Origin of the sequence: Stenotrophomonas sp. (assembly GCF_032056425.1) — a bacterium.
GTDB lineage: Bacteria > Pseudomonadota > Gammaproteobacteria > Xanthomonadales > Xanthomonadaceae > Stenotrophomonas.
In genome coordinates, this window is the sequence record NZ_DAMBCN010000003.1 from 112,511 (window position 1) to 167,411 (window position 54,901).

Here is a 54,901-nt window from a genome sequence, read left to right on the forward strand (position 1 = left end):
GCCAGTGTGGTCACCGTCCGTGCACGACCGTGGCACGTGGCGCTGCCTATAATCGCAGCGCTTCGACCGGGACCCCGCAATGCCGCACGGCCTGCCGCGCAAGATCCGCATCGTTTTCATCCTGCAGGCCGTGCTGGCCAGCCTGGGCATCCTGCTGGGTGCCTGGCTGGTGGCGCTGGTGATCAAGCACAGCCTGGTGGGCGCGGCCCTGCGCGAAGAGGCGGCCTACTACTGGACCCTGCACGCGGCCTCGCCGGTGCAGCCGCCGCCCAATACCCAGAACATCCGTGGCTACCTGCTGGAGCGCGGGCAGTCCAGCCTGTCGCTGCCGGCCAACCTGCGCACGCTGGAGCCGGGCTTCCACGAACTGCCTGGCGATGACCAGCTGGTGCTGGTGGACGCGCGGCCGGAAGGGCGCCTGTATCTCGTGTTCCTGCGCTCGCGCGCGGAAATGCTGGCGTTCTGGTTCGGCATCGTGCCGGTGCTGCTGACCCTGCTGGCCGTGTACGGTGCCAGCTGGGTGACCTACCGCGCCTCCAAACGCCTGGTTTCGCCGGTGAACTGGCTGGCCCGGCGCGTCTCCCGCTGGGACCCGGGGCACCCGGAAGCGGCCGACCTGGAGCCGGACAAGCTGCCGGCGGACATGCAGGGCGAGACTAGGCAGCTGGCCGCGGCCCTGCATTCGCTGGCCACCCGGGTCAGCGACCACGTGGCCCGCGAGCGCAACTTCACCCGTGATGCCAGCCACGAGCTGCGCACGCCGTTGACCGTCATCCGCGTGGCCAGTGACATGGCGCTGGCCGACGATGGACTGGAACCGCGCCTGCGCCGCAGCCTGCAGCGCATCCAGCGCGCCGGACGGGACATGGAAGCGGTGATCGATGCGTTCCTGATCCTGGCCCGCGAGGCCGACATCGAGCCGCAGATCGAACTGTTCGATGTGAACGATGTGGTGCGCTACGAAGTGGACAATGCGCGCGAACTGCTGGGCAGCCGCCCGGTCCAGATCGCCCTGCACAGTGCAGAACCGGTGCAGCTGCACGCGCCGCCGCGGGTGCTGCAGGTGGTGGTCAGCAATCTGGTGCGCAACGCCTGCAACTACACCGACGAAGGACGCATCGACGTGGATGTGCAGGCCGACCGGGTGGTGGTGCGCGATACCGGCATCGGCATGTCCGAAGAGGCGCTGGCGCGTGCGTTCGAGCCGTTCTACCGCGCCGAACCGGACCGGCCGCAGGGCACCGGCCTGGGCCTGTCGATCGTACGTCGACTGTGTGATCGCTTCGGCTGGAAGGTCGGCCTGGCAAGTGAACCGGGCAAGGGCACCGAAGCGACGGTCATCTTCCGCTGACCCCGGACCGGGGGGCGGACCGCCACGTAGTCGAGCATGGCTCGACTCTACACGGGCGCTATCCCGGGGTCGGATCCCGTTGCTACGCAACGGGCTCTGACCCCACGCCCGATCCCGGTAGATCCACGCCATGCGTGGATGGGGGCTCAGTTGCAGTTGACCTTCGGTGCCAGCGCCTTGGTCCAGATCGCATACCCGGCCCGGGTCATGTGCAGCATGTCCTCGCGGAACAGCTTCGCATCGGGCTGGCCATCGGCACCCAGCATGGGGGTGTAGATGTCGGTGTAGCCGGTGTTGGGCAGCTTCGCCAGCGCCGCCTTGATCTGTGCGTTGGCCTCGTTGATCGCCGGCAGCAGCTGCGCGCGCGACGGGCTGGGCTTGATCGACAGGTATTCCACCTTCGTCTTCGGCAGGTCGCGGTGTACGCGCTGTACGAACGCCACCACATCGTCGCGCACCTGGCTGACGCTGCGGCCGCTGTTCAGGTCATTGTCGCCGGCATACAGGAACACCTTGCATGGCGCATACGGCACCACAATCTGCCCGGCGTACCAGGTGCTGTCGCGCACTTCCGACCCCCCGAAGCCGCGGTTGAACACCGGCTGGGTGGGGAAGTCCTGGGCCAGGGTCTCCCACATGCGGATGGACGAGCTGCCGATGAATTCGATGCCACCGCGCGGCGGCGGCGAGGTGCGGTCGATCTGGGCGAAGGCGGCCATGTCGCCGGCCCAGGCCACGTTGGACACCTGCTCGGGCACGGACGGCGAGGCCGGCGGGCTGAGCGCCTGGGCCAGCGGTGCGGCAGTCAGCAGGCCCAGCATCAGCAGGCAGGTACGGCGACGGGTCATCAGGTTCTCCAGCGCAACTGTAAGGACGTTCATCATAGGAGCTGCGCCCAGCCGCTGCTTGTCCGTGTCAGGCGGCGCGGCGGCATGGCCGGGGTGCCTCGGCGCCCCTTGTGGCAAAATGGGCGCCATCTGTCCCTCCCTGTGCCTTCATGATCTCCTGCCGTGCGTCTGAGCGGTCGCTGCGCCGCGCCCCCATTGCTGGAACCCTTGCCCGTGGCTGACAACTTCGGCCACCTGCCCCGCGGCCCGCGCCGCATTTTCCAGGCCGCCCGCTGGTCCTGGCAGGGCCTGCGCGCCGCCTGGCTGCACGAATCCTCGTTCCGTCTGGAGGTCTACCTGCTGGTGCTGCTGGCGCCGTTGGCGCTGTGGCTGGGCCAGACGCCGGTGGAGCGCGCGCTGCTGATCGGCTCGATGCTGCTGGTGCTGGCCATGGAACTGGCCAACTCGGCCATTGAAGCGGTGATCGAGCGCTACGGCGCCGAGATCCACGAGCTGGCCGGCCGCGCCAAGGACATGGGCTCGGCGGCGGTGTTCGTGCTGATGATGAACGTACTGCTGTGCTGGGCACTGGTCGTTGTGCCGCACCTGCTGGCCGGCACCTACGGCTGAACCTCCCATTCCCCACTGCCTTGAAGAGTTTCCATGTCCTTTGAGTTCCTCGCCGACCCCAATGCCTGGGTGACCCTGTTCACTCTGAGCGCGCTGGAAATCGTGCTCGGCATCGACAACCTGGTGTTCATCTCCATCGCCGTCAGTAAGCTGCCGGAAGAGCGCCGTCCGTTCGCCCGCAAGCTCGGCATTGCCGTGGCCTGCATTACCCGCATCGCGCTGCTGGTGTCGCTGGCCTATCTGGCGCACATGTCGGCCAACCTGTTCAACGTGGCCGGCATGGGCATCTCCATCCGCGACCTGGTGCTGATCGTCGGTGGCCTGTTCCTGATCATCAAGGGCTACATGGAGATCAAGGAACTGATCACCGGTGGCGACGATGAAAATCCCGCCACCAGCAAGGCCTCGGGCGTGTTCGGCATGGTCATCCTGCAGATCGCGATCATCGACATCGTGTTCTCGCTGGACTCGGTCATCACCGCCGTCGGCATTGCCGACCACATTCCGGTGATGGTGGCCGCGATCCTGCTGTCGGTGCTGGTGATGCTGCTGGCCGCCAATCCGCTGGGCCGCTTCATCGACGCCAACCCGACGGTGAAGATGCTGGCGCTGGCCTTCATCCTGCTGATCGGTGCGGTGCTGATCCTGGACGGTCTGGACGTGCACGTGCCCAAGCCCTACATCTACGCCGCGATGGGCTTCTCGGTGCTGGTGGAGTGGCTGAACCTGCTGATGCGCCGCCGCGCACGCGATCACCACGTGCCGGGCGCCGGCGACTGGTAAGCGCGTTTTCTGGAACCCCCGGCCTGGCCGGGGGGGCTGCGTTCTGGGCATCTGTGAACCGGGGTCAACACTGTTTCCCCGCTACGGGGCTTAATCCGGCGGGGCAAAGCGCGCACCCTGTGCGCTTCTTTTCACAGGCCTGCCCCACGCAGGAAACGCCCATGAACTCCAGAGCCGCTCTATTGGCCCTTGCCGTCGGCGCCTTCGCCATCGGCACCACTGAATTCGCCCCCATGGGCCTGTTGCCGGTCATCGCCGACGGCGTGGGCGTGGGCATTCCTACCGCCGGCATGCTGATCACCGCCTACGCGGTGGGGGTGATGCTGGGCGCGCCGGTGATGACCCTGCTGATGGGGCGGTTCGGCAAGCGCACCGCGCTGATGCTGCTGATGTCGATCTTCGTGGTCGGCAACCTGCTGTCGGCGCTTGCCCCGAACTATGGCCTGCTGCTGCTGTCGCGGCTGGTCACCAGCCTCAACCACGGCGCCTTCTTCGGCATCGGCGCGGTGGTGGCCGCCAGCCTGGTGCCGAAGGACAAGCAGGCGGCGGCGGTGGCGACCATGTTCATGGGCTTGACCATCGCCAACATCGGCGGCGTGCCGCTGGCCACCTGGGCTGGGCAGCAGCTGGGCTGGCGCCTGTCCTTTGCCGGTACGGCGGTGCTGGGCGTGGTGGCGATCACCGCGCTGGGCCTGGCCCTGCCGGCCTCGGCGCCGGGCCCGCGCCCGGACGTGCGGCGTGAACTGAAGGCGATCCTGCAGCCGCAGGTGCTGCTGGCCATGGCCACCACGGTGCTGGGCGCCGGTGCGATGTTCACCCTGTACACCTACGTGGCGCCGGTGCTGACCGAGCTGACCGGTGCGTCCAATGCGTTCATCGCGGTGTCGCTGGCGCTGGTGGGCATCGGCTTCACCGTGGGCAATGGGATTGGCGGGCGCCTGGCCGACTGGTCGCTGGACGGTGCCACGCGCATCCTGCTGGCCGTGCTGGCGCTGTTGATGCTGGTGCTGCCGCTGGCGTTCATGAGCCACGCCACCGCTGCGGTGGGGCTGCTGTTGTTCGGTGCGGCCACCTTCGCCATCGTGCCGCCGTTGCAGATCCGGGTGATGCAGGCGGCGACCGAGGCGCCGGGCCTGGCCTCGTCGATCAACGTGGGCGCGTTCAACCTGGGCAATGCGCTGGGTGCCGCGCTGGGCGGGGCGGTGATCAGCCTGGGCCTGGGCTATGCGGCCATTCCGGTGGCCGGTGGCCTGCTGGCGGCCGCAGCGCTGGTGCTGGCGTGGTGGGGGCGGGTGCGCGCCCCGGCCGCCGAAGCCTGCTCAGGGGGGGGGCTGCACCCCGTAGAGTCGAGCCATGCTCGACTGAAGCAACGTCAAAAGCTGGCATTCTGTGGGATGGCGGGGTGGGTCCGGTGTCAGGGGACGGCGCAAGTACGTCCATGTAGCCTCGGTCGCGCCATCCATGGCGCTCACGCCCCTGCCACCGGACCCACCCCGCCTTCGACAGTTTCCCGCGGTCTGTCGGAACGGCATCCCGCTCTGGCAGGTGTGTCGACCTTGGTCGACACGAATGCCTGAAGCATGGGCTCTTGCTCTTGCTCTTTTTTTGATCTTCCCGCGGTGCGCAGGAAACCGTACGAGGCCGGGCGGGTGGGCGTGGCGGGGGTATCCGCGCCATGGATGGCGCGGCTAAGCCTACAAGGATGTATGCACGGCGTCCCCCGCCATGCCCACCCGCCCGGACTACCCCGACGATCGATGAGCGCCACCACCGCGGAGGGGGCACCGCCCGATGGCCGATCTTTCACCGCGTCCGTGGCATGCTCGGCACATCGTCCACCCGGAATCGCCACCATGCGCCTGCTCACCCGTGTCCTGCCCCTGCTGCTGGCCAGCCTGCTCTCCGGCTGCGGCTACAACACCATCCAGCAGAAGGACGAGGCCGTGAAAGCCAGCTGGTCCGAAGTACTGAACCAGTACAAGCGCCGCGCCGATCTGGTGCCCAACCTGGTGCAGACCGTGAAGGGCTTCGCCAGCCAGGAAGAGCGCGTGCTGACCGAAGTGACCAACGCCCGCTCGCGGGTCGGCCAGATCAACGTCAACGCCGACGACGAAGCCTCGCTCAAGCAGTTCCAGCAGGCACAGGGCGAGCTGGGCAGTGCACTGTCGCGGCTGCTGGTGGTGACCGAGAACTACCCGGTGCTGAAGTCCGACGCCAACTTCCGCGACCTGCAGGCGCAGCTGGAAGGCACCGAAAACCGCATCACCGTGGCCCGTGGCCGCTACATCCAGCAGGTGCAGGACTACAACACCTACATCCGCTCGTTCCCGCAGCTGATCACTGCCAAGATCTTCGGCTACCAGCCCAAGCCGAACTTCAGCGTGGAAAACGAAGCGCAGATTTCCAACGCGCCGGCGGTCGATTTCGGCAACGCGCCGCAGCAGCCGCCGGCAGCGCAGCCGGCGAACTGATCCATGCGCCTGCTCACCGCGCTGCTGGCCCTGCTGCTGTGGCTGCCGCTGGCCGCGCAGGCGCAGCAGCTGGCGCCGATTCCTGCGCTGGATTCGCCGGTGGTCGACACCACCGGCACGCTGGATGCCACGCAGAAGCAGGCACTGGTGCAGCAGGCGCTGGCGCTGCAGCAGCGCAAGGGCAGCCAGCTGCAGGTGCTGGTGGTGCCCAGCACGCAGCCCGAGGACATCGCGCAGTACACCACCCGTGTGTTCGATCAATGGCAGATCGGCCGCAAGGGCGTGGATGACGGGGTGCTGCTGGTGGTGGCCAAGGATGATCGACGGGTACGCATCGAACCGGGTTATGGGCTGGAGGGGGCCATTCCCGATGCCATTGCCAACCGGGTCATCCAGGAATACCTGGTGCCGCGTTTCCGTGCCGGCGACTACGCCGGCGGCATTACCGAAGCGACCGCGGTGCTGGTCACGCTGATCGATGGCGAGGCGCTGCCGGCCCCGGTCAGCAGCCAACGCGGGACTGACAGCGGCGATGGTGGCGATACGTGGGCGCTGGCGCTGTTCATCGGCGTGTTCGCTGGCAGCATCCTGCGCGGGGTGTTTTCGCGGGTGCCGCGGCCGCTGCGCGGCCTGCTGGGTGGTGGCGGTGCCGCGCTGGCGGCCTTCCTGTTCACTTCCACGCTGTTGGCCAGCGGTCTGGCCGGCATCGTCGGCCTGATCGTGGCCATGCTCTCGGGCCATCCGGGCCGCTTCGCTGGCGGCGGCGGTTGGGGTGGGGGCAGTTGGGGCGGCGGTGGTGGCGGTGGTTTCGGCGGTGGTGGCGGCAGCTGGGGCGGCGGCGGTGGCCGTTCCGGTGGCGGCGGCGCTTCGGGGGGCTGGTGATGATCAGGCGTATCGGGCGGCACCTGTTTTCCCCGTCACTGCGGCGGGCCTTCCCGCCGGCGGCACTGCAGGCCATTACCGAGGCCATCGCCAGTGGCGAAGAGCGCCACGGCGGCCAGGTCATGTTCGCGGTGGAAGCCGATCTGCCCCTGCGCGCGCTGTGGCGGCAAGTCACCCCGCGCCAAGCGGCCGAACAGGCCTTCGCCCAGCTGCGCACCTGGGATACCGCGCACAACAACGGCGTGCTGATCTACCTGCTGCTGGCCGACCATGCCATCGAAATCGTGGCCGATCGCGGCCTGCACGGCCGGGTCAGCCCTGCGCAATGGCAGCGTATCTGCACCCATCTGCGCGAAGGCCTGCGCGGCAGCGAGCCGGTGCAGGCCCTGCGCGATGCCATCGACGAGGTCTCCGGACTGCTGGCCGGGCACTTTCCGCCCGGTTCGGGGTCCGACGATGACGGGCTGCCCAACACCCCGCAGCTGCTTGGTTGAGCCGCGGCGGCGCTGGCCCGAGAATAGGCGTTCAACCGCAAGGCACCTTTCATGATCTATTTCCACGATATCGACCCCATTGCCCTTTCGCTGGGGCCGATCAAGGTGCACTGGTACGGCATCATGTACCTGCTGGGCTTCACGGCAGCCTGGCTGCTGGGCCGCAAGCGCATCGCGCAGGGTCGCCTGCCGGGCGTCGATGCCAATGGTTTTTCCGACCTGCTGTTCTACGCCATGCTGGGCGTGGTGCTGGGCGGGCGCATCGGCTACATGCTGTTCTACGCGCTGGGCGATTTCCTGGCCAACCCGGTGCTGCTGTTCAAGGTCTGGGATGGTGGCATGAGCTTCCACGGCGGCCTGCTGGGCGTGGTGGTGGCGTGCTGGTGGTGGTCGCGCAAGCAGCGCCTGCACCTGTTCGACACGGTCGACTTCATGGCGCCGCTGGTGCCGATCGGCCTGGCACTGGGGCGGGTGGGCAACTTCATCGGCGCAGAGCTGTGGGGCAAGTACACCGACGGTACCTGGGGCGTGGTGTTCCCGTCCGGGCTGCCGGCCCCGCTGAACCAGCTGGATGCGGCCACGCTGAAGGCACAGTTCGCCACCGGTGCGCTGAACCCCTACGCCCGCCATCCTTCGCAGCTGTATGAAGCGGCGCTGGAAGGCCTGGTGATGTTCACCGTGCTGTGGCTGGTGTCGGCCAAGCCGCGCCACCGCTATCTGGTGTCGGGCCTGTTCGCGCTGATGTACGGGATCTTCCGCTTCGGCCTGGAGTTCGTGCGCATGCCTGACAACGGGGTCTACATCGCCTTCGGTTGGCTGACCAAGGGCCAGCTGCTCAGCCTGCCGCTGGTGGCGCTGGGCCTGGTGCTGCTGGCACTGTCGCGCCGCGCGCCGGTGCTGCAGCCGCAGCCGCTGGTGGCGGCGGAGGGCAAGGCATGAAGGCCTACCTGGACCTGCTTTCGCATGTACTGGAACACGGCGCCGAGAAGAGCGATCGCACCGGCACCGGCACCCGCAGCGTGTTCGGCTGGCAGATGCGCTTCGATCTGAACGAAGGCTTCCCGCTGGTCACCACCAAGAAGCTGCACCTGCGCTCGATCATCCACGAGCTGCTGTGGTTCCTGAAGGGCGACACCAACATCGGCTACCTGAAGGACAACCAGGTGCGGATCTGGGACGAGTGGGCCGACGCCAATGGCGATCTCGGCCCGGTCTACGGCAAGCAGTGGCGCAGCTGGGCCACTGCCGATGGCCGCGAGATCGACCAGATGCAGTGGCTGGTGGACGAGATCAAGCGCAACCCCGATTCGCGCCGGCTGGTGGTCAGCGCCTGGAACGTGGGCGAGCTTTCGCAGATGGCGCTGATGCCGTGCCACAACCTGTTCCAGTTCTACGTGGTGGACGGCAAGCTGAGCTGCCAGCTGTACCAGCGCAGCGGCGACATCTTCCTGGGCGTGCCGTTCAACATCGCCAGCTACGCGCTGCTGACCCACATGGTGGCGCAGGCCACGGGTCTGGGCGTGGGCGACTTCGTGCATACCCTGGGCGATGCCCATCTGTATTCGAACCACTACGCGCAGGCCCGTGAACAGCTGACGCGTGAACCGCGCGCGCTGCCCAAGCTGTGGCTGAACCCCGAGGTGACCGATCTGTTCGGTTTCCAGTTTGACGACATCCGCATCGACGGCTACGACCCCCACCCGGCCATCAAGGCGCCGGTGGCGGTGTGAGTGCGATGAAACTTTCGATGGTCGTAGCGCTGGACCGCAATCGTGGCATCGGCCAGGGCAATGCCATGCCCTGGCACCTGCCTGACGACTTCAAGCACTTCAAGGCGCTCACCCTGGGCAAGCCGATCCTGATGGGTCGCAAGACCGCCGAATCGATCGGCCGGGTGCTGCCGGGGCGGTCCAACCTGGTGCTGACCCGCAGCGGCCAGGTGCCGTTCGAGGGCATGCGCGCGGTGGCGTCACTGGACGAAGCCACGGCCATTGCCGAAGGCGAGGGCGCCAGCGAGCTGTGCATCATTGGCGGTGGCGAAATCTTCCGCCAACTGCTGGACCAGGCCAGCGATCTGTACCTGACCTGGGTGGACGCCGAGGTGCCAGCCGACACGCATTTCCCCGAGGTCGACCCGGCGGTCTGGCAGGAAACCAGCAGCGAGCCGCATTCGGCCGATGCGCGCCACGCCTACGCGTTCCGCTTCGCCCACTACACGCGCCGCTGACCCCGGGTAGAGTCGACCGTTGGTCGACTGCCCCGGTCCGTAGAGTCGAGCCATGCTCGACTGCGGCAAAGCAACGGCAGTCGAGCATGGCTCGACGCTACAGAACGGCGTTGAACGTATCAGCCCTGCGGCGGTGCGCTGTTGCCACCACCACCACCACCACCACGACGGCGGCGGCGACGTGGGCCGCGGTTGCCGGGAGCGGCCGGCTGGCCGTTACCGCCTTCCTTGCTCGGCACCGCTGGCGCACGCGGCTGCGGCGGGCGCGCCGGCGGCCGTGCGTTGGCGACTGGCGCCGGCACATCACGGCCCGGCACCTGCACCACGCGCAGTTCGTCGGTATCCAGCTGCAGGGCGGTCAGCTTGCCGCCCCACACCGCACCGGTGTCGATGGCGTGCACGCCTTGGGTGATGGTCAGGCCCAGCGCCGACCAGTGGCCGCACACGACCTTCAGGTCACGCTCGACCCGGCCGGGGACTTCGAACCAGGGATACAGCCCCTGTTCCTGGGTGCCGGGCGTGCCCTTGTCTTCAATGCCGATGCGCCCGCGCGGGGTGCAGTAGCGCATGCGGGTGAGCACGTTGATGATCGCGCGCGAGCGGTCATAGCCGGCCAGGTTCGGTGCCCAGCTGGGCTTGTCGCCGTACATGTTGCGGAACAGCTTGCGGTAGCCGGCACCGTGCAGCTGCACTTCCACTTCGGCGGCGTGCTTCTCGGCCATCTGCGTGGTCCATTTCGGCGCCAGGCCGGCATGCACCATCATCCAGCCCAGCTCGCGGTCCACGTGCACCAGCTTCTGCAGGCGCAGCCACTCCAGCAGCTCGTCGCGGTCTTCGGCCTGCACGATGCGCAGCAGGTCCGGGTTGACCTTGCGCTGTTCCTCTTCGGTGCGGGCGCCCACGGCCAGCAGCGAAAGATCATGGTTGCCCAGCACCACCACGCTGTGTTCGCGCAGCGAATGCACCAGGCGCAGGGTTTCCAGCGACTGCCCGCCGCGGTTGACCAGGTCGCCGCAGAACCACAGGGTGTCCTGCGCCGGGTCGAAGCGGATCTTTTCCAGCAGGCGCTGGGTCACGTCGTAGCAGCCCTGCAGGTCGCCGATCGCCCACACACTCATCGTCCGGCCTCCGTGTCAGTGCAGGGTACGCGGGATGGCCAGCACGAAAGGTGCGACCGGCGCGGCAAATTCAGTGCCATCGTCGGCAACCATGTCGTAGTGGCCCTGCATGGTCCCGTGGTCGGTGCCCAGCATGACACCCGAGGTGTAGTGGAAGTCTTCACCGGGCCGCAGGCGCGGCTGTTCGCCGATCACGCCATCGCCATCGACATGCTCGACGCGACCGTTTGCGTCGGTGATGCGCCAGTGGCGCGCGACCAGGCGGGCGGCCACGCGGCCGCGGTTGCGGATGCGGATCGTGTAGGCGAACGCATAGCGCCCGTCTTCCGGCGCGGATTGGTCGTCGAGGAAGCGCGGGGCAACTTCAACGGAGATGGCGTAAACGTCAGCGTCTTCCATACCGGCAGTGTAATCAGGTGGCATTGGCCAAAGCGATGAATTCAGCCACATCCAGCTGTTCGGCACGGGCATCGGGGCGCACACCGGCAGCGGTGAACTGTTCGGCGGTCACCACCTTGTTCAACGCGTTGCGCAGGGTCTTGCGGCGCTGGCCAAAGGCGGCCTTGACGACTTCTGCAAAGCGCGCGTGATCGTGGATGGCGATCGTGGCCGGATCGCGCGGCACCAGCCGCACCACGGCCGAATCGACCTTCGGCGGCGGCCGGAACGCACCCGGCGGCACCACGAACAGCGAGGTGACCTGGCAGTACGCCTGCAGCATCACGCTCAGGCGGCCGTAGACCTTGCTGCCCGGGCCGGCGGCCATGCGGTCGACCACTTCCTTCTGCAGCATGAAATGCATGTCGCGGATGACCGTGGCATGTTCCAGCGCATGGAACAGGATGGGCGAGGAGATGTTGTAGGGCAGGTTGCCGACCAGGCGGATCGGCTGGTCGGCGGCCAGTTCGGTGAAATCCACGCGCAGCACGTCGCGGTGGACGATGGTCAGCTCGCCCAGCGGTTCGGCGGCCGCGGTAAGCGGCGCGATCAGGTCGCGGTCGAATTCGATCACGGTCAGCTTCGGGTGGACACGCAGCAGCGGCAGGGTGATCGCGCCCTGGCCCGGGCCGATCTCGACCAGGCGGTCACCATCCTTGGGGTTGACCGCCATCACGATCTTGTCGATGTAGTGGCGGTCGGCCAGGAAATGCTGCCCAAGCTGCTTCTTGGCCGGGGCGGTGAACACCGGGCCGGAGGGGGAATGCGGGGAATTCATGCGCTCAGTGTACGTTGCCGGGCCAATTGCGCACACAGGGCAGTGGCAGCCTGCAGGCTGGAAGGATCGGCAATGCCGCGTCCGGCCAGGTCCAGTGCCGTGCCATGGTCGACCGCCACGCGCGGGTAGGGCAGGCCCAGGGTCAGGTTCACGGCCTGTTCGAAGCCCGAATACTTCAGCACCGGCAGGCCCTGGTCGTGGTACATGGCCAGCACGGTGTCGAACCCGGCCAGCTTGGCCGGCAGGAAGGCGGTGTCGGCCGGCAGTGGTCCGACCAGATCCATGCCTTCGGCGCGCAGGCGCTGCAGCAGCGGAATGACCAGGTCCAGTTCCTCGCGGCCCAGGTGGCCGTCTTCGCCGGCATGCGGGTTCAGGCCCAGCACGGCGATGCGCGGTGCGCCCAGGCCGAATTCGCGGCGCAACGCAGCATGCACGGTGCGCAGGGTGTGCTCCAGGCCGGGCGCGGTGATCGCATCGGCCACCTCGCGCAGTGGCAGATGGGTGGTGGCCAGGGCCACGCGCACGATGTGGTTGGCCAGCATCATCACCACCTTCACCCCGGCCTGGTCGGCCAGCAGTTCGGTGGTGCCGCTGTAGGCGATGCCGCCTTCGTTGATGACGGCCTTGTGCACCGGGCCGGTGACCACGCCGTGCAGTTCACCGGACAGGCAGGCCTGGCCGGCGCCGAGCAGGGCACCGATGACGGCACTGGCATTGGCCGGATCGGCCTGGCCGAAGCGGCTGGGCACGGCATTGGCCACCGCGCGCAGGCGCAGATCGCCGGGCAGCCGTGCTTGCGCCGCTTCCGGCAGCAGTTGCAGGGGCAGGTTCAGCGCGGCAGCGGCCGCGCGCAGGGTGTCCGGGTCGGCGAAGGCCAGCAGCCGGCAATCATCGCGCGGCTGCTGTACCAGGCGGACACACAGTTCCGGACCGATCCCGGCGGGCTCGCCCGGTACCAGCGCGAGCTCGGGGCGCATGGGTCAGGACTGCGGCGGGGTGGCGGTGTTTTCCGCCCGGTCGCCGCTGCGGAAGCTGACGTAGGCTTCGCCACGCAGTTCCTGCAGGAAGCGGTTGTATTCCTCTTCCAGCTTGCGGCGGCCGATGGTCTCACGCACCTGGGCACGCTGGTTGTCGCTGGTCACATCGGTCTGGCGGGTCGCGACGCGCTGCACGATATGCCAGCCGGCATCGGTACGGAACGGCTGGCTGACGCCGCCATCCTGGATGCCTTCCACCTGCTGGCCGAAGGCCGGACCGAAGGCATCGGCCGGGAACCAGCCCAGATCGCCGCCCTGGCCCTTGCTGTTGTTGTCTTCCGACGATTCCTTGGCGACCTGCTCGAAATCGCTACCGCCGACCACGCGGGCCCGCAGCGTGTCGATCTTGGCCTTGGCCGCGGCATCGGTCTGGTTGTCGTCCACGCGCACCAGGATATGGCGGGCGTGGTACTCGGTGACGGTGTGGGCACCGGCGGCGGCATTGGCGTCGCGCACTTCCACCAGCTTCAGCAGCTGGAAGCCGCTGGGGCCGCGGATCGGGCCAACCACGTCACCCGCCTTCATCTGCTGCATCATCTGCGCGAACGCCGCCGGGATTTCGTCCAGCGTGCGCCAGCCCAGGTCGCCGCCTTCCAGCGCGTTGGGGCTGTCGGAATAGCGCACGGCAGCGGCGTTGAAGTCCAGCTCGCCCTTGTCCAGCAGGGTCTTCACGCCGTCGGCCTTCTTCTGGCCGGTGGCGATCTGGTCGGCGTTGGCACCGTCGGGCAGGGCAATGAGGATATGCGCCAGGTGGTACTGGTTGCCGGCGGTGGCCTGCTGCTTCAGCGCGGCATCCACTTCACCCTCGCTCACGCTGATGCGGCTCTGGGCGAAGCTCTGGCGCAGGCGCTGCACGGTGATTTCATCGCGCACCGAGGAGCGGAAGTCCTCGAAATCGATGCCGTCATGGGCCAGGCGCTGGCGCAGGGCGTCCAGGTTGGAACCGTTCTGCTGGGCGATGGAGTTCATCGCCTGGTTCAGTTCCTGGTCGCTGACACGGATGCCGCTGCCCTGGGCGCGGGCCACCTGCAGCTTCACCAGCACCAAGCGCTCCAGCACCTGGCGGCTGAGCACGTCGTCCGGCGGCAGCTGGTTCTCGCGGCCGGCGTACTGGGCCTTGATGTTGGCGATGGCGCGCTGCAGTTCACTCTGCAGGACCACGTCCTCGTCGACGATCGCCGCAATGCGGTCCAGCGGCTGGGCCTCCTGCGCGATGACCTGCAGGGGGGCGGACACGCTGGACACCGCCAGCAGCGAGGCGAGAAGAACGGGGAAGCGCTTGGTCATGGGATCAGATTCGGATCGTAGTCGTCCCGGGTCACCCCGGTATTGCTGGGCGGCACCAGATAAAGGTCGTCGCGGTTGTACCCGAGGATAGCACGGCGCAGGGTACGGTCCGTGTCCTGGCCCAGCGAGCTCAGGCCCTTCAGCACGAACTCGACCTGGATGGAATTGTTCAGGTCGCCTTCGCGGTTGCGCACGTAACGACGGGCCACGGCGCGCACGGCCAGGCAGCAGCTGTCCCACTGCACGCCGCCGATGATTTCCAGCGGGGCCTTGTCTTCCAGCGAGTAGTAATAGCGGCCAACCAGGCTCCAGCGCGCATTCAGCGGGTACAGGAACGACAGGTCGGCCTGCTTCAGCAGGTCGGTGCCATCGGGGTTGATGCGGTGGCGGTAGGTCAGGTTGACCACGCCATCGTTGGACATCAGGTAACGGGCGCGGAAGCTGGCCAGGTCCTCACGCTTGTACTTGGGGTCCCACTGGTAGGTGGCGCTCAGGGTCCAGCGGTCGTTCACCATGTAGTTGGCGTCGGCAATCCAGGCGGACTTGCCCTTTTCCACCGGTGCGCCGCCCGGCGTGGTGGTCACCCGCGACTCGTCGAAGTACTGGATCTGGCCGATGCTGGCCGAGAACCGTTCCCTGCCGGTGGTCTGGTCGATGAAGCGGGTACCCAGCGCCATGGTCAGCTGGTTGGCATCGTTCTGGCGGTCGGCGCCGGTATAGCGCGAATCGCGGAACAGCTGGCCCCAGCTGAAGGTGAAGTCACGGGTGTCGAACAGCGGCAGGTCGTCCTGGTTGCGGTAGGGCGTGCGCAGGTAGAACAGGCGCGGCTCCAGGGTGTGCAGGAACGACTTGCCACCGATGGTGGTTTCGCGGTCGAAGAACAGGCCGGCGTCCAGGCTGGCGATCGGCAGCGCGCGGCTGGGCGAGGTGTTGCCGCGCAGCTGCTCGGCGCTGGCCGTGGTCACGTCCACGCCCTGCGAGGTCAGCACGGTCCTGCGGATGTCGTCGGCCAGCCCGCGGTCCAGCTGGTAGGCGGTATAGCGGTAGGCCAGGGTGGGCGTGACATACCAGGCCGCGCCGCTGAACGGGAACGAGACGTAGGGTTTCACGTCCAGGCGCGAACCGCCATACATGCGGGTGACCGTGCCGTTGCGCACGTATTCGCCCTCGGCATCGACCACCTTCTCGTTGATGTCATCGTGGGTGAAGCGCACTGCTTCGGCGTAGACGCCGGTTTCCAGCCACGGCAGCAGCGGCTTGTCCCAGGTGAAGTACACCCGCGGCTGGCGGTTGTAGGCCAGCGCCCGCTCGGTCAGGGTGTAGTCGGTCAGCTGCCAGCGGTCGGCCATGATGCCGGCCGTCCAGTTCTTGCCGGTGCCGTACAGGCCGATGGTGCTCTGCAGGTTCGACGCTGTCACGCCCAGCAGGCGGTTGGAGAAATCCTCCACGTAGCGTTCGTCGCTCACCCAGGCCAGGTTGGCACGGGCCTGCCAGTGGCTGTCCACGTTGTGGTAACCACTGAACATCACCCGGCCACGGTCGCGGTCGCGCAGCTTGTCGTTGGGGATGTAAGCGGTCAGCAGCTCGCCGCGCCCGCCGTTGTAGAGATAGCGGAACTCGTTGTCCAGCATCAGGCCGCGCTGGCTCATGTAGCGCGGCATCAGGGTGTCGTCGTAGTTCGGCGCCAGGTTCAGGTAGATCGGCTGGGTGTAATCGAAGCCGTTGCGGCCGGACATGCCCAGCTGCGGGAACAGAAGGCCGGTCTTGCGGCGGTCGTCGATCGGGAACTTGAAGTACGGCGCCCACAGCACCGGCACCTTGCCGATGCGCAGCACGGCATTGCGGGCGGTACCGAAGCCCTCGTCGTTGTCCACGTCGATCTGTGGCGCGGTCAGCTTCCACACCGGCTGCGAGGGATCGCAGGTGGTGTAGGTGGAGCGGTGCATCTGGCCCACGGCGCCCTGCAGGTCGACCGATTCGGCTTCGCCGTTGCCGCGGCGCGACACCAGCTGGTACTGGATGTCGGTGATCTTGTGGGTATCGCTTTCCTGGTTGCCCTCGGCGCGCTTGGCCACCATGCGGATCGACGAATCCTGGTAGCGCACGTTGCCGTCGGCGATGTAGTTGCCGGTGTCGGTATCGAAGCTGAGCTTGTCGGTGCCCACGAACTGGTCGCCGCGGCGCAGGGCCACGTTGCCCTGGTACTGCGGCACGGTGGTGGTGCCCAGCAGCTGGTCACCCTCGATGTCGGTGGGCTGCTGCTCGCGCTGGGCACTGGCGGCGGCCGCGTCCTGCCCCGGCACCGGGGTGGGGGCATCGGTGAAGGCGGGAATGACTTCGGTGGCCGGGCACAGGCCCCAGTTGAGCGGCTTGTCATCGGCCATCGCCGGCAGGCAGACAGCGATGCTCAGGGGCAGGGGAAGCAGGCGGAGGGCTCGGCGCACGCGGTTCGGATTCGGGCGAAAACGGACGGTAGATTGCCCCATCCCTTGCATAGGGGCAATGAAGGCGTCTGGACAGTGCCGGTTCGGGTTCATCCTGGGCCGGTCGCGCCGGTGCCCTGCAGCAGGGCCTGCACATGGGCCACGGTGCACTCGGCAAGGGCCTGCAGGTCGTAGCCGCCTTCCAGCATGGAGACCACGCGGCCGGCCGCATGGCGCCGCGCCAGGGCGTGCAGCTCGCTGGTGATCCAGGCGAAATCTTCGGTTTCCAGCATCAGGTCGGCCTGCGGATCGCGCAGATGGGCATCGAAACCGGCCGAAATCAACAGCAGCTGCGGGCGGAAGTCGTCAATGGCCGGCAGCATCTCGTCGGCCCAGACGTTGCGGAAGCGGAAGCCACCGCTACCCGGCGGCAGCAGGATGTTCATCAGGTTGCCGGCGCCACGGTCGCGGCGCAGGCCCGAGTTGGGGAACAGGCCAGCCTGGTGGGTGCTGTAGTACGACACCCGCGCGTCATGCTGGAAGATGTCCTGGGTGCCGTTGCCGTGGTGCACGTCGAAGTCGACCACGGCAATCCGTTCCAGCCCGTGGCGGTCGCGCGCGTAGGCGGCGGCGATGGCGATGTTGTTGAGCAGGCAGAAGCCCATGGCCGTACTGCTGGTGGCATGGTGGCCCGGCGGGCGCACCGCGCAGAACGCCAGCGGGTCATCGCCCAGCATCACCGCGTCCACCGCAGCCACGCCGGCACCGGCGGCGTGCACGGCGGCGCTGGCCGAACCGGGCGAGGTCCAGGTGTCCATGTCCAGCTGGCGCAGCGGCGCGGTCTGCGGCTGCAGGACGAAGTCGAGCAGGGCGCTGTCGTGCACCCGGCTCAGCTCGCCGAACTTGGCCGGCGTGGCCTGTTGCCAGTCCAGCTGGCCGGGAAAGGCCTGCCGCAGGGCATCGAGCACCACCTGCAGCCGCTGCGGGCATTCGGGATGGCCGGGGCCGGGGTCGTGCAGCAGGCAGGCGGGGTGGGTATAGACCAGCATCGGCGGTCAGCGCTGCCGGTGCTGCGGCTGCCACAGCGCCTCGCCGTGGCCATCGGCACGGGCCAGCACCCGCGACAGCACGAACAGCAGGTCCGACAGCCGGTTGAGGTACTGCAGGGCTTCGCTGCGCACGCTTTCCACCCGCGCCAGGGCCACGGTCTCGCGCTCGGCCCGGCGCACGATGGTGCGTGCCAGGTGGCAGCGCGCGGCGGCTTCGCCACCGGCCGGCAGGATGAATTCCTTCAGCATCGGCAGGTCGGCGTTGTAATGATCCAGCTGCTGCTCCAGCGCCGAGATGTCGGCGGCGTGGATGGCGGCATGGCCCGGCACGCACAGCTCGGCGCCAAGGTCGAACAACTGGTGCTGCAGGTGGACCACCAGCGCCCGCACGTCGTCGGGCAGCGCCGTGGCCAGCAGCAGGCCAAGGGCGGCATTGGCTTCATCCACCGTGCCGTACGAGGCCACGCGCAGGTCGTCCTTGCCGACCCGGCTGCCGTCGCCCAGACCGGTGCTGCCGTCGTCGCCGGTGCGGGTGTAGATGCGCGAAAGACGATGGCCCATGCGATTTCTCAGTGCTGGATGTCGCGGCGGGCCTGCTGCAGCTTCAGCACCTGCTCGACCGCCAGCTGCAGGGCCGCGGCCAGCGTCACGTAGATGGCCGTGGTGCGCAGGTAGGGGCCGAACCACTGCGCGTAGTTCTGCGCCCAGCCGGCCACGGTCGGCTCGGCCACGTTGCGGGTGGTCCAGTAGAAGCCGCCCTGTGCGAGCAGGTGGCACAGCGCCACCGAGGCCACCAGCAGCAGGGCACCCTTGCCCAGCGTCAACCAGTGCGCGCCGTGGTAGTTGCGGCCCAGCAGCAGGCCGCCGGCCCACAGCGAGAAGTACGCCGGCAGCAGCAGCCAGTAACCCGGCGAGACGCAGTAGTGCTGCCAGAAATCCAGGCCGCTGCTGCGGATCACGATCCAGTCCACCAGCACGGCGAAGACCATCAGCAGCGGGAATGCCCAGCGCGTCCAGCGCGCCAGGTAGAAGCCACCGATGAAGAACACCGCCCAGGATGCATCGGGGATGGCCGCGAAGTGGTTGACCCGGGTCGCCGCCAGCAACAGCACAAGCACGGAGAGGACAAAGGCGCGGTTGGCGGTGTCGGACATGGCAGCGGGCCCGGAGCGGATTCAGCTTTCATTCTAGCCCGCCGCGCGGGTTGGCGCAGGGCCCGGCGGCGAGCGCGTATCATTGGCTCATGAGTGAACGACATGACGTGCTGATCGTCGGTGGCGGTCTGGTGGGAGCCAGCCTGGCCATCGCCCTGGACCGGCTGGGCCTGGACGTGGGCCTGCTCGAGGCCAGCCCGGCCGGCGAACTGCCGGCGGTGTTCGACCAGCGCAACCTCAGCTTCGCCGCCGCCACCGTCAATGCGCTGACCGCGCTGGGGGTGATGCAGAAGCTGGCGATGGCGCCCGGCCCGATCCGGCGCATCCATGTCAGCCGCGCCGGGGATTTCGGCCGGGTCCAGCTCGACGCGGCCGACTACGACCGGCCCTGGTTCGGCCAGGTGGTGGTGGCCCGCGATTTCGGCCAGGCGCTGGAAGCACGCCTGCAGGAACTGCCGCGCCTGCACCGTTATCGGCCGATGCGTTTCCTTGGCCTGGGCGAGGTGATCGACGGCCATCGCCAGGTGCGCGTGGCCGACGAGAGCGGCGAGCGCGTGCTGCAGGCGCGGCTGGTGGTCGGTGCCGACGGTACCGCCAGCGGCGTGCGCGAGGCGCTCGGCATCGAGGTCGACCGCCATGATTTCCTGCAGACCCTGTTCGTCGCACGCGTGCGCAGCCAGCGCGCGCCCGATGGCAGTGCCTGGGAGCGTTTCACCGACACCGGCCCGACCGCGCTGCTGCCGCGCGGTGACCGTCACTTCGGCTGCGTGCACGGCGTGGCCCGTGACCAGGCCGAGGCGGTGATGGCGCTGGACGATGCCGCCTGGCTGCAGCGCCTGCAGAGCGCGCTGGGCTGGCGCGCCGGGCGCCTGCTTGAATCCGGTCCGCGCAGTGCCTACCCGCTGGTGCAGGTGCTGGCGCGCGCGCTGGCCGGGCAGCGCACGGTGCTGCTGGGCAATGCAGCGCAGACCATCCATCCGCTGGGGGCGCAGGGTTTCAACCTGGGCCTGCGCGATGCGCTGACCCTGGCCGAGCTGCTGGAAGACGCGGGCGGGGATGCCGGCAGCGATGGCCTGCTGCAGGCCTACGTGGCCCGCCGCGAAGAGGACCGCCGGCAGACGGTGGCGTTCTCCGGTGGACTGGCCCGGCTGACCAGCAACCCGGCGCCGCTGCTGCGGCCGCTGCGCAGCCTGGGCCTGGTCGCTGCGCAACGCGCGTCGGTGCAGTCGATGCTGGTCGGCGGGGCAATGGGTTTCCGCGGCGACGTGCCGCGCCTGTGCCGTGGGGAGGCCGCATGAGCCGGCGCATGCGTCTGGATGTGGTGGTGGTCGGCGGCGGCGTGGTGGGTGCCACCTGCGCCCTGGCGCTGGCCGATGCCGGTCTGTCGGTGGCCCTGGTGGAAGGCCGCGAGCCGGCGGCTTGGCAGGCCGCGCAGCCGGATCTGCGGGTGTTCGCGTTTGCTGCCGACAATGTGCAGCTGCTGCAGCGCCTGGGCGTCTGGCCGGCCATCGCGCAGGCCCGTGCCTGGCCGTACCGGCGCATGCAGGTGTGGGATGCGGCCGGCGGTGATGACCTGCTGTTCGATGCAGACCGCTTCGGTCGACGCGAGCTGGGCTTCATCGTTGAAAACGGCTTGCTGCAGGACCGCCTGTGGGCAGCGTTGCCGGCGGCGGGTGTGCAGGTGCACTGCCCGGCGCGGGTGGACGCGCTGGAGCAGGACGAAGACGGCGTGCGCCTGCGGCTGGACGATGGACGCAGGCTGGAGGCGGCGCTGGCGGTGGCAGCCGATGGCGCCGAGTCGACCTTGCGTCGTCTGGCCGGCATCGATGTCGAATCGCACGACTACCACCAGCGCGGCGTGGTGGCCTATGTGGACAGCGATCTGCCCAACCAGGCCACGGCCTGGCAGCGCTTCCTGCCCACCGGGCCACTGGCGCTGCTGCCCGTGGCCGAGCGCCGCAGCTCGATCGTATGGACCCTGCCCGAGGACGAGGCCGCACGTGTGCTGGCCTTGGACGAAGCCGCCTTCAACCGCGAACTGACCCGTGCGTTCGCCGCGCGCCTGGGCGAACTGCGCCTGGCCTCGCCGCGCGCGGCGTTCCCGCTGCGCCGGCAGTTGGCCCGCCATTACGTGGCCGGTCGTGTGCTGGCGCTGGGCGATGCCGCGCACGTGGTGCACCCGCTGGCCGGGCAGGGCGTGAACCTGGGGCTGCGCGATGTCGCCGCCCTGCAGCAGTGGCTGGCGCCGTCGGCCGAACGCCGTGGCCAGCCGCGCCTGTCGCCGCAGCGCCTGCAGCGCTGGGCCCGCGAACGCCGCAGCGATAACCAGATTGCCGCCTACAGCTTCGATGCGATCAACCGGCTGTTCTCCAACGACGAAATGCACCTGACCCTGGCCCGCGGCCGCGCGCTGGGTTGCGTGGGCAAGTGGCCGCCCCTGGTGCAGGCGTTCTGGAAGCGCGCCGCCGGCGTGTAACCCGCCGGTAGCCCCGTCTTTCAAGTAGATCCACGCCATGCGTGGATGACGTTTGCCAGTGCCACCCAAGGTTGGCACCTACCGACCGCGCGGTGTGCGCCTCAGCGCAGCGGCGAAGCCAGCACCGTGATCTCCTCACGGTCGTGGTACAGCTGCTTGGCCCGTACCACCAGCGGCTTGCCCGCCTGTTCCTGGAACAGGTCCAGGCACAACCGCGTCTCGTCCCAGCGCTTCTTCATCGGCAGCTTCAGGTTGAAGATCGCGTGCCGGCACCATCCTTCGCGGAACCACGTCGCCATGCGTTCGGCCACGCGGCGCGGCTGTTCCACCATGTCACAGACCATCCAGTCCAGTGCCTGGTCGGGGTGCCAGTGGAAGCCGTCGGCGCGCAGGTGTTCAACCAGGCCGGTGTCCAGCACGTGCTGGCGCAAGGGGCCGTTGTCGATGCTGAGCACATGCACGTGCTGGCGGGTCAGCACCCAGGTCCAGCCGCCGGGGGCGGCGCCCAGGTCTGCCGCGCGCAGGCCCGGTTTCACCAGGGCCTCGCGCTCGTCCGGCGCCAGCAGGGTCAGCAACGCCTCGTCCAGTTTCAGCGCCGAACGCGACGGAGCTTCGGGCAGCAGCTTCAGGCGCGGAATACCCAGTGCCCACGGTGCACTGTCGGCCGGGTCGGCCACGCAGACGAACGCATGGGTGCCATCGACGAAGACCACATGCAGGCGCGGCAGGCGCGGGTTCGGCTTGTCGGTCAGCTTGCCGGCCTTGCGCAGCGCCGGGCGCAGTGCGTTGCCGAACGCGCGGGCCAGCCCGGACAGCGGCTTGCCGGCATCCGAATCGGGGTGTTCCACCCACAGATCGCCGAAGCGCGGCGCATCGGCCAGCACCTCCAGCATCGGGGTGATGCGGTCAGCCGGGTCCAGCTGCGGCAGCTCGGCCAGCACCACCAGCTTCTGCCGCGCGAAGATCAGTTCGCGCCACGGCAGGCGCGGGGCCAGCGCGGCGGCTTCGTCGCACATGAACAGCACGTAGCCATCATTGCGCTGGGTGCGCGCATAACCGGCGAAACCGGCCTGGCCGGCGCGGTGCTGCAGTTCGCCAGCCAGCTCGGGTTCGAAACCCTGCCGGCACAGGCAGAGCAGGCCGATACCGGTCTCAGTAACGGGTGCCATCGGCTTCCCCATAGGCACGCAGCACGCTGCGCGCGGCATCGCGGTTCAGGCCCTGCACCACTTCAATGCCGCGCTTGTTCAGTTCGCCCACCCAGTCGGCCGGCAGCGGGCCTTCGTCGAACGGGGTCAGTGATTCCACGTCGGCCGAACTGGCACCGATCAGCAGGCGGTCGATGCCGGCCCACACGGTGGCGCCGTAGCACTGGCAGCACGGCTGCGAGCTGGTGGCCAGGGTGACCGGCGACAGCACCGCGTTCAGGCGCGGGGTCTGCAGGCGCTGCTGGGCCAGCATGTAGGCCATGTTTTCGGCGTGCGCCAACGAGGTGGCGTGCGGCACGACACGGTTCACGCCGGCGGCGATCACCTTGTCATCGGGGCCGAACACGACGGCGCCGAACGGGCCGCCACTGGCGTGTTCGACATTCAGCCGCGACAGCTCGATCGCCAGTGCGACCTTGGCCTCGTCGCCCGGAAAGCGACGATCCAGGTCGATCTGGTCGTGGATCCAGGCGGGAAGGGTCAGGTGGACTTGCGCGTACAGCATCGCGGGGGTGCCTCGTAGGGTGGAATAGGGGGCAGGAACAACAGCCGGCGCGCAGTGTAGCCGCAGCGGCATGCAGTGGGGGTGTCGGCGCGGGATCAGGCGTCGGTTTCAGCGTCGGTGTCGGTGCGGATCACCACGTACTGCTTGCGGAATTCCAGCCCGGCCTGCGGCCAGCGCGCGGCGTAGGCGCGCAGCAGGGGCAGGGCGGCGGGGAAGTCATGGCCGTTCACCCGGCAGTCGGCCTCGCACTGGCCGTCGGCATCGCGCGAGGCGAACAGGCGGATGCCGAGGAACTGGCGGGTCTTCAGCAGATCGTTGAACGCCTCCAGGCTCTGGGTGAACAGGCAGCAGGGGCAGGAGCCGTGGTCGTCCTCGCTGCAGTCGGCGGCCTCATCGCGGGGTTCGCCGCGGTAGTGGGCCAGCGGCCCCAGCACCACCGCGCGCGCCAGCGCCGTGCCGGTTTCTTCGGCCGGGTAGCGCAGGGTCAGCATCTGCAGTTCCGGCGCATCGTCGGCGCCGACGGCCGCCTGCAGGGTGGCCAGGTCGACCCGCACCCAGTTCTCGAAGCCGGACAGCACTGCATCCTGCTCGCTGTCGCCGGCGGCGTGCTGGTACTCGAACAGGCCATCGGCGAACAGGTCCGGGTGACGCACTTCGATCACGGTGGAGGTCTGCCAGCCGCCGTTGTCGCGCGCGTTCGATGCGACGCCATGCGCAATCAGGCGCAGTCCACTGTCCAGCACCAGCTCGGCGCCGTCGACGGTGCAGGCAATGTCGCGGCCCTGCAGGACCTGCATCAGCAGGGGTAGAAACGGGTTGGCGGTAGCGGTCATGTCAGGCCTGTCAGTGAAAGGGGGCAGCGGTCACAGCGCATCGCGTTCGGCGCGATAGCGCTGCGCCTGTGCCTGCTGCTGCGGGTCATCGCCATGGTCGCGCAGCCAGGTGTCCAGTTCGCGTCGGTAATCGGCGCGGAAGCGCTCGTTGCCGGGGCTGAAATGCAGCCTGCGCGCGGCCACCTCCACCCGCTCGCGTGCGCGGGCGCGGGACTGGGCGATGCCATGCGGCGATTCGTTGGTGAGGATCACGATGCTGCGCGGGAAGCCGGGTGCGTACTTCACCACGAAGGGCTGGCCCTGCGCGGGAATGCGGATCGCGTTTTCCAGCGGCCACAGCGAGATGGTGTTGGTATGGAACACCACGTCCACATCCTGGCCATCGGCGGTGTGCACCACTGCCTCGTAACGCCAGATGTAGCGGTCGTTGAGGGTGGAACTGGTTTCCTCGGCCTTGACGATCACCGCCTCGCCGCGCTCGCCGATCCAGTTCACCCAGGCCGCGTTGACGAACGTACCCAGGAAGACGTTCAGCATCGCCAGCGGAAACAGGGCGATGAGGTAGAGCGGCGTGCGCCGCCACCACGACAGCAGGCCGGCCAGCGCCATCAGCACCGGCAACGCCAGCAACGGGTGCTGGGACAGGAACCAGAGCAGGGCGGAGGGGGCGGCGGTCATTGTCGGGGGCATGCGGGCGCCGTCCTGGCGCCCGCGCGGGTCCTCAGGCCGACCAGGTGTCGCGCAGGGTCACGCTGCGGTTGAACACCGGCTTGGCTTCGGTGTGGTCGCGGCGGTCGGCGACGAAGTAGCCGGTGCGCTCGAACTGGAACGACTGTTCCGGGGCGGCGCTGGCCGCGGCCGGCTCGACATAGCCGGTGACGGTGCGGCGCGATTCCGGGTTCAGGTAATCGCGGTAGGTCTTGCCTTCCGATTCGTCGTCCGGGTTGGGCACCGAGAACAGGCGGTCGTACAGGCGGATTTCGGCCGGCACGCCGTGCACGGCGCTGACCCAGTGGATGGTGCCCTTCACCTTGCGGTTGGCGCCTTCCATGCCCGGGCGCGATTCCGGATCCAGCCAGCCGCGCAGCTCGGTGATGGTGCCGTCGGCATCCTTGATCACTTCATCGCAGCGGATGATGCCGGCGCCGCGCAGGCGCACTTCGCCGCCCGGCACGAGGCGCTTCCAGCCCTTGGGCGGTACTTCGGCGAAGTCCTCGCGGTCGATCCACACTTCGCGTGCGAACGGTACCTGGCGGCTGCCGAAGCTCTCGTCCTTCGGATGGTTGCTGAAGGTCAGCTGCTCTTCGTGGCCTTCGTCCAGGTTGGTCAGCACCAGCTTCACCGGGTCGATCACCGCCATGCGGCGTGCCGCGGCGCTGTCCAGGTCTTCGCGCAGCGCGCCTTCCAGCACGCTGAAATCGATCATCGAGTTCTGCTTGCTGATGCCCACGCGCTCGGCGAACAGGCGCATCGCCGCCGGGGTGTAGCCGCGGCGACGCAGGCCCTGCAGGGTCGGCATGCGCGGGTCTTCCCAGCCGTCCACCAGCTGTTCGGTCACCAGCGCCATCAGCTTGCGCTTGCTCATCACCGTGTAGTTGATGTTCAGGCGCGAGAATTCGATCTGGCGCGGCTTGGCCGCTTCACGCGGCAGGCCGGCATCGACCAGCGGCTGGGTCAGCGCGTCGTCATGGGCGAAATCGACGTTGTCCACGCACCAGTCGTACAGCGGGCGATGGTCTTCGAATTCCAGCGTGCACAGCGAGTGGGTGATGCCCTCGATGGAATCGCCCAGTGCATGGGCGAAGTCGTACATCGGGTAGATCGGCCACGCGTTGCCGGTGTTCTGGTGCTCGACGTGCTTGATGCGGTACAGGGCCGGATCGCGCAGGTTGATGTTGCCGCTGGCCATGTCGATCTTCGCGCGCACGGTACGCGCGCCGTCCGGGAATTCACCCGCGCGCATGCGGCGGAACAGGTCGAGGTTTTCCTCCACGCTGCGGTCGCGCCACGGCGACGGACGGCCCGGCTCGGTCAGGGTGCCGCGGTAGGCACGCACTTCTTCGGCCGACAGGTCGCAGACGTAGGCCTTGCCCTGTTCGATCAGCTTCTCGGCCGCCAGGTAATAGGTCTGGAAATAGTCCGAGGCATGGCGCAGTTCGTTCCACTCGAAGCCCAGCCAGCGCACGTCGTCCTGGATGGCGGCCACGTACTCGGGGTCTTCCTTGGCCGGGTTGGTGTCGTCGAAGCGCAGGTTGCACACGCCGCTGAACTCACCGGCCAGGCCGAAGTTCAGGCAGATCGACTTGGCATGGCCGATGTGCAGGTAGCCGTTGGGCTCGGGCGGGAAGCGGGTCTTGATCGCCTGGTGCTTGCCGCTGGCCAGGTCCTCGCGCACGATCTGGCGGATGAAATCGCGCTTCTCGTGGCTGTCGGCGGGGGTCTCGGGGCTGGCGGGGGTGTGCTCGGACATGAGTCTGGGGCGAAAAAGGGCAGAAAGACCAACAGTCTAGCGCGTACCGGCCAGGGCTGCCGGGGTTTGCCGCCCTGCCCGGCGAGCGCAGCGGCGCGATTCAGGCCCCGGGCGTATGCTGGAACCCTGTCCCGAGGAGCCGCCCATGCACATCGTGTACAAGGCCGACAACCTGTTCGACGCCCATCTGGTGAAGCACGCGCTGGAAGATGCGGGCATTCCCGCCTTCGTGTTCGGCGAATCGCTGCTGGGCGGCATGGGCGAACTGCCGCTGTTCGGCGTGCTGCGGGTGGGCATCCCCGATGCGGCGCGGCCGCAGGCCGAGGACATCGTGGCCGCGCTGGACTTGGGCCAGGGCCCGGCCGACCCCATTTCCGATGCAGACGATTGGGCCGGACAGCCGGCGTAGGAGCGCATCATGTTGGGAATTGGCCAGGGCATCCTCGGCATCGGGGCCTTCAAGCAGCGTCTGCCGCGTGCGGAAGAGGCGCTGCCGGGGCGCGACCAGCCGTTGCCGCTGCACAGCAACCAGCACTTCGTGAACAGCCATCCGCTGAAGGACCGTTTCGCCGGCCTGCAGCAGATCCGCTTCGCGCTGGGCTGTTTCTGGGGCGCCGAACGCAAGTTCTGGAGCGAGCCGGGCGTGTACAGCACCTCGGTGGGCTATGCCGGTGGCATGACCCCGAACCCGACCTACGAAGAGGTCTGTTCGGGCCTGACCGGCCACACCGAAGTGGTGCAGGTGGTGTTCGATCCGGCGGTGGTCAGCCTGGAGCGGCTGCTGCAGTTGTTCTGGGAAAGCCACGACCCGACCCAGGGCATGCGCCAGGGCAACGACACCGGCACCCAGTACCGTTCGGCGATCCATGCCACCACCGAGGCGCAGTACGCGGCCGCGCTGGCCAGCTGCGAGGCGTACCAGGCGCAGCTGGACGCGGCCGGTTACGGGCCGATCACCACCGAGATCGTGTATCCGGCACCGGAGTACTACTATGCCGAGGACTACCACCAGCAGTACCTGGCGAAGAATCCGAACGGCTACTGCGGCATTGGCGGCACCGGCGTGAGCTGCCCGATCGGCCTGGATGTGGAGGCGCCGCGCTGACGCGCGGAAGTCCGCCTGCGGCGGGCAACGTCAACGTCAACGTCAACAGCCAAAGCGGCTCTGGGTTGCTGATGGTTGGGCGGGACGGGGGCGGCTGGCAGGACACGCCGTGAACCCATCCAAAGGGGCTCGTAGGCGCCATCCATGGCGCCTGCGGTCCTGCCAGCCGCCCCCGTCCCGCCTTCGACAGTTTCCCGGTGACGGTGGGCAAGAGCATTGGTTGGTGACGAACTGATGGAAAACAAAAAAAGGACGCGGCTTTCGCCGCGTCCTTTTTCTTTGGTTCTGCATTGCCCCGTAGAGTCGAGCTTGCTCGACTGTGAGCAAGCGCAGCGCGCGACCCGCTGTTGCTCTTCTCTCTTTTTTCCGTGGCGGGCGGCCACCGGAAACTGTCAGAGGGCGGGCGGGTTGGGTTCGCGGGAGTGTCCGCCGCATGGATGCGGCGGCCAAGCCTCCAGGGATGGATTCACGGCGTCTCCCGCGAACCCAACCCGCCCGACCCAGCGCGGCTGTTGCTCTGAGCCCCCCGCCACGAGGGGCTCAGCCGTTGGCTGGAATCACAGTTCCGAGCGGATGCGCTCGCGCAGCGCCTGCAGGTCCTTGGCGAACGCGTCGATGCCGGTGGCCAGCTTCTCGGTGGCCATCGGATCGGCCGCCAGGTCCGCCGCGAACTTCGCTGCGTCGATCGGGGTCACCGCCACGCCGTCGGCCGCACCGGCCACCAGCTTGCGCGGCAGTTCGCCGTGGTCGGCGTCCAGCTTTTCCAGCAGGTCCGGCGAAATGGTCAGGCGGTCGCAGCCGGCCAGCGCTTCGACCTGCGCGGTGGAGCGGAACGAGGCGCCCATCACTACGGTGGGCGAACCGCGGCGCTTGAACTCGGCGTACACGCCGCGCACGAACTTCACGCCCGGGTCTTCGTCGATGTTGGCCGGGGTCTGGCCGTTGGCCACGTACCAGTCCAGGATGCGGCCCACGAACGGCGAGATCAGGAACGCGCCGGCTTCGCTGCAGGCCAGCGCCTGGGTCGGGTTGAAGATCAGGGTCAGGTTGCAGTCGATGCCCTCGGCCTGCAGGATGCGCGCGGCCTCCACGCCTTCCCAGGTCGCGGCGATCTTGATCAGGATCTTCTCGCGCGGCACGCCGGCGTCGGCGTACATCTGGATGAACTGGCGGGCCTTGGCCACCGTGGCGGCGGTGTCGTAGGCCTGGTCGGCATCGACTTCGGTGGACACACGGCCCGGCACCAGGGTGCTCAGCAGCGCACCAACGCCGATGGTCAGGCGGTCGGCCACGGCATGCACCACGGCTTCGCGGTCGCCGCCCTGCTGGCGGCCCCAGGCCAGTTCGCGCTCGATCAGCTCGGCATAGACCGGCAGGTCCAGTGCCTTCTTCACCAGGGTCGGGTTGGTGGTGCAATCCACCGGCTGCAGGCGCTTGATCGCGTCGTAGTCACCGGTATCGGCAACGACCACCGACAGTTCACGCAGCTGGGACAGTTTGGACGGGGTACTCATTACGGCTCCTGGTGCAGGGAAATCGAATCGCGCGCGGTGCGCAGCGGGTTTCAGGGACGGTCGTTGTGGACCGCAGTGACGCGCAGCCGCAGCTTGCGGCCGCCGGGGGCGTTCCAGTCGATGCTCTGGCCCACGGCCAGGCCCAGCAAGGCGCTGCCAACCGGGGCCAGCACGGAGACCTTGCCCTCGTCGACATTGGCTTCGCGGGGGAAGACCAGGGTCAGGACGTGCGTCTCGCCCGACACCTCATCTTCGCACTCCACGCGCGAATGCATCATCACGATGCCTTCGGGAATCTGATCCGGCGCCAGCACGGTGGCCCGGTTGAGTTCCTGGGAAAGCGCGAGCGCGGCAGGCGTCTGGCTCAGCGCAGGGGAATCGAGCATGGCCTCCAGGCGGTCCATGTCGAAGCTGGAAACGGTGATCGACGGCGGCAGGCCGCTGGCGGTGTTCATGGTGGTGCTCCTTGGTTGATAGCCATGCAAAAGGCGGCGCTTCGAGCGCCGCCTGGGACTATTGTGGGGACAAATGTGGCCGGAATCGACTCCCGGCCGCGCGCGAGGGCGAACGACGGGGATCAGCCGTTCAGCAGCGTCGCCGCTGCGCCAGGCGCTTCGCCGGCCGGCGCGCCCTGCGCGTCCAGAGTGAACAGCGCCTCTGGCAACCGCTTGAACTGTTCGGCCAGCTCGGTCAGGAAGCCGTGCATGGCCGAACTGCGGCGCCAGACCATGGCAATGCGACGGCTGGGCCGGCCTTCGCCGACGAAGTCAATCAGGCGGATGTTGCTCGAGCGCGGCACCGGCGGCTGCACCGACAGGCTGGGCAGCAGGGTGATCCCCACATCGGCGGCGACCATCTGCCGCAGGGTTTCCAGGCTGGTGGCGCGGAACTCGGATTTTTCGTTGGCACCAAACAGGCGGCACACTTCCAGCGCCTGGTCGCGCAGGCAGTGGCCGTCTTCCAGCAGCAGCAGCTTCTGCGTGGCCAGTTCCTGCACATCCATGTGTTCACGCCGGGCCAGCGGATGGCGCCCGGAAACGGCCAGCAGGAACGGTTCTTCAAACAGGAATTCGGCGTGCAGCTGGTCGTCCACCACCGGCAGTGCCAGCAACGCGGCGTCCAGCTTGCCGTCGCGCAGGCGCTCCAGCAGCACGTCGCTCTTTTCTTCCACCAGCAGCAGTTCCAGTTCCGGGAAGCGGCTGCGCAGGCGCGGGATGACGTGCGGCAGCAGGTACGGGCCCAGCGTGGGGAAGATGCCCAGGCGCACGGTACCCGCTTCCGGATCGCGGTTGCGCCGCGCCGCTTCCTTCAGCTGCTCCACTTCGGACACGATCACCCGTGCCCGTGCGGCCGCTTCGTGGCCGGCGGGGGTCAGCATCACTTTGCGCGGCGCGCGCTCCACCAGCGGCAGCCCCAGCTCTTCCTCCAGCTTGCGGATCTGGGTGGACAGCGTGGGCTGGCTGACGAAACAGGCGGCGGCGGCCCGGCCGAAATGCTTGTGATCGGCCAGGGCCACCAGGTACTTCAGATCGCGTAGGTTCATCCTTCAGACCCCAGGGAAAACGGACCGGCGGTCGGCATGGTCGACCCAGCAGGCTAACGATGTTCCCGGTGGACTGGGAACGGTGGATCAGGCCGCTTCGGCCACTGCACCACTGCCGGTGTTCACCGACGAGCGGATCAGGTGGTCGAAGGCACTCAGTGCAGCGGTGGAACCGGCGCCCATGGCGATGATGATCTGCTTGTAGGGTACCGTGGTGCAATCACCGGCGGCGAACACGCCCGGCAGGTTGGTCTGGCCACGGTCGTCGATCACGATCTCGCCACGCGGCGACAGGGCTACGCTGTCCTTCAGCCATTCGGTGTTGGGCAGCAGGCCGATCTGCACGAAGATGCCTTCCAGCTCGACGCGGTGGGCATCGCCGCCGACGCGGTCCTTGTAGACCAGGCCGGTCACCTTGCTGCCATCGCCCAGCACTTCGGTCGTCTGCGCGCTGGTCAGCACCGTCACGTTGCCCAGGCTGCGCAGTTTCTTCTGCAGCACTTCGTCGGCACGCAGGCTGGAATCGAACTCCAGCAGCGTCACATGCGACACAATGCCCGCCAGGTCGATGGCCGCTTCCACGCCGGAATTGCCGCCGCCGATGACCGCCACGCGCTTGCCCTTGAACAGCGGGCCATCGCAGTGCGGGCAGTACGCCACGCCCTTGTTGCGGTACTGGTCCTCGCCCGGCACGTTCATCTGCCGCCAGCGCGCGCCGGTGGACAGGATGACCGAGCGCGACTTCAGCACTGCGCCATTTTCCAGCTGCACCTGCACCAGGCCATCCTCACCGGCCGGCACCAGCGCAGTGGCGCGCTGCAGGTTCATGATGTCGACCTCGTACTCGCGCACGTGCTGTTCCAGTGCCGTGGCCAGCTTGGGGCCTTCGGTCTCCTTCACCGAAATGAAGTTCTCGATGGCCATGGTGTCCAGCACCTGGCCACCGAAACGTTCGGCGGCAATGCCGGTGCGGATGCCCTTGCGCGCGGCATAGATGGCTGCTGCGGCACCGGCCGGGCCACCGCCGACCACCAGCACATCGAAGGCGTCCTTGGCGGCGATCTTCTCGGCGTCGCGCTTGCCGGCGTTGGTGTCCAGCTTGGCCACGATCTGCTCCAGGGTCATGCGGCCCTGGTCGAACACTTCGCCGTTGAGGTAGACGGTCGGCACGGACATGATCTCGCGCTTCTCGACTTCGTCCTGGAACAGGGCGCCGTCGATGGCCACGTGCTGGATACGCGGGTTGAGCACGGCGGCCAGATTCAGCGCCTGCACCACGTCCGGGCAGTTCTGGCAGGACAGCGAGAAGTAGGTTTCGAACCTGTATTCGCCTTCCAGGTTCTGCACCTGCTCGATCAGCTCGGCGGTGGCCTTGGACGGGTGGCCGCCCACCTGCAGCAGCGCCAGCACCAGCGAGGTGAACTCGTGGCCCATCGGTAGACCGGCAAAGGTCAGGTGGATGTCCTGGCCTGGGGTGCCCAGGTCGAACGAGGGCACGCGGCCCTGGCCATCGCGCAGCACCTGCAGCGAGATCTGGTCCGACAGGCTTTCCAGGGTCTGCAGCAGTTCCAGCATTTCCTGCGACTTGGCGCCATCGTCGGCGCGCGCGGTGATCTGGATCGGGCGGGTCACGCGTTCCAGATAGGTCTTCAGCTGCGACTGCAGGTTGGCGTCCAACATGGTTCTCTCCTGGTTTCAGGCAAAGCGTGGGCGTGGCACCGCTGTAGAAGGTAGCGGACCAGCATGGGGTAGGGGTGAACCCAAGACAGCGACCGTGGAAGGGGCTGGCTGGCCAAGGCTGGCGTGCGTTGGCTGTCTTGGGTTCACCCCCACGCCGGCGTGGGGCCGGCACGGGGATGAAGGGCGCGCCGCGGCGTGGGGCCGCGGCAGGCCGGTACGACTTAGATCTTGCCGACCAGGTCCAGCGACGGGGTCAGGGTCTTTTCGCCTTCCTTCCACTTGGCCGGGCAGACCTGGTTCGGGTTGGCGGCGGTGAACTGGGCGGCCTTCAGCTTGCGCAGGGTCTCGGCCACGTCACGGGCGATCTCGTTGGAGTGGATCTCCTGGGTCTTGATCACGCCTTCCGGGTTGATGATGAAGGTGCCGCGCAGGGCCAGGCCTTCTTCTTCAATGTGCACGCCGAAGGCGCGGGTCAGCTTGTGGGTCGGGTCGCCGACCAGCGGGAACTGGGCCTTGCCGACGGCCGGCGAGGTTTCGTGCCAGACCTTGTGCGAGAAGTGGGTGTCGGTGGTGACGATGTAGACCTCGGCGCCGGCCTTCTTGAACTCGGCGTAATGGTCGGCCGCGTCTTCGATCTCGGTCGGGCAGTTGAAGGTGAACGCAGCCGGCATGAAGATCAGCACGGACCACTGGCCCTTCAGGCTGGCATCGGAAACCTTGATGAACTCGCCGTTGTGGTAGGCGTTGGCTTCGAACTGCTGGATCTGGGTGTTGATGAGGGACATCGTTTTTCCTCTGGTGAAGGGGAGTGGGTGAATCGACAGGAGCTAGGTTACCGATTCAGTGGCGATAAGAACAATGCATTGATTTCATCTATTCAATAGATTTGATCTATTGAAATTCAAGGGGCGGGTTGCCGTTTGGACGGCGGATGTAATGCAAGTGTTTGTATATAAAGATAAATTACCTGAGTTGGCGGCGTACGAGTGATAGCCCCTTCTTATCCCGCCCCGGCCAACCTGAACAAACCCCGCTTTTTGTAGCGTCGAGACATGCTCGACTGCTTTGCCGGAGCAGTCGAGCATGGCTCGACTCTACAATTGCGGCATGTCCTTTGAATCCGAATCCTCGCTGCGCCAGATCGTGGCCGCGGCCAGTGCCCGCCTCGGCGGCATCGACGCCCGCCACGAGGCCGAACTGCTGCTGCTGCACGTGCTGGACCGCCCGCGCAGCTGGCTGTTCGCGCACGCCACCGATCCACTGCCGGAAGCTGAACAGACCGCCTTCGAGAGCCTGCTGGCCCGCCGCATCTCCGGTGAGCCGGTGGCGTACCTGACCGGCCGCCGCGGCTTCTGGACGCTCGATCTGGAAGTGGATGCGGCCACCCTGATCCCGCGCCCGGAAACCGAGCTGCTGGTGGAACTGGCGCTGGACCGCCTGCCGGCAGACCGCGCCCTGCAACTGGCCGATCTCGGCACCGGCAGCGGCGCCATTGCCCTGGCGCTGGCCAGCGAACGGCCGCAGGCGCAGGTGCTGGCCACCGATGCCAGCCCCGCTGCGCTGGCTGTGGCCGCGCGCAATGCCACGCGCCATGAACTGCGCAACGTGCGCTTCGCCGAAGGTGGGCAGGACTGGTATGCACCGCTGCAGGGCGCGCACTTCGACCTGATCGCCAGCAATCCGCCCTATATCGCCAGCGACGATCCGCACCTGCAGCAGGGCGACCTGCGCTTCGAACCGGCCACGGCACTGGCGTCGGGCCTGGATGGCCTGGACGACATCCGTGCCATCGCCGAGGGGGCCTGCGCGCATCTGCACCCCGGTGGCTGGCTGCTGGTCGAACACGGATGGGACCAGGGCGCGGCGATCCGCGCGCTGTTCGACGCCGCGGGCCTGGCCGAGGTAAGCACCGCGCAGGACCTTGAACAGCGCGACCGGGTCACCCTGGGGCGGCGACCGGCCTAGAATGGGGGTTCTCCTGCCAGCGGCAGGGCACCACCACGGAGCTGCAAGCATGCGTACGCTGTACCCCGCCATCACCCCCTACGACGTCGGCACCCTGAAGGTCGACGACCGCCACACGCTGTACTTCGAACAGTGCGGCAACCCGGACGGCAAGCCGGTGGTGATGCTGCACGGTGGTCCGGGCGGCGGCTGCAGCGACAAGATGCGCCAGTTCCACGACCCGTCGAAGTACCGCATCATCCTGTTCGACCAGCGCGGCGCCGGTCGTTCCACCCCGCACGCCGACCTGGTCGACAACACCACGTGGGACCTCGTTGCCGATATCGAGAAGCTGCGTGAACACCTGAAGGTGGACCGCTGGCAGGTGTTCGGTGGCAGCTGGGGTTCGACCCTGGCCCTGGCCTATGCCGAAACCCATCCGCAGCGCGTGACCGAGCTGGTCCTGCGCGGCATCTTCATGCTGCGCCGCTGGGAACTGGAATGGTTCTACCAGGAAGGCGCCAACCGCCTGTTCCCGGATGCCTGGGAGCACTACCTGAAGCCGATTCCGGCCGTGGAGCGCCATGACCTGATCTCGGCCTTCCATCGCCGCCTGACCAGTGACGACGAAACCACGCGCCTGGAAGCGGCCAAGGCCTGGGCGGTGTGGGAGGGTGCGACCAGCTTCCTGCACGTGGACGACGACTTCATCAACAGCCATGAAGACCCGCACTTCGCCCTGGCCTTCGCCCGCATCGAAAACCACTACTTCGTCAACGGCGGGTTCTTCGAGGTGGAAGACCAGTTGCTGCGCGACGCGCACCGCATTGCCGATATTCCCGGCGTGATCGTGCACGGCCGCTACGACGTGGTCTGCCCGCTGGCCAATGCCTGGGACCTGACCAAGGTGTGGCCGAAGGCGAAGCTGGAAATCACCCCGGCTTCGGGCCACTCCGCGTTCGAAGCGGAGAACGTGGACGCGCTGGTGCGCGCCACCGACAGCTTCGCCTGATGCCCACGGGGTCGGATCCCTTTCCCACGGAAAGGGCTCTGACCCCGGTCCGACCGCGTAACCGGAACCCATCCACGCATGGCGTGGATCTACCAGTGGCCGGCCAGCAATGCGTCCGCCAGCACCTGCAGCTTCGGTGAGTGCTGCCGCGACGGCGGGTAGATCAGCGACAGCGCGCGGCTGCGGCCTTCAAACGGCTGCAGCACGCGCTGCAGGCGGCCGTCGGCCAACGCATCGGCCACCGCGAAATCCATCACCTGCACGATGCCGATGCCGGCGATCGCCGCTTCCACCAGCGGATCACCGCTGTCGAACACCATCCGCGTCGGCGGGGTGAAGTCGCGCAGCTGACCGTCCTGCCGGAACTGCCAGTCCACCACGCGTCCGCTGCGCAGGTTGCGTACTGCCAGGCAGGCATGGTCGTGCAGCGTGGCGATATCCCCCGGCGTGCCACAGCGGGCCAGATAATCCGGGCTGGCCACGGTCACCCAGCGCAGCGGCCGCAGCGGCCGCGCAACGATGCGCTGGTCGGCAATCACGCCGGTGCGCAGCGCGGCATCGAAACCTTCCTCGACCAGATCGACCAGGCGGTCACTGAGCACGGCCTCCACCTGCAGCTGCGGGTGCTGCTGCAGCAAGGGGGCCAGCAGCGGCACCAGCACCTTGCGCCCGAACATCGACGGCGCACTGATCTTCAGCGTGCCCGACGGCGTGCAGGGGCGGTCAGCCAGCTGCCGCTCGGCATCCTCGAAACCGCACAGCAGCGGCGCCACCTGGTCGACGAACTGGCGCCCATCCGGGGTCAGCGCCACGTTGCGGGTGTTCCGCTGCAGCAGCTTCACGCCCAGCGTGGCTTCCAGCCGGCCGATCGCGCGGGACAGCCCGGGTTGGCTCAGGCCCAGCTGCCCGGCGGCCACGGTGAAGCTGCGTGCTTCGGCGACCTGCACCAGCATGCGCACGGCGTTCAGGTCCAGGGAAGATCCATTCATGCGAAAAATCATGACAGATATGGATCGAAAGGGGTTTATTGATGTGCCCGCATGAATGAGACTGCGCTCCCCCGTCGCCCCGCCCGTGCTCATGCCCCCTCTGAAATACCCGCGCTGGGCGCTGACCCTGCTGGCCACCGCCCAGCTGATCATCGCCCTGGACGCCACCATCATCTTCGTCGCCCTGCATGACATGGGCCGCGCGCTGCAGATCAACGCGCAGCAGCTGCAGTGGGTGGTCAGCGCCTACACCGTGGCGTTCGGTGGCAGCCTGCTGCTGGGCGGGCGCGCCGCCGACCTGATCGGGCGCCGCCGCTTCTACCGGCTGGGCATGCTGCTGTTCGCGCTGGCCTCGCTGCTGGGCGCGCTGGCGCCGAACGCCACGCTGCTGATCATCGCGCGCGCGGCGCAGGGCATCGGTGCCGCGCTGCTGTTCCCGGCCACGCTGGCGCTGATCAACACGCTGTATGCCGAGGGCCCGGTGCGCAACCGCGCGCTGGCGATCTGGAGCATGGCCAGCGCGGTCGGTCTGGCGCTGGGCACCCTGCTCGGCGGCGTGCTGACCCAGGTCTTCGGCTGGCCGGCGGTACTGGCGGTGATTGTGCCGCTGGCCAGCGCCTGCGCCGTCGCCGCCGGTGCGTGGCTGCCGGCCGATGGCCCGCGTGCGCAGGGGCGCTCGTTCGATCTGGCCGGCTGCATCACCGTCACCCTCGGCGGCAGCCTGCTGGTGACCACGCTGGTGCAGGGGCCAGAGTGGGGCTGGACTGCGCCGGCCACGCTGGGCTGCCTGCTGCTGTCGGCGCTGCTGCTGGTGGCCTTCGTGCAGATCGAACAGCGCAGCCGCGATCCACTGATGCAGTTCGCGCTGCTGCGCCTGCCGGGCCTGCGCGCCGCGCTTGGCCTCACCTTCGCGTTCATGAGCAGCTACGGCGTGCAGTACTACTTCATGGCGCTGTATTTCCAGGATGGCTACGGCTGGAGCCCGCTGCAGGCGGGCCTTGCGTTCCTGCCGGCCACAGCGGTGTGCACCGTGGGCATCCAGCTGGCCGAATGGGCGTTGAAACGCTGGAGCGCGCGCAAGGTGCTGGTGCTCGGCCAGCTGGCGGGCGCCGTCGGTATCGCCTGGGTCGCAGCAACACTTCCGCACGCCTCGAACTTCTGGCCGCTGCTGCCGGGCGTGGTGGTGCTGAGCATCGGCCAGGGCATGACCTGGACCTCGATGTGGATCGTGGCCGGGCAGGGCGTGCCGGCCGCGCAGCAGGGCGTGGCCTCGGGCATGGCCGCTACCGCGCAGCAGATCGGCGGTGCGCTGGGTCTTGCTGTGCTGGTGATGGTGGCCAATGCCGGTGCCGGCGTTGCAGGTTCGCCCAGCGCGCTGGCCGGGCTGGTGCGTGCCGAGTACGGCGCGGCGCTGTTCGCCCTGTTCGGCGTGGTCATCGCGCTGGGCCTGCGCCCGGCACCGGTAGACTCGAACGCCCCCGCCTGCCTGGCCAATGACGCATGATCGAACTGCTGGACCTGGAACAGACGCTGCAGGCCTTCGCGGCCTGCAACGACGACCACGATGTGTTTGCTTCCTTCGGCTGGGTGCATGCCACCGAGGGAGATCTGCTGCAGGCGCGCTTCTGGCTGCCGCCCGACGAAGACACCGCTTTCGACGATGACAGCGAGGTGCCGGCCGAGGCGCGCGCGCTGGGGCTGACCCCCTACCTGGAGCCGGCGACGTTTGCCGATGTGCTGGAGGTACAGAAGCGCCAGCGCCCGCTGTCCCCGCTGGCCGAGTACGCACAGGCGCTGGCGTACTACCACGAATACGACGCGTTCCAGCAGGTGGAAGGCATCGACGAGGCGCTGGGGGAGGCCACGGCTGAAGCGCAGGCGGCGGCGCGCGCGGTCGGCGTGGGCGCGGGCATCTTTGCTTCGTTCGATCTGCAGCTGCTGGCGTGTGCGGACGAGCAGCTGAAGGCCACCGCGCAGGCCGTGGCGCACCTGCACGAGGTGCCGGTGGGGCAGGCGCTGGCGCGCTGCCGCGCATTGCCGCTGTTGCTGGGCCAGGCCCTGGATCGCAACCGCGCGCAGGCCATCAAGGACGACTTCGAGGCCATCGGCGCGACCGTGCAGGTGCACGCGTTCAAGCCGTTCCCGTGGATGGACGCGCCCGTATTGCGTTGAACAACACCATCCACGCATGGCGTGGATCTACGGGAATGCCGCGCCATGCGAGGGTGGCCGTCACCCGACAGTAGATCCACGCCATGCGTGGATGGCGCTCATGCCGCCGCCAGCAACGCCGGCTGCAATGCGCTGAACAGCCGCGCCAACCGCTGCGCCCAGGCCTGCTGGCCGGCCACGTCGGCAATCAGGTCCTGGCGGATTTCCAGTTCCACATGCACCAGTCCGCGGTCTTCGCCATGCACCGGCACCGCGTAGTCGCTGGTGCTGCTCACCGAATAAGGTTGGTTGTCGCCCACCACCAGGTCGCCCTCGGCACGCAGCGCCCGCAGCAGCGCCTGGGCGAAGCGGGTGTCCTGGTGGTACAGCACGCCGGCGTGCCACGGCCGCGCCGTGCCGTTCATCGCCGGGGTGAAGCTGTGCATCATCACCAGCAGGGTGGGGCGGCCGGCGTCGCGGCGCGCGTCCAGCTCGGCGTCGATGCGTGCGTGGTACGGCGCGTGGATCGCGTCGATGCGCTGCTGGCGCTGCGCCGCCGACAGCCCGGCATTGCCCGGCACCACGGTGTGGTCGCTCACTTCCGGGATCAGTGTGGGCGAGGCCAGCGGCCGGTTGCAGTCGATCAGCAGGCGCGAATAGGTCTGTTCGATCGCCCAGGCATCGAGCAGCCCGGCCAGTGCACGGGTGGTGCCGGCAATGCCGATGTCCCAGCCGATATGGCGATCCAGTTCGTGCTGCGGCAGCCCCAGCTGCGCCAGCCCGCGCGGTACCTGCTGGCCGGCATGGTCGGCCAGCAGGAGGTAGGGCGAAGCGCCCTGCGCGCGGTGGATCGTGTAGACAGCCGGGTCGTCGGCGCCCAGCAGGGCCGGCAGCCCGTGCAGGTCGGCGTCAGCCACGCGGGCGGCCATCCAGGTGGTGTTCGATCATCCACAGCCCGGCCCACAGCTTGGCGTCCAGCGCGTAGCCTTCGCCCATCTTCTGCACCAGCCAGGCCGCCGCCTCGCTGCGCGGAATCTCGTGCACGGTGATGTTCTCGCTTTCATCGCCGCCGCCGCTGCCGACCCGGCGCAGGCCGGTGGCGCGCACGAAGGCGATCTTCTCGCTGCTGGCGCCGGACGAGGTCGGGCCGATCATCAACACTTCGGCGTGCGCGGCGGTCCAGCCGGTTTCCTCTTCCAGCTCGCGCACCGCCGATACTTCGATCGATTCGCCGGCATCGACATCGCCGACCAGGCCGGCGGGCATCTCGATGGTCGGTGCCTGCAACGGCACGCGGAACTGTTCGACGAACAGCACCTTGTCCTCGGGGGTGACCGCGATGATGATCGCGGCCAGGCCGCCGGCGTGGGTGCGTTCGCTGTATTCCCACGTACCGCGCACGACCATGCGCTGGTACTTGCCTTCGTAGACGACACGCGGTGCTTCAGTGTTGCGCTGGCTCATGCGGGCTCGCTGGGTGTGGGAAGGGGGTCGGCCATGCCGGTGGCGGCGAACAGGCGGCGGCGGGTCAGTGGCCCGAAACGCAGGGTCTGGCACAGGCCATCCAGCAGTTCCGGGTCGGCGGGCTGGCGCAGCAGGCCCAGTGCGCTCCCGTCCAGCGGCGCGTCCAGGGCAATGGTGGTCAGCTGCCGCCACAGCAGCGCGTGCTCGCGCTGCTCGCGCAGGCGCACGGCCATCTGTGCCGCGCCGCGCAGGCGCAGGAACGGCACTTCGTCGATGCGTTCGAACAGGGCATCCATGCTGCCGAAGTGGGCCAGCAGCACCGCTGCCGACTTGGCGCCGACACCGCTGACGCCGGGAATGTTGTCCACCGCATCGCCGCACAGCGCCAGGTAGTCGGCAATCTGGTGCGCGTGCACGCCGTGGCGGGCCTTCACCCCGGCCACGTCCCAGCGCTGGTTGCGCGCATAGTCCCACTGCTCGTCGTGGTCCAGCAGCAGCTGCGACAGGTCCTTGTCGGCCGAAATGATCACGCCGCGGTGGCTGCCGCGATGGCGGTGCAGGGCGCTGCCGATCAGGTCGTCGGCCTCGAAATCGTGGTGGGCCAGCACCGCAAGCCCCAGCGCCGCACACAGCGCCTTGCAGTGCACGAACTGGCGCTTCAGCGCTTCCGGTGCAGGGTCCCGGTTGGCCTTGTAGGCTGGGTACAGGCGGTGGCGGAAGCCACTGTCCAGGGCTTCGTCGAAGGCGATGGCGATGTGCCGCGGGCGCTCGCGTTCCAGCAGGTCCAGCAGGAAGCGGGCAAAGCCGTGCACGGCATTGGTCGGCCAGCCCTGGCTGTCCTGGAACTCGTCCGGCAGCGAGTGCCAGGCACGGAATACGTAGATGCTGGCATCGACCAGGTACAGCGGCGGCGCGGGGTGGGCGCTCACGGCGCTCACGGTGCGGTCCAGTCCTGCAGCAGGGCGGCCGCATCCGGGCGCTCCCGCTCGGGCACCGCGGCCTTGGGCGTGCCGATATGGATGAAGCCGGCAATCCGCTCGCCTTCAGCCAGACCCAGGTGGGCGTGCACGGCCGGGTCGAAGGCCATCCACGCGGTCAGCCACTGCGCACCGAAGCCCAGCGCCTGCGCGGCCTGCAGCAGGGCGAAACAGACGCAGCCGGCGGTCATCAGCTGTTCCTGCTCGGGCACCTTGGCGTCCGGGCGTGGGCTGGCCACCACCACGATCACCAGGGGGGCGTGGCTGAAGCGCTGCCGGTCCTTTTCGAACACGGCATCGCCGGCGTGCGGATCGCGTTCGCGGCTGCGTTCGGCCAGGAAGTCGCCCAGAGTGTGACGCGCATCGCCGGCGATCTTCAGGAAGCGGAACGGCACCCGCTTGCCGTGGTCGGGTACGCGCACCGCCGAGGTCAGCATGCGCAGCAGGGTGGCCGGGTCCGGTCCGGGTTCGCCCAGCTGCCGCGAGGGCACCGAGCGGCGGGCATCCAGGGCGAGCAGGGCAGCGGGGTCGGGCATGGAGTCTGAACCGGTCATCACGGGCACATGATTATAGTCGGGGTGGTTGAGGACGCCTGTCGTGTCGCGTCTGCCATTCAAATAACGAACTGTGATGAACGTCATGCCACTGGCGCGGCGCCCAATGCCGCTTCCCCTCGCCTCGCAGGCCCCGCACGGCTTACGATACCCGTCTTGCCGGGCCGCCGGTCGTGAGGTTTGAAGTGAGGACTGTTTCACTGTCCGTGACAGGCTGGCCGGCCTACCATCGGCGTACCGGTGCATGGGGTGCACCGGTCGTCGCGATGTCCATGATGTCAGTCGCAATAGAGAAGGTGGGGAGCCTTCCCGAATGATGAGCGCGCCCACTCCGATGGGATCGCCGGGTCGTGACCCGGCCCAGCTTCAGCTTGCCCGGGACATGGTCCTGCCGGCGCTGTGCCAGGCATTTGCCGCGGCACTGGCCCGTTTCGACGATGCCCTGTTCGACCGTGCCGGCAACGCCGGTGCGTCGCAACTGCTGTTCCTGGATGCCATGCGTGAACTGCGGCGTCGTCGCGCCGAGATCGAGGCCGCCTACGCCAGCCACCTGCAGCGCGCGTGGGCCTCACTCGCTACCGGCGAACCGCTGTCGGCCGAGGCCACACTGTCCGGGCCGGCCGAAGAGGGCCTCAGCCTGATTCCCGAACATGTACTGGAATCGCGGCTGGCCGTGCGCAACTTCGCCACGGTGCTGCTGCGCGATTTCAAGCCGGTGCTGGCGCGGCTGGACCGCCGGCTGGGCTGGCTGGTCGACGCCGGCGAGCTTGACGCTGACCGCAATCCGATCAGCCCCGAGCATCTGGGCGTGGCCATCCACGAGGCGTTCGCGCACTGCGAACTGGCCCCGGAAGTGCTTCTGGTGCTGATCAAGCTGTGCGAGCGCGACCTGCGCGTGCCGGTCGGTCGCATCTACGAGAAGCTGGACGAACAACTGGCCGCCGCCGGGGTGATGCCGCACATGGGTGCGCCGCGTCGTGCACCGTCCGCCGCGCCGTCGCGGCCGCCGCCGGGCCTGGATGACCTGGTCGAGCAGCGGCCCATGCCCGGCTTCGACACCGATTTCAGCGATGAAGAACAGGCCGCGCCGGCCTGGGCGCAGCGCTTTGCCGCGCGCTGGTCCGAGCGCCGCGGGCACATGCAGCAGCACCTGGGCGCGGAAGAAAGCCCGGCCGGGGAAGGCTACGGTGGCCAGCAGGGCATGCTGCTGGAGGCCCTGCACGAACTGCTGCAGCAGACCCGCCACGTGCGCGAAGACGCGACGTCGGCCGCGCAGGTGGCCGTGGGCCAGCATCGCCCGCTCAGCCAGCGCGAAATGATGTCGGTGCTGTCGCTGCTGCAGGCCACGCCCAGCGCCACCCTGCGTGCCGCCATTGGTGAAGATGGCGAGTCGCTGGCACAGCGCCTGAAGAGCGAGGTGCTGTCCAGCGCGACCCGGCTGGGCGCCGATCCCGGCCAGACGCGCCTGGACCCGCAGGACGAGGATGCGATCGATCTGGTCGGCATGCTGTTCGACGTGATGCTGGACGAACGCGAGCTGGAAGGTCGTTCGCGCGAGCTGATCGGCCGCCTGGTGGTGCCGTTCGTGAAGGTGGCCATGCTCGACCGCCGCATGTTCGTGCAGAAGACCCACCCGGCACGCAAGCTGCTCAATTCGCTGGCCGAAGCCTGCGAGGGCAACACCGGCGAAAGCCAGGCCGAGCGCATGCTGATGGCCAAGGTGGAAGAAATCATCGAACGCCTGGTGGCCGAGTTCAACGAGAACCTGGCCATCTTCCTGACCCTGGAAGAAGAGTTCCGCGAGTTCCTGGTGCAGCACCGCCGGCGCGTGGAAATCGCCGAGCGTCGTGCGGCTGAAACCCAGCGCGGCCAGGAGAAGCTGGAAATGGCCCGCAGCCGTGCCGGCGCCGAGCTGGACCGCCGTATCGGCGATGCCACGCTGCCGGCGGCGATTGCCGAGTTCCTGCGCCAGCCCTGGCAGCATCATCTGACCTTGGCGCTGCTGCGCGAGGGCGAAGAAGGCAGTTCGGTGGCCGAGGCACTCACCCTGGGCGATGGCCTGCTGGAAGAAGTGGCCGAAGCGCGCCGCCAGATCGTCGGCAAGCCGTGGCTGCAGGCCTGGCAGCCGGCACTGGCCAAGGTGTTCGCCAGCGTGGGCGTTCACGGTGACGCCGCCAGCGCGGCGATCGATGCGCTGCACGACACGCTGCAGGGCATCGCCGAATCGCGCCCGGAACTGCAGCGCGCGCTGCCGGAGCTGCCGCAGGTGGCGTTGCCGACCGCGCCGGCGCCGGAAGCTGCGGCAGTGGAGCTGGGTGCGCAGGTGGACACCGACGATTTCGACAATGCCGACGCCGACCGCTTCCGCCGTATGGAAATCGGCAACTGGCTCGACTTCGTCGACAAGGACGGCAAGGTGCAGGCGGGCAAGCTGTCCTGGGTCAGCCCGATCTCCTCGCGACTGCTGTTCGTCAACCGTCGTGGCGTGCGCTTCTGCGTGGCCTCGCCGGAAGAGCTGGCGGTGATGGTGCGCCTGGGCCGCCTGCGCGCCCACGTGGACGATGGCGCCTTCGACAGCGCCATGCAGGGCGTGATCGACCGTCTGGACCCGGGCAGCGCCACCCTGCACTGAGCCGGGCACCCCTGCTAGGATCGGGAAAACTCACCGATCAGCGGGGACCTGCATGGCCGTGGCGTTGCTGGGGATGAAGGAGACCGCGCCGGGCGAACGGCGCGTGGCGCTGACGCCGGAGACGGCGAAGAAGCTGGGCGCACTGGGCATTACCGTCTGGTACGAAGCCGCCGCCGGACTGGCAGCCGGCTTCCCCGATGCCGCCTACGACGATGCCGGTGCACGTGTGTTCGACGCTGCGCGTTGGAGCGAAATCGACATTCTGCTCTGCGTGCAGGCGCCTGCAGCGGCGCAGTTGGGTCTGCTCAAGCCTGGCGCCAGTGTGATCGGGCTGCTGGCGCCGGCGTCCGATCCGGCCCTGGCCGCCTTGGCCGCCGACGAGCGCCTGCGGCTGTTCCCGCTGCAGCAACTGCCGCGCACCACGCGTGCGCAGGCCATGGACGTGCTCAGTTCGCAGGCGGGCATGGCCGGCTACAAGGCGGCGCTGATTGCGGCTGATCGTGCGCCACGCTTCTTCCCGATGCTGACCACCGCCGCCGGCACGGTGCGGCCGGCCAAGGTGCTGGTGATCGGTGCCGGCGTGGCCGGTCTGCAGGCCATTGCCACCGCACGTCGTCTGGGCGCACAGGTGGAAGGTTTCGATGTGCGGCCGGAAACCCGCGAACAGATCCAGTCGCTGGGCGCGCGTTTTCTTGATCTGGGCGTGAGCGCGGTGGGCGAGGGCGGCTACGCGCGCGCGCTGACCGACGAAGAACGCGCCGAACAGCAGCGTCGCCTGGGCGAGCACCTGCGCAGCGTGGACGTGGTGATCTGTACCGCCGCGGTGCCGGGGCGGCCGGCGCCGACGATCGTCACTGCGGCCATGGTCGAAGGCATGGCTGCGGGCAGCGTGATTGTCGACCTGGCCGCCGAAAGTGGCGGCAACTGTGCACTGACCCAGCCTGGCCAGTGCATTGAACACCACGGCGTGGTGATTGACGGACCGCTGCACCTGGCCAGTCGCGGTGCCACCCAGGCCAGCGAAATGTATGCGCGCAACCTGCTGAACTTCGTGGCGCTGTTCGTGCGCGAAGGGCAGTTGGCGTTCGACTGGGACGACGAACTGCTGGCGAAAACGCGCTGGCAGCCGTGAAGCGGTAGCGCCGGGCCATGCCCGGCGAGCGCAGCGGCCCGCACAGGTTCCGCCGGGCATGGCCCGGCGCTACCCAATTACCGAGGCTTCGCCGGCGGCGGGTTCTCGCGCACCCATTCCTTGCGCTGTTCCGGCGTCATGTCTGACCAGCGCTCGCGCAGTGCATCGCGCTGGGCCGGGCTCAGCTGGCGCATCTGTCCGAACAGGGCACGGGCCTGTTCGCGCTGTTCCGGGCTCATGTGCTCGAAGCGGCGCAGCCCACGCCGCGCCTTGTCCCGCTCTTCCGGGCTCATCGACTGCCAGCGCTGTCCGTGCGACAGCATGCGCTGGCGCTGCCCGGCGTCGGCGCCGTTCCAGCGGTCACGCAGGGGCGCCAGCAGGGCCTCGCGCTGGGCCGGGCTCAGTTGTTCCCAGCTGGGCAGCGGCGGCGCCGCGGGCGCACTGCGCGCAGGCGTGGCCGGTGGCGCAGCCTGGGCCAGCGCCGGGGCCGCCGGCAGCACGGCTAGGGCGATCAGGATCGGCAGGGTGGAAACTCGCAGCATGGTTCACTCCATCGCCAGGTCGGTGTCGCCCAGCCACAGGTACAGATCGGGATTCTCGTCGTACAGCGCACTGTTGTCGTCCACCGCAGCTACGGCAGGCGGCGCTGTCGGCCCAGTATGCGGGGCGGTGCCGGTGAACTGCACGCCAATGCCCAGTGCAACCACCAGCGAACACGCGGTGGCCAGCCACCAGCGGCCACGGTCGCGGCGCGCGCCTGCAGCGCCGTGACGGGCCTGCCGCAGCCGCGCCAGGGTGTCCGGGGAAAGCGACTGCAGCGCGTGCGCGTGCAGGCTGCGCAGGGCATCGTCGGAAGGCAGAGGGCGGTTCACGGGGCGATCTCCAGATGGTCCTGCAGCGCCTGTCGGGCGCGTGCCAGATGGGTTTTGACGGCACCTTCGCTGCAGCCCATGGCGCGCGCGGTGGTGGCGCCGTCCAGGTCCTGCAGCACGCGCAAGGTGAAAGCTTCGCGCTGGCGGGCGGGCAGGGTGCGCAGGGCCTGCACAAGCTGCTGGTACTGCTGGCGCTGCTCGTGCGCCTGGGCCGGGTCCGGGCCGGGGTCGGCCCAGTCGATCTCGCCGCCGTCGGCGTCCTGGTTGTCGCGCCAGAACGGCAGGCGGAAGCGTCGTCGCCGCTGCATGTCGATCACCCGCCGGCGCAGGATGCTCCAGAACAGCGGCGCCCACTCGGTGGCGGGCTTGTCGGCGTAGTCCAGCATGCGCATCAGCGCATCCTGCACGGCGTCCAGCGCATCGTCGCGCTGGCGCAGTCCGGCTTCGGCGAAGCGGAACGCGCGCGGGCCGACGCCGGCCAGGAACGCCTCCAGCGACGCCGGCAAGGCCTCGCTGTCAGCCGTCGGGGGAAGAGGGCTGCTCACCAGCACAGGGTACGGTTCCTCGCTCACGGTCACCATCGACAACGCGTGAGCGCGCCCGTGGTTGACCAGGCCGCGCACCGGGTTCAGCCCGTGGTTATGATGGGGCGACGAAGACAGAGCGGGAGGCGTTGCCGATGAGTGACGGGTTCGTGGCGCTGTACATCTTCATGCTGGCCGCCATTGCCGGCCACGTGATCATTTCGCGGGTGCCGGTCATCCTGCATACCCCGCTGATGTCGGGTTCCAATTTCATCCACGGCATCGTGCTGATCGGTGCCATGGTGGTGCTGGGCCACGCACAGACACCGCTGGAGAAAGCGCTGGGCTTCCTGGCCGTGGTGCTGGGGGCGGGCAACGCCGCCGGCGGCTACGTGGTGACCGCGCGCATGCTGGAAATGTTCAAGCCCAGCGCGCCCAAGGGCGGCAAGGATGCAGCGAAGGAGCCGCAGGCGTGAACATCAGCACCGTTGAACTGCTTGATTGGCTGGTCAAGGCCAGCTACCTGGTGGCCGCCACCCTGTTCCTGCTGGGCCTGCAGCGCATGGCCTCGCCGCTGACCGCGCGCAGCGGCATCCGCTGGGCCGGGCTGGGCATGCTGCTGGCCACCGCGGCCACCTTCTTCCTGCCCGAACTGCACAACGTGCCGCTGATCCTGGTGGCGCTGCTGCTGGGTGCGGGCCTGGCCTGGTGGTCGGCCGGCAAGGTGGCCGTCACCGACATGCCGCAGATGGTGGCGCTCTACAACGGCATGGGCGGCGGTTCGGCGGCCGCCATCGGCGCGGTGGAGCTGCTGCGCTATGCCTTCCTGGCCCACCGCGATACCAGCCACTGGAGCGCGCAGGCGCTGGCCGACCTGGCCGCGCGCCAGCCCTCGGCCACCGTGCTGATGCTGGCGGTGGTCGGTGCAGCCATCGGTGCGGTGTCGCTGTCCGGCTCGGTCATCGCCTGGGCCAAGCTGGATGGCCGCCTGGACAAGCGGGTGACCTGGCCCGGCCAGCAGATCCTGAACCTGCTGGTGGCGCTGGCCGTGGTGGTGCTGGGCATCATCGCCGCCACTACGCTCAGCACCTGGGCCATCGTCGGTTTCTTCGTGCTGGCACTTGCGCTGGGCGTGCTGATGACCCTGCCGATCGGTGGCGCCGACATGCCAGTGGTCATTTCGCTGTACAACGCCTTCACCGGCCTGGCCGTGTCCTTCGAAGGCTACGTGCTGGGCAACGAGGCACTGATCATCGCCGGCATGATGGTCGGCGCGGCCGGCATCCTGCTGACCCGGCTGATGGCCAAGGCCATGAACCGGCCGATCCGCAACGTGCTGTTCTCCAATTTTGGCGGCGGCGCCAGTGGCGAAGCGCAGGCGATCAGCGGCTCGCAGAAGCCCATCGATGCGGCCGACGTGGCGGCGATGATGGCCTTCGCCGAACGCGTGGTGATCGTGCCGGGCTATGGCATGGCCGTGGCCCAGGCCCAGCACAAGATCTGGGAGCTGGCGCAGCGGCTGGGGCAGCGCGGGGTGAAGGTGAAGTTCGCCATCCACCCGGTGGCCGGGCGCATGCCTGGGCACATGAACGTGCTGCTGGCCGAAGCCGGCGTGCCCTATGACCTGATTGCCGACATGGACGACATCAACCCCGAGTTCGCCACCACCGACGTGGTGCTGGTGATCGGCGCCAACGACGTGGTCAACCCGGTGGCGCGCACCGACCCGGCCAGTCCGATCTACGGCATGCCGGTGCTGGACGTCGTCAACGCCCGCAACGTGGTGGTGATCAAGCGTGGCAAGGGCACCGGCTTTGCCGGCATTGAAAACGCCCTGTTCTACGCCGACAACACCCGCATGCTGTACGGCGATGGCGCCGAGGCCGCCGCCGCCCTGGTCAGTGAATTGAAGGCGCTCGACGGCGGGCATTGAGCGGAGGTTGCACCCGGTAGGTGCGGACCTTGGTCCGCACGCTTCCGCCGGCCTGCGGCCAACATCACCGCATCGACGCATGGCGTGGATCTACCCGGGCATTCCCGCACCTCCGCATCCACGCATGGCGTGGATCTACCCGGGTATTCCCGGTAGGTGCGGACCTTGGTCCGCACGCTCCTGCCGCGCAGCCATCGGCGCGATCAGCGCGCCAGCCAGGCGCCGACCACCACGGCCACCGACAGCCAGATCCATTCCATCGCCCCGTTGGCCAGATTGGTCAACGTCCAGGCCAGGTGCGGGCCCATGCGCAGCGCGGCATCCATCGGGTTCAGGCCGATCGAGCCGCCCATCCACGCACTGGCGATGCTCCAGTAAGCGACTGCGCTGACCAGCAGCGTGCCCAGCACCACCAGGGCAATGCGCAGCCGCCCCGGGCCCAGCGTGCCCAGGCGCAGCATGAACACCAGTTCCAGTGCGGTCACCACCGCCATCCAGCCGGCCTGTCGGCCGGTCATCAGGGCCAGCAGTACCCAGGCCATGGGGGCAACAAGCAGGCCCAGCAGCAGCATGAAGGGCCAAAGCCAGGTCACGGTCCTGGCACGTGTGGCATTGGAGGACATCGAAGCTTCCTGAAAGTCAGCCACAGGATACTGTGGTTTGCCGCAGCGCACCGGCGTCGGTGGGGCGGGCGGGGTAGAATGCAGGCTTGCGCGGCCCGGCCCGCGGCCCCATATCGATCCCCATGTATTCCCGTAGCAGCGAACCTGTCCACTTCGAACGCGACTGCGAGGCCGTGATGGTCCCGCAGGGCGACACCGTCACCCTGCCTGCCGGCAGCTATGGGTACATCACCCAGGCGCTGGGTGGCAGCTATTCGGTGTTTGTCGAAGGCAATCTGTTCCGAATCGCCGGCAAGGATGGCGATGCCATCGGCAAAGAGGCGCCGGCACCGCTGGAACTGCCCGACGACGCCACCGACGAGCAGGTCGAACAGTTGGTGTGGCAACAGCTGCGTACCTGCTTCGACCCGGAAATTCCGGTCAACATCGTCGAACTGGGCCTGGTCTACGAAGTGGAGATCAAGCACCTGGACGAAGGCCAGCGCGAGATCGACGTGAAGATGACGCTGACCGCGCCGGCCTGCGGCATGGGCGACATCCTGGTGGACGATGTACGCAGCAAGCTCGAAATGATCCCGACGGTGGCCGAGGCCGACGTCGAGCTGGTATTCGACCCCCCGTGGAACCAGCACATGATGTCCGAGGCAGCGCGGCTCGAAACCGGCATGCTTTGACCCACGGTCCCGCCCCCGGCGGGCCCGGCACTACCCGCAACCAGAACAGGAATCCTCCGGTGTCCCAGTCCATCCCCAGCTTCGCCGTTACCCGTTCGGACCACCCGCGCAGCGCTGAAGAGCGCGCCCAGATCCTGGAGAAGCCGGGCTTCGGCCTGCACTTCACCGACCACATGGTGGAAGTGCGCTGGGACAAGGACACCGGCTGGCACAACGCCAACGTGCGCGCGTATGGCCCGCTGCAGCTGGACCCGGCCGCGGCAGTGCTGCACTACGGCCAGGAAATCTTCGAGGGCATCAAGGCCTACCGCCACGCCGACGGTTCGATCTGGACCTTCCGCCCGGACGCCAACGGCCGCCGCCTGCAGCGCTCGGCCCAGCGCCTGGCGCTGCCGGAACTGCCGGTGGAGATCTTCGTTGAATCGCTCAAGCAGCTGATCGCGCTGGACAAGGACTGGGTGCCGTCGGCCGACGAATCCAGCCTGTATTTCCGTCCGTTCATGATCGGCGACGAGGCCTTCCTTGGCGTGCGCGGCGCGCACAAGGCCGGTTACTACGTCATCGCCAGCCCGGCCGGCCCGTACTTCGCCAAGGGCGTGGCCCCGGTGTCGATCTGGCTGTCCACCGAATACGCGCGTGCGGCCAAGGGCGGCACCGGTGCGGCCAAGTGCGGTGGCAACTACGCCGCTTCGCTGCTGCCGCAGCAGAAGGCGCAGGCGCAGGGCTGTTCGCAGGTGCTGTTCCTGGACCCGGTGGAAGGCAAGTACCTGGAAGAACTGGGCGGCATGAATGTCTTTCTGGTCTACAAGGACGGCACCCTGGTCACCCCGGAACTGTCCGGCAGCATCTTGGAAGGCATCACCCGCGAAAGCATCCTGCAGCTGGCCCGCGACCGCGGCATGAAGGTTGAAGAGCGCAAGGTCACCATCGACGAGTGGAAGCAGGGCGTGACCTCGGGCGAGATCGCCGAAGTGTTCGCCTGCGGTACCGCAGCGGTGGTCACCCCGATCGGCCAGCTGAAGGGTGAAGGCTTCTCGGTGGGTGACATCAACGCGCCGGCCGGCGAAGTGACGATGTCGCTGCGCAAGGAACTGACCGACATCCAGTACGGCCGCCTGCCCGACCGCCACAACTGGCTGGTCAAGCTGGGCTGATCGCCCCCGTACAATCGTAGAGTCGAGCGTGCTCGACTGCTCTGTCAGGTTTCCCCGGAAAGCCCCTCCCCGCGACGGGCTTTCTGCGTTTCAGCAACCATCTCCGGCGGGCAGCCTGCCGATGTCGGCAAAGACATGGATGGACACTGAAAGTCGTGTTCATGTCTGTCGAGATGGCGTGAAAGTTCCTTCACCTTCACAAACCTTCCACACGGGAAGTCTCAGAACAGACATTTCATGTTGCTGAAAAGACACTGAAAATCTTGTGGTGTCCGGATCGAGCCTTTAGCGTCATCTGACAGCGGATCTACAGGGGAATCCGCTGACTCACCGGACGCCGAGCGGCGCCCTCGTTCCTTGCCAAGCGCTCGCTCCGGTGCTTCTGCCGATTTCGGCATTCACACCACTAGAAAGGGAAATTCCGATGTCCCAGGTTTCGCATCTGCGTGCCCGCAAGTCGTGGGTGGTTCTCAGTGCATCCGTCGTCACCTCCCTGCTGCTGGCCGCCCCGGCCTTCGCTGGCGATGTCCAGCTCAGCGGGCTGAAATCCGCGCCGGTGCACCAGCAATTCATCGTGAAATACAAGGACGGCAGCCAGGCCGTGGCCAATACCACCGCGCTGGCCTCGTCGCTGAAGACCGCCGCCGCCGGCCTCTCCAGCGCCCAGGGCCGCGCCCTTGGCCTGCAGCAGGTCCGTCGCCTGGCGACCGGCCCGAGCGTGGTCCGCTCCGACCGCGCGCTGGACCAGGCCGAGTCCGAGCTGCTGATGCGCAAGCTCGCCGCCGATCCGAATGTCGAGTATGTGGAAGTCGACCAGATCATGCGCGCCAACCTGGTGCCCAATGATCCCCGCCTGAGCGAGCAGTGGGGCTTCGGCACCTCCAACGCCTCGATCAACGTGCGTCCGGCCTGGGACCAGTCCACCGGCACCGGCGTGGTCGTGGCCGTCATCGATACGGGTATCACCAGTCACCCGGATCTGAACGCCAACATCCTGCCTGGCTACGACTTCATCAGCGATGCCGCGATGGCACGCGATGGCGGTGGCCGCGACAACAACCCCAACGACGAGGGTGACTGGTACGCCGCCAACGAGTGCGGCGTCGGCTACCCGGCCTCCAGCTCAAGCTGGCACGGCACGCACGTGGCCGGCACCATCGCGGCGGTAACCAACAACAGCACGGGCGTGGCCGGCACGGCCTACAACGCCAAGGTCGTGCCGGTGCGCGTGCTCGGCAAGTGCGGTGGCTACACCTCCGACATCGTCGACGCCATCACCTGGGCCTCGGGGGGTACCGTCAGTGGCGTGCCGGCCAATGCCAACCCGGCTGAAGTCATCAACATGTCGCTGGGCGGCAGCGGCAGCTGCTCGACCACCTACCAGAACGCCATCAACGGCGCGGTCGGTCGCGGTACCACCGTGGTGGTGGCTGCCGGCAACGAGTCGGCCAACGTCTCCACGTCGGTACCGGCCAACTGTGCGAACGTCGTGGCCGTCGCCGCAGTGACCTCGACCGGCGCCAAGGCCAGCTTCTCCAACTATGGCACCGGCATCGACATCTCCGCACCGGGCGCGAACATCCTCTCGACGCTCAATACCGGCACCACGGTACCGGCCAGCCCGACCTATGCCTCCTACAACGGCACCTCGATGGCGGCGCCGCACGTGGCCGGCGTGGTCGCGCTGATGCAGTCGGTCGCACCCTCGCCGCTGAGCCCGGCGCAGGTGGAAAGCATCATCAAGAGCACCGCCCGTGCACTGCCGGGCGCCTGCTCGGGCGGTTGTGGCGCCGGCATCGTCGATGCCAACGCAGCGGTCACCGCCGCCAAGAATGGCACCGGCGGCGGCACCAACCCGAACCCGGGTGGCACCGTGCTGCAGAACAACGTGCCGGTGACCGGCCTGGGTGCATCCAGCGGCGCCTCGCTCAGCTACACCGTGCAGGTGCCGGCCGGCAGCAGCCAGCTGCGCGTGGCCATCAGCGGGGGCAGCGGCGATGCCGATCTGTACATCCGCCAGGGCAGCGCCCCGACCGATACCACCTACACCTGCCGCCCGTACCTGAGCGGCAACAACGAGACGTGCACGGTGAACAGCCCGGCGGCGGGCACCTGGCATGTCCGGGTGAAGGCCTACAGCACCTTCTCGGGCGTGTCCCTGAACGCCCAGTACTGAGCCCACGTCCCTTTCCAAGGGCACGCCCCGGCTTCGGCCGGGGCGTTTTTTTCATGGGCGGCGGCTGCATCAAAGCGTCGCGGTGCAAGGTACTTGGTCCTGCTGGCCGCACGCGGCGATCTGTCAGGAGGGGATGATCCCCCCGATGCAGGACCGCAGGCGCCAGGGATGGCGCCTACGAGCCCCCATGGACGGGTTTACGGCGTGTCCTGCGTCGGGGGGATCATCCCCTCAACCCAGCAGCAACCGAAACGCTGAATCCATCCGCGCGACAGCGCGCCGTGGACCCTCAGACCGATTCGAAGCGGTTCGCGGCCACGTTCTTGCGCACGTGCTGCGGATCAAAAATGCGGCCGTTCATGGCGATGTACACGCCCGACGGCAGCGACTGCACCGCGCCGATCGCGCAGCCGATGTTGAACTCGGCGTCCGAACCACGGAAGCGCGCCGGGCTGAGCGCACCGGTCATCACGATGGTCTTGTCGGCAATGGTCGCCAGCACCTGGCCGGTCTGCACCATCGAATCGGTGCCGTGGGTGACCAGCACGTGGCGGGTCGGCTGCGCGGCGATGGTGGCGCGGATCAGCTCGCGGTCCTCATCGTTGATATGCAGCGAATCCTTGCGCAGGATCGGGATCACATTGAAACGGAAGGTCACCCCCAGCTCGCGCAGGATCATGCCGATCTGCGGGTCGCCGATCTGGTAGTCCGATTTGTCGTCGAAATAGATCTTGTCGATCGTGCCACCGGTGGTGATGACCAGGAGCTCTTCCATCATGTGCATGCGCGAAACCAGGACAGGTACAGCGGCGCGGGGCCGGGAACACAGATGATACGGCCCGGCGGGCGCAGCGTCAGCGCCGCTTGCTCAAGCGGGCGCGCAGGCCGGGCAGGCTGGCGGCGAAGATCACCAGCAGCGCCAGTGCCACTTCGATCAGGGCCAGCCCGCGGGTCTGCGGGTGGCTCCAGGCGCTCATGACACCGTGGCTGAACCAGCCCAGCGCCAGCACCGAAGCCCAGAAACCGGCCTTGCGCCAGCCCAGGCGCAGGGCGATTGCCAGCGCCAGCGGCGGTGCGGTGAACACCAGCTGGGTCGCCAGCCAGTGCTTGTCATTGATGAACCAGCCGGCGAACAGCGCGGCCAGGCCCATCAGCGCCAGCAGCAGCACCGTGCGCGGCGCGCGGCTCATCGGGACAGTCGCTGCGCGATGTCGGCCACCCGCCGCCCCAGCGCGCGCGCCAGCAGGGCTTCATCCTCGCTGGGCTGCGGGTCGTCGGCGGCGCCGGCCACGTGACTGGCTCCATAGGGCGTACCGCCGCCGGTGGTGTGGCTCAGCGCGGGCTCGGTGAACGGGATGCCCACGATCAGGCAGCCGTGGTGCAGCAGCGGCAGCTGCATGGACAGCAGTGTCGATTCCTGCCCGCCGTGCATCGAGGCGGTGGAGGTGAACACCCCGGCGGGCTTGCCGGCCAGCGTGCCGTTCACCCATTCGGCACCCAGACCGTCCAGGAAATGCTTGACCGGCGCGGCCATGTTGCCGAACCGGGTCGGGCTGCCCAGCAGCACGCCCTGGCATTCGGCCAGGTCCTGCACGCTCACATACGGCGCGCCGTCATCGGGCACGGGCGGCTGTGCCGTCTGGGTCACCGCGGCCACCGGCGGCACCGTGCGCAGGCGCGCGCTCATGCCCGGCACTTCGCCGATGCCACGCGCGATCTGGCGCGCCAGCCGTGCCACCGAACCGCCGCGGCTGTAGTACAGCACCAGGATCTCGCCCATCGTGCCCAGGTCTCCTCATCGTGTGGA

At 68.1% G+C, this 54,901-nt stretch carries 56 protein-coding genes and 1 pseudogene; 25 read left to right on the forward strand and 32 right to left on the reverse strand.

The window, feature by feature from the left end:
- The first annotated feature begins 79 nt into the window (after positions 1-79).
- The gene (locus tag RTY46_RS03305) at positions 80-1,351 is read left to right on the forward strand and encodes a HAMP domain-containing sensor histidine kinase (protein ID WP_312706657.1); all 1,272 of its coding nucleotides are present in this window, start codon (positions 80-82) and stop codon (positions 1,349-1,351) included.
- Positions 1,352-1,497: 146 nt separating this feature from the next.
- Here the strand turns inward: RTY46_RS03305 and RTY46_RS03310 are convergent, their stop codons facing one another.
- The gene (locus RTY46_RS03310; protein ID WP_312706658.1) at positions 1,498-2,199 is read right to left on the reverse strand and encodes an SGNH/GDSL hydrolase family protein; all 702 of its coding nucleotides are present in this window, start codon (positions 2,197-2,199) and stop codon (positions 1,498-1,500) included.
- 213 nt (positions 2,200-2,412) lie between these two features.
- On the opposite strand from RTY46_RS03310, the gene RTY46_RS03315 reads away from it, so the two are divergent.
- The 9 genes and pseudogenes from RTY46_RS03315 to RTY46_RS03355 all read left to right on the forward strand — a co-directional run bounded on the left by RTY46_RS03315 (position 2,413) and on the right by RTY46_RS03355 (position 9,665).
- The gene (locus tag RTY46_RS03315) at positions 2,413-2,808 is read left to right on the forward strand and encodes a diacylglycerol kinase (RefSeq protein WP_312706659.1); all 396 of its coding nucleotides are present in this window, start codon (positions 2,413-2,415) and stop codon (positions 2,806-2,808) included.
- Positions 2,809-2,841: 33 nt separating this feature from the next.
- A complete protein-coding gene (locus tag RTY46_RS03320) occupies positions 2,842-3,591 on the forward strand; it encodes a TerC family protein (RefSeq protein WP_312706660.1) in 750 nt (249 codons plus the stop codon).
- Between the two features lie 161 nt (positions 3,592-3,752).
- A pseudogene (locus RTY46_RS03325) lies at positions 3,753-4,910 on the forward strand (MFS transporter); the annotation flags it as partial.
- A gap of 534 nt (positions 4,911-5,444) precedes the next feature.
- On the forward strand, positions 5,445-6,062 hold the full coding sequence (locus RTY46_RS03330) for a LemA family protein (protein WP_312706661.1): 618 nt from the start codon (positions 5,445-5,447) through the stop codon (positions 6,060-6,062).
- 3 nt (positions 6,063-6,065) lie between these two features.
- Entirely contained in the window at positions 6,066-6,944 is an 879-nt protein-coding gene (locus tag RTY46_RS03335; protein ID WP_312706662.1) for a TPM domain-containing protein, read from the forward strand.
- The gene (locus RTY46_RS03340; RefSeq protein WP_312706663.1) at positions 6,944-7,438 is read left to right on the forward strand and encodes a TPM domain-containing protein; all 495 of its coding nucleotides are present in this window, start codon (positions 6,944-6,946) and stop codon (positions 7,436-7,438) included. The genes RTY46_RS03335 and RTY46_RS03340 overlap by 1 nt, the downstream gene beginning before the upstream one ends.
- Before the next feature lie 51 nt (positions 7,439-7,489).
- Positions 7,490-8,377 (forward strand): prolipoprotein diacylglyceryl transferase, encoded by an 888-nt coding sequence (lgt, locus tag RTY46_RS03345; RefSeq protein ID WP_312706664.1) that lies wholly within the window; start codon positions 7,490-7,492, stop codon positions 8,375-8,377.
- The gene (locus tag RTY46_RS03350; protein ID WP_312706665.1) at positions 8,374-9,168 is read left to right on the forward strand and encodes a thymidylate synthase; all 795 of its coding nucleotides are present in this window, start codon (positions 8,374-8,376) and stop codon (positions 9,166-9,168) included. Before lgt ends, RTY46_RS03350 begins: the two co-directional genes overlap by 4 nt.
- Before the next feature lie 5 nt (positions 9,169-9,173).
- A complete protein-coding gene (locus RTY46_RS03355; protein WP_312706666.1) occupies positions 9,174-9,665 on the forward strand; it encodes a dihydrofolate reductase in 492 nt (163 codons plus the stop codon).
- A 119-nt stretch (positions 9,666-9,784) separates the two neighbouring features.
- On the opposite strand, the gene RTY46_RS03360 is transcribed toward RTY46_RS03355, so the two are convergent.
- The 9 genes from RTY46_RS03360 to RTY46_RS03400 all read right to left on the reverse strand — a co-directional run bounded on the left by RTY46_RS03360 (position 9,785) and on the right by RTY46_RS03400 (position 18,949).
- Positions 9,785-10,783: a symmetrical bis(5'-nucleosyl)-tetraphosphatase gene (locus RTY46_RS03360; protein ID WP_312706667.1), complete on the reverse strand. Its 999-nt coding sequence runs from the start codon at positions 10,781-10,783 to the stop codon at positions 9,785-9,787.
- A 15-nt stretch (positions 10,784-10,798) separates the two neighbouring features.
- Positions 10,799-11,182 carry a Co2+/Mg2+ efflux protein ApaG gene (apaG, locus tag RTY46_RS03365; protein ID WP_108748588.1) on the reverse strand — a complete coding sequence of 128 codons (384 nt, stop codon included), beginning with the start codon at positions 11,180-11,182 and terminating at the stop codon, positions 10,799-10,801.
- A 13-nt stretch (positions 11,183-11,195) separates the two neighbouring features.
- On the reverse strand, positions 11,196-11,999 hold the full coding sequence (gene rsmA / locus RTY46_RS03370; RefSeq protein ID WP_312706668.1) for a 16S rRNA (adenine(1518)-N(6)/adenine(1519)-N(6))-dimethyltransferase RsmA: 804 nt from the start codon (positions 11,997-11,999) through the stop codon (positions 11,196-11,198).
- Positions 11,996-12,976: a 4-hydroxythreonine-4-phosphate dehydrogenase PdxA gene (pdxA, locus tag RTY46_RS03375; RefSeq protein ID WP_312706669.1), complete on the reverse strand. Its 981-nt coding sequence runs from the start codon at positions 12,974-12,976 to the stop codon at positions 11,996-11,998. Before pdxA ends, rsmA begins: the two co-directional genes overlap by 4 nt.
- Positions 12,977-12,979: 3 nt before the next feature.
- A complete protein-coding gene (locus RTY46_RS03380) occupies positions 12,980-14,323 on the reverse strand; it encodes a peptidylprolyl isomerase (RefSeq protein ID WP_312706670.1) in 1,344 nt (447 codons plus the stop codon).
- On the reverse strand, positions 14,320-16,767 hold the full coding sequence (lptD, locus tag RTY46_RS03385; RefSeq protein ID WP_312706671.1) for an LPS-assembly protein LptD: 2,448 nt from the start codon (positions 16,765-16,767) through the stop codon (positions 14,320-14,322). Before lptD ends, RTY46_RS03380 begins: the two co-directional genes overlap by 4 nt.
- Positions 16,768-16,856: 89 nt before the next feature.
- A complete protein-coding gene (locus RTY46_RS03390) occupies positions 16,857-17,795 on the reverse strand; it encodes a histone deacetylase family protein (protein ID WP_312706672.1) in 939 nt (312 codons plus the stop codon).
- A 6-nt stretch (positions 17,796-17,801) separates the two neighbouring features.
- Positions 17,802-18,356 (reverse strand): cob(I)yrinic acid a,c-diamide adenosyltransferase, encoded by a 555-nt coding sequence (locus RTY46_RS03395; RefSeq protein ID WP_108767803.1) that lies wholly within the window; start codon positions 18,354-18,356, stop codon positions 17,802-17,804.
- 8 nt (positions 18,357-18,364) lie between these two features.
- Entirely contained in the window at positions 18,365-18,949 is a 585-nt protein-coding gene (locus RTY46_RS03400) for a hypothetical protein (protein ID WP_312706673.1), read from the reverse strand.
- Between the two features lie 89 nt (positions 18,950-19,038).
- Between RTY46_RS03400 and ubiH the strand changes: the two genes are divergently transcribed.
- Positions 19,039-20,247: a 2-octaprenyl-6-methoxyphenyl hydroxylase gene (ubiH, locus tag RTY46_RS03405; RefSeq protein ID WP_312706674.1), complete on the forward strand. Its 1,209-nt coding sequence runs from the start codon at positions 19,039-19,041 to the stop codon at positions 20,245-20,247.
- Positions 20,244-21,425, forward strand: a complete 1,182-nt coding sequence (locus RTY46_RS03410; protein WP_312706675.1) for a UbiH/UbiF family hydroxylase — start codon at positions 20,244-20,246, stop codon at positions 21,423-21,425. Before ubiH ends, RTY46_RS03410 begins: the two co-directional genes overlap by 4 nt.
- Positions 21,426-21,526: 101 nt before the next feature.
- On the opposite strand, the gene rlmM is transcribed toward RTY46_RS03410, so the two are convergent.
- The 5 genes from rlmM to RTY46_RS03435 all read right to left on the reverse strand — a co-directional run bounded on the left by rlmM (position 21,527) and on the right by RTY46_RS03435 (position 26,441).
- Positions 21,527-22,594 carry a 23S rRNA (cytidine(2498)-2'-O)-methyltransferase RlmM gene (rlmM, locus tag RTY46_RS03415; protein WP_312706676.1) on the reverse strand — a complete coding sequence of 356 codons (1,068 nt, stop codon included), beginning with the start codon at positions 22,592-22,594 and terminating at the stop codon, positions 21,527-21,529.
- Positions 22,578-23,138 carry a nucleoside deaminase gene (locus RTY46_RS03420; protein WP_312706677.1) on the reverse strand — a complete coding sequence of 187 codons (561 nt, stop codon included), beginning with the start codon at positions 23,136-23,138 and terminating at the stop codon, positions 22,578-22,580. Before RTY46_RS03420 ends, rlmM begins: the two co-directional genes overlap by 17 nt.
- 95 nt (positions 23,139-23,233) lie before the next feature.
- Positions 23,234-23,971 (reverse strand): DUF6348 family protein, encoded by a 738-nt coding sequence (locus RTY46_RS03425; RefSeq protein ID WP_312706678.1) that lies wholly within the window; start codon positions 23,969-23,971, stop codon positions 23,234-23,236.
- A 30-nt stretch (positions 23,972-24,001) separates the two neighbouring features.
- Positions 24,002-24,649 carry a hypothetical protein gene (locus tag RTY46_RS03430; protein WP_312706806.1) on the reverse strand — a complete coding sequence of 216 codons (648 nt, stop codon included), beginning with the start codon at positions 24,647-24,649 and terminating at the stop codon, positions 24,002-24,004.
- A 43-nt stretch (positions 24,650-24,692) separates the two neighbouring features.
- A complete protein-coding gene (locus tag RTY46_RS03435; RefSeq protein ID WP_312706679.1) occupies positions 24,693-26,441 on the reverse strand; it encodes a glutamine--tRNA ligase/YqeY domain fusion protein in 1,749 nt (582 codons plus the stop codon).
- Positions 26,442-26,586: 145 nt separating this feature from the next.
- On the opposite strand from RTY46_RS03435, the gene RTY46_RS03440 reads away from it, so the two are divergent.
- Both RTY46_RS03440 and msrA read left to right on the forward strand, forming a co-directional pair.
- Positions 26,587-26,850, forward strand: coding sequence for a DUF2007 domain-containing protein (locus RTY46_RS03440; RefSeq protein ID WP_312706680.1), 264 nt, complete (start codon positions 26,587-26,589; stop codon positions 26,848-26,850).
- Positions 26,851-26,880: 30 nt separating this feature from the next.
- Positions 26,881-27,546 (forward strand): peptide-methionine (S)-S-oxide reductase MsrA, encoded by a 666-nt coding sequence (msrA, locus tag RTY46_RS03445; protein ID WP_312706809.1) that lies wholly within the window; start codon positions 26,881-26,883, stop codon positions 27,544-27,546.
- Positions 27,547-28,103: 557 nt separating this feature from the next.
- Here msrA and RTY46_RS03450 read toward each other — a convergent pair.
- The 5 genes from RTY46_RS03450 to ahpC form a co-directional block, all read right to left on the reverse strand.
- A complete protein-coding gene (locus RTY46_RS03450; protein ID WP_312706681.1) occupies positions 28,104-29,060 on the reverse strand; it encodes a transaldolase in 957 nt (318 codons plus the stop codon).
- Positions 29,061-29,110: 50 nt separating this feature from the next.
- Entirely contained in the window at positions 29,111-29,515 is a 405-nt protein-coding gene (gene rnk / locus RTY46_RS03455) for a nucleoside diphosphate kinase regulator (protein WP_312706682.1), read from the reverse strand.
- A 122-nt stretch (positions 29,516-29,637) separates the two neighbouring features.
- Positions 29,638-30,603, reverse strand: a complete 966-nt coding sequence (locus RTY46_RS03460) for a LysR substrate-binding domain-containing protein (protein ID WP_312706683.1) — start codon at positions 30,601-30,603, stop codon at positions 29,638-29,640.
- Positions 30,604-30,690: 87 nt separating this feature from the next.
- Positions 30,691-32,283 (reverse strand): alkyl hydroperoxide reductase subunit F, encoded by a 1,593-nt coding sequence (gene ahpF, locus RTY46_RS03465; RefSeq protein WP_312706684.1) that lies wholly within the window; start codon positions 32,281-32,283, stop codon positions 30,691-30,693.
- Positions 32,284-32,504: 221 nt separating this feature from the next.
- Complete coding sequence (gene ahpC / locus RTY46_RS03470; RefSeq protein ID WP_312706685.1) at positions 32,505-33,068, reverse strand: alkyl hydroperoxide reductase subunit C; 564 nt, start codon at positions 33,066-33,068, stop codon at positions 32,505-32,507.
- Positions 33,069-33,390: 322 nt separating this feature from the next.
- On the opposite strand from ahpC, the gene prmC reads away from it, so the two are divergent.
- Both prmC and pip read left to right on the forward strand, forming a co-directional pair.
- Positions 33,391-34,248: a peptide chain release factor N(5)-glutamine methyltransferase gene (prmC, locus tag RTY46_RS03475; RefSeq protein ID WP_312706686.1), complete on the forward strand. Its 858-nt coding sequence runs from the start codon at positions 33,391-33,393 to the stop codon at positions 34,246-34,248.
- 49 nt (positions 34,249-34,297) lie between these two features.
- Positions 34,298-35,239, forward strand: coding sequence for a prolyl aminopeptidase (gene pip, locus RTY46_RS03480; RefSeq protein ID WP_014036057.1), 942 nt, complete (start codon positions 34,298-34,300; stop codon positions 35,237-35,239).
- Positions 35,240-35,328: 89 nt separating this feature from the next.
- On the opposite strand, the gene RTY46_RS03485 is transcribed toward pip, so the two are convergent.
- Positions 35,329-36,228: a LysR family transcriptional regulator gene (locus tag RTY46_RS03485; RefSeq protein WP_312706687.1), complete on the reverse strand. Its 900-nt coding sequence runs from the start codon at positions 36,226-36,228 to the stop codon at positions 35,329-35,331.
- A gap of 91 nt (positions 36,229-36,319) precedes the next feature.
- Here RTY46_RS03485 and RTY46_RS03490 point away from each other — a divergent pair, with 91 nt between their 5' ends.
- Together RTY46_RS03490 and RTY46_RS03495 are read left to right on the forward strand one after the other, a co-directional pair.
- Positions 36,320-37,732, forward strand: a complete 1,413-nt coding sequence (locus RTY46_RS03490) for an MFS transporter (RefSeq protein ID WP_312706688.1) — start codon at positions 36,320-36,322, stop codon at positions 37,730-37,732.
- Positions 37,729-38,400 carry a hypothetical protein gene (locus RTY46_RS03495; protein WP_312706689.1) on the forward strand — a complete coding sequence of 224 codons (672 nt, stop codon included), beginning with the start codon at positions 37,729-37,731 and terminating at the stop codon, positions 38,398-38,400. Before RTY46_RS03490 ends, RTY46_RS03495 begins: the two co-directional genes overlap by 4 nt.
- 98 nt (positions 38,401-38,498) lie before the next feature.
- Here the strand turns inward: RTY46_RS03495 and RTY46_RS03500 are convergent, their stop codons facing one another.
- The 4 genes from RTY46_RS03500 to RTY46_RS03515 are packed head-to-tail and all read right to left on the reverse strand — an operon-like array spanning position 38,499 to position 41,356.
- Entirely contained in the window at positions 38,499-39,296 is a 798-nt protein-coding gene (locus RTY46_RS03500; protein ID WP_312706690.1) for an N-formylglutamate amidohydrolase, read from the reverse strand.
- Complete coding sequence (locus tag RTY46_RS03505) at positions 39,289-39,843, reverse strand: NUDIX hydrolase (protein WP_312706692.1); 555 nt, start codon at positions 39,841-39,843, stop codon at positions 39,289-39,291. Before RTY46_RS03505 ends, RTY46_RS03500 begins: the two co-directional genes overlap by 8 nt.
- Positions 39,840-40,772: a 5'-3' exonuclease H3TH domain-containing protein gene (locus RTY46_RS03510; protein WP_312706810.1), complete on the reverse strand. Its 933-nt coding sequence runs from the start codon at positions 40,770-40,772 to the stop codon at positions 39,840-39,842. Before RTY46_RS03510 ends, RTY46_RS03505 begins: the two co-directional genes overlap by 4 nt.
- A 5-nt stretch (positions 40,773-40,777) precedes the next feature.
- Entirely contained in the window at positions 40,778-41,356 is a 579-nt protein-coding gene (locus RTY46_RS03515) for a nitroreductase (protein ID WP_312706694.1), read from the reverse strand.
- Between the two features lie 331 nt (positions 41,357-41,687).
- On the opposite strand from RTY46_RS03515, the gene RTY46_RS03520 reads away from it, so the two are divergent.
- Both RTY46_RS03520 and RTY46_RS03525 read left to right on the forward strand, forming a co-directional pair.
- Positions 41,688-44,006: a DUF1631 domain-containing protein gene (locus RTY46_RS03520; protein ID WP_312706696.1), complete on the forward strand. Its 2,319-nt coding sequence runs from the start codon at positions 41,688-41,690 to the stop codon at positions 44,004-44,006.
- Positions 44,007-44,058: 52 nt separating this feature from the next.
- Entirely contained in the window at positions 44,059-45,138 is a 1,080-nt protein-coding gene (locus tag RTY46_RS03525; protein WP_312706698.1) for an NAD(P) transhydrogenase subunit alpha, read from the forward strand.
- Between the two features lie 77 nt (positions 45,139-45,215).
- On the opposite strand, the gene RTY46_RS03530 is transcribed toward RTY46_RS03525, so the two are convergent.
- Genes RTY46_RS03530 through RTY46_RS03540 form a run of 3 tightly spaced genes read right to left on the reverse strand, consistent with a single transcriptional unit; the run spans position 45,216 to position 46,591 of the window.
- Positions 45,216-45,680, reverse strand: coding sequence for a DUF3106 domain-containing protein (locus RTY46_RS03530; protein WP_312706699.1), 465 nt, complete (start codon positions 45,678-45,680; stop codon positions 45,216-45,218).
- A 3-nt stretch (positions 45,681-45,683) separates the two neighbouring features.
- On the reverse strand, positions 45,684-46,010 hold the full coding sequence (locus RTY46_RS03535) for a hypothetical protein (protein WP_312706700.1): 327 nt from the start codon (positions 46,008-46,010) through the stop codon (positions 45,684-45,686).
- Positions 46,007-46,591, reverse strand: coding sequence for an RNA polymerase sigma factor (locus RTY46_RS03540; RefSeq protein WP_312706701.1), 585 nt, complete (start codon positions 46,589-46,591; stop codon positions 46,007-46,009). The genes RTY46_RS03535 and RTY46_RS03540 overlap by 4 nt, the downstream gene beginning before the upstream one ends.
- Positions 46,592-46,689: 98 nt before the next feature.
- On the opposite strand from RTY46_RS03540, the gene RTY46_RS03545 reads away from it, so the two are divergent.
- Together RTY46_RS03545 and RTY46_RS03550 are read left to right on the forward strand one after the other, a co-directional pair.
- Complete coding sequence (locus RTY46_RS03545) at positions 46,690-47,010, forward strand: NAD(P) transhydrogenase subunit alpha (RefSeq protein WP_108755481.1); 321 nt, start codon at positions 46,690-46,692, stop codon at positions 47,008-47,010.
- Positions 47,007-48,467 (forward strand): NAD(P)(+) transhydrogenase (Re/Si-specific) subunit beta, encoded by a 1,461-nt coding sequence (locus RTY46_RS03550; protein WP_312706702.1) that lies wholly within the window; start codon positions 47,007-47,009, stop codon positions 48,465-48,467. The genes RTY46_RS03545 and RTY46_RS03550 overlap by 4 nt, the downstream gene beginning before the upstream one ends.
- Positions 48,468-48,670: 203 nt before the next feature.
- Here RTY46_RS03550 and RTY46_RS03555 read toward each other — a convergent pair whose 3' ends face one another.
- A complete protein-coding gene (locus RTY46_RS03555) occupies positions 48,671-49,090 on the reverse strand; it encodes a hypothetical protein (RefSeq protein WP_312706703.1) in 420 nt (139 codons plus the stop codon).
- A 122-nt stretch (positions 49,091-49,212) separates the two neighbouring features.
- Between RTY46_RS03555 and sufT the strand changes: the two genes are divergently transcribed.
- The 3 genes from sufT to RTY46_RS03570 all read left to right on the forward strand — a co-directional run bounded on the left by sufT (position 49,213) and on the right by RTY46_RS03570 (position 53,094).
- On the forward strand, positions 49,213-49,764 hold the full coding sequence (sufT, locus tag RTY46_RS03560) for a putative Fe-S cluster assembly protein SufT (protein WP_312706705.1): 552 nt from the start codon (positions 49,213-49,215) through the stop codon (positions 49,762-49,764).
- 59 nt (positions 49,765-49,823) lie between these two features.
- On the forward strand, positions 49,824-50,918 hold the full coding sequence (locus tag RTY46_RS03565; protein ID WP_312706707.1) for a branched-chain amino acid aminotransferase: 1,095 nt from the start codon (positions 49,824-49,826) through the stop codon (positions 50,916-50,918).
- A 424-nt stretch (positions 50,919-51,342) separates the two neighbouring features.
- Positions 51,343-53,094 (forward strand): S8 family peptidase, encoded by a 1,752-nt coding sequence (locus RTY46_RS03570; RefSeq protein ID WP_312706709.1) that lies wholly within the window; start codon positions 51,343-51,345, stop codon positions 53,092-53,094.
- A 289-nt stretch (positions 53,095-53,383) separates the two neighbouring features.
- On the opposite strand, the gene RTY46_RS03575 is transcribed toward RTY46_RS03570, so the two are convergent.
- The 3 genes from RTY46_RS03575 to wrbA form a co-directional block, all read right to left on the reverse strand.
- The gene (locus RTY46_RS03575; protein WP_312706811.1) at positions 53,384-53,869 is read right to left on the reverse strand and encodes an asparaginase domain-containing protein; all 486 of its coding nucleotides are present in this window, start codon (positions 53,867-53,869) and stop codon (positions 53,384-53,386) included.
- 79 nt (positions 53,870-53,948) lie between these two features.
- Positions 53,949-54,284, reverse strand: coding sequence for a DUF2069 domain-containing protein (locus tag RTY46_RS03580; protein ID WP_312706710.1), 336 nt, complete (start codon positions 54,282-54,284; stop codon positions 53,949-53,951).
- Positions 54,281-54,874, reverse strand: coding sequence for an NAD(P)H:quinone oxidoreductase (wrbA, locus tag RTY46_RS03585; protein WP_312706711.1), 594 nt, complete (start codon positions 54,872-54,874; stop codon positions 54,281-54,283). Before wrbA ends, RTY46_RS03580 begins: the two co-directional genes overlap by 4 nt.
- Positions 54,875-54,901 lie beyond the last annotated feature (27 nt).

Coding starts and splice junctions, on each gene's coding strand:
- RTY46_RS03485 (WP_312706687.1), bottom strand. CDS start 36,228: ATGAATGGATCTTCCCTGGACCTGAACGCCGTGCGCATGCTGGTGCAG.
- RTY46_RS03335 (WP_312706662.1), top strand. CDS start 6,066: ATGCGCCTGCTCACCGCGCTGCTGGCCCTGCTGCTGTGGCTGCCGCTG.
- RTY46_RS03410 (WP_312706675.1), top strand. CDS start 20,244: ATGAGCCGGCGCATGCGTCTGGATGTGGTGGTGGTCGGCGGCGGCGTG.
- pip (WP_014036057.1), top strand. CDS start 34,298: ATGCGTACGCTGTACCCCGCCATCACCCCCTACGACGTCGGCACCCTG.
- ubiH (WP_312706674.1), top strand. CDS start 19,039: ATGAGTGAACGACATGACGTGCTGATCGTCGGTGGCGGTCTGGTGGGA.
- RTY46_RS03320 (WP_312706660.1), top strand. CDS start 2,842: ATGTCCTTTGAGTTCCTCGCCGACCCCAATGCCTGGGTGACCCTGTTC.
- RTY46_RS03450 (WP_312706681.1), bottom strand. CDS start 29,060: ATGAGTACCCCGTCCAAACTGTCCCAGCTGCGTGAACTGTCGGTGGTC.
- RTY46_RS03555 (WP_312706703.1), bottom strand. CDS start 49,090: ATGTCCTCCAATGCCACACGTGCCAGGACCGTGACCTGGCTTTGGCCC.
- lgt (WP_312706664.1), top strand. CDS start 7,490: ATGATCTATTTCCACGATATCGACCCCATTGCCCTTTCGCTGGGGCCG.
- RTY46_RS03545 (WP_108755481.1), top strand. CDS start 46,690: ATGAGTGACGGGTTCGTGGCGCTGTACATCTTCATGCTGGCCGCCATT.
- RTY46_RS03520 (WP_312706696.1), top strand. CDS start 41,688: ATGATGAGCGCGCCCACTCCGATGGGATCGCCGGGTCGTGACCCGGCC.
- RTY46_RS03420 (WP_312706677.1), bottom strand. CDS start 23,138: ATGCTGTACGCGCAAGTCCACCTGACCCTTCCCGCCTGGATCCACGAC.
- ahpF (WP_312706684.1), bottom strand. CDS start 32,283: ATGTTGGACGCCAACCTGCAGTCGCAGCTGAAGACCTATCTGGAACGC.
- RTY46_RS03495 (WP_312706689.1), top strand. CDS start 37,729: ATGATCGAACTGCTGGACCTGGAACAGACGCTGCAGGCCTTCGCGGCC.
- RTY46_RS03575 (WP_312706811.1), bottom strand. CDS start 53,869: ATGGAAGAGCTCCTGGTCATCACCACCGGTGGCACGATCGACAAGATC.
- RTY46_RS03490 (WP_312706688.1), top strand. CDS start 36,320: ATGCCCCCTCTGAAATACCCGCGCTGGGCGCTGACCCTGCTGGCCACC.
- RTY46_RS03440 (WP_312706680.1), top strand. CDS start 26,587: ATGCACATCGTGTACAAGGCCGACAACCTGTTCGACGCCCATCTGGTG.
- RTY46_RS03390 (WP_312706672.1), bottom strand. CDS start 17,795: ATGCTGGTCTATACCCACCCCGCCTGCCTGCTGCACGACCCCGGCCCC.
- rsmA (WP_312706668.1), bottom strand. CDS start 11,999: ATGAATTCCCCGCATTCCCCCTCCGGCCCGGTGTTCACCGCCCCGGCC.
- wrbA (WP_312706711.1), bottom strand. CDS start 54,874: ATGGGCGAGATCCTGGTGCTGTACTACAGCCGCGGCGGTTCGGTGGCA.
- RTY46_RS03580 (WP_312706710.1), bottom strand. CDS start 54,284: ATGAGCCGCGCGCCGCGCACGGTGCTGCTGCTGGCGCTGATGGGCCTG.
- pdxA (WP_312706669.1), bottom strand. CDS start 12,976: ATGCGCCCCGAGCTCGCGCTGGTACCGGGCGAGCCCGCCGGGATCGGT.
- rnk (WP_312706682.1), bottom strand. CDS start 29,515: ATGAACACCGCCAGCGGCCTGCCGCCGTCGATCACCGTTTCCAGCTTC.
- RTY46_RS03570 (WP_312706709.1), top strand. CDS start 51,343: ATGTCCCAGGTTTCGCATCTGCGTGCCCGCAAGTCGTGGGTGGTTCTC.
- RTY46_RS03525 (WP_312706698.1), top strand. CDS start 44,059: ATGGCCGTGGCGTTGCTGGGGATGAAGGAGACCGCGCCGGGCGAACGG.
- RTY46_RS03430 (WP_312706806.1), bottom strand. CDS start 24,649: ATGACCGCCGCCCCCTCCGCCCTGCTCTGGTTCCTGTCCCAGCACCCG.
- RTY46_RS03355 (WP_312706666.1), top strand. CDS start 9,174: ATGAAACTTTCGATGGTCGTAGCGCTGGACCGCAATCGTGGCATCGGC.
- ahpC (WP_312706685.1), bottom strand. CDS start 33,068: ATGTCCCTCATCAACACCCAGATCCAGCAGTTCGAAGCCAACGCCTAC.
- RTY46_RS03400 (WP_312706673.1), bottom strand. CDS start 18,949: ATGTCCGACACCGCCAACCGCGCCTTTGTCCTCTCCGTGCTTGTGCTG.
- RTY46_RS03305 (WP_312706657.1), top strand. CDS start 80: ATGCCGCACGGCCTGCCGCGCAAGATCCGCATCGTTTTCATCCTGCAG.
- RTY46_RS03380 (WP_312706670.1), bottom strand. CDS start 14,323: ATGACCAAGCGCTTCCCCGTTCTTCTCGCCTCGCTGCTGGCGGTGTCC.
- RTY46_RS03460 (WP_312706683.1), bottom strand. CDS start 30,603: ATGAACCTACGCGATCTGAAGTACCTGGTGGCCCTGGCCGATCACAAG.
- sufT (WP_312706705.1), top strand. CDS start 49,213: ATGTATTCCCGTAGCAGCGAACCTGTCCACTTCGAACGCGACTGCGAG.
- prmC (WP_312706686.1), top strand. CDS start 33,391: ATGTCCTTTGAATCCGAATCCTCGCTGCGCCAGATCGTGGCCGCGGCC.
- RTY46_RS03310 (WP_312706658.1), bottom strand. CDS start 2,199: ATGACCCGTCGCCGTACCTGCCTGCTGATGCTGGGCCTGCTGACTGCC.
- RTY46_RS03530 (WP_312706699.1), bottom strand. CDS start 45,680: ATGCTGCGAGTTTCCACCCTGCCGATCCTGATCGCCCTAGCCGTGCTG.
- RTY46_RS03330 (WP_312706661.1), top strand. CDS start 5,445: ATGCGCCTGCTCACCCGTGTCCTGCCCCTGCTGCTGGCCAGCCTGCTC.
- RTY46_RS03425 (WP_312706678.1), bottom strand. CDS start 23,971: ATGACCGCTACCGCCAACCCGTTTCTACCCCTGCTGATGCAGGTCCTG.
- RTY46_RS03435 (WP_312706679.1), bottom strand. CDS start 26,441: ATGTCCGAGCACACCCCCGCCAGCCCCGAGACCCCCGCCGACAGCCAC.
- RTY46_RS03515 (WP_312706694.1), bottom strand. CDS start 41,356: ATGCCCGACCCCGCTGCCCTGCTCGCCCTGGATGCCCGCCGCTCGGTG.
- RTY46_RS03395 (WP_108767803.1), bottom strand. CDS start 18,356: ATGGGCCATCGTCTTTCGCGCATCTACACCCGCACCGGCGACGACGGC.
- rlmM (WP_312706676.1), bottom strand. CDS start 22,594: ATGGCACCCGTTACTGAGACCGGTATCGGCCTGCTCTGCCTGTGCCGG.
- RTY46_RS03360 (WP_312706667.1), bottom strand. CDS start 10,783: ATGAGTGTGTGGGCGATCGGCGACCTGCAGGGCTGCTACGACGTGACC.
- RTY46_RS03340 (WP_312706663.1), top strand. CDS start 6,944: ATGATCAGGCGTATCGGGCGGCACCTGTTTTCCCCGTCACTGCGGCGG.
- apaG (WP_108748588.1), bottom strand. CDS start 11,182: ATGGAAGACGCTGACGTTTACGCCATCTCCGTTGAAGTTGCCCCGCGC.
- RTY46_RS03540 (WP_312706701.1), bottom strand. CDS start 46,591: ATGGTGACCGTGAGCGAGGAACCGTACCCTGTGCTGGTGAGCAGCCCT.
- RTY46_RS03350 (WP_312706665.1), top strand. CDS start 8,374: ATGAAGGCCTACCTGGACCTGCTTTCGCATGTACTGGAACACGGCGCC.
- RTY46_RS03505 (WP_312706692.1), bottom strand. CDS start 39,843: ATGAGCCAGCGCAACACTGAAGCACCGCGTGTCGTCTACGAAGGCAAG.